A 41,994-nucleotide genomic window follows, 5' to 3' on the forward strand; every position below is an offset into this window, starting at 1 on the left:
AAAAGGAGGGTATGAAGCCGCTAAAACTATTGCAGATAATACAAAACTATTTTCATTATTGGCTAATATTGGAGATACCAAATCTTTAATTATTCACCCGGCAAGTACCACCCATCAACAATTAACAGATACAGAACAGGAAAGCACAGGTGTTACTAAAGATTTAATCCGATTATCTGTAGGTATTGAAAATATTGAGGACTTAAAAGTCGATTTAAAAGAAGCGTTTGCCAAAATACCTAAAGAAGTTTTAGTTTAAAAATTTCCTATAAAAAAATCAATGAGTTTACATAAAAACTTACAACATATAACTATTGCTAGTTATACTACAGAAAGTGGTGCCCGGTATACAAATTTACCGTTAAGTTATCAGTTGTTTGGTGAATCGCTGGGTACTGCTCCTGTAATTTTAATCAATCATGCCTTAACCGGAAATAGCAATGTAGCAGGAGAAGACGGATGGTGGAAAGATTTGATTGGAGAGAATAAAGTAATTGATACCAACGCCTACACCATACTTTGCTTTAATATTCCCGGTAACGGATATGATGACTTTTTAATTGATAATTATAAAAGTTTTGTAGCCAGAGATATTGCTGCTATTTTTTTGTTAGGACTAAAAGAGCTGAAAATAGACAAACTATTTGCGTTAATAGGAGGCTCTTTAGGAGGAGGAATTGCTTGGGAAATGGTAGTGATCAATCCTAAAATAACACAACATTTAATTCCGGTAGCAACCGATTGGAAATCTACAGATTGGTTAATAGCGAACTGTCAAATACAGGAATTATTCTTAACCAACTCTAGCAATCCGGTACATGATGCACGCATACATGCCATGTTATGTTACAGAACACCGGAATCATTTAAAAAACGATTTCAACGCTCTAAAAATGAAGATTTACAACTCTTTAATGTAGAAAGTTGGTTATTACACCACGGAAAAAAACTACAAGAACGTTACCAACTGGCATCCTACAAATTAATGAATCAATTGTTAAAAACCATTGATGTAACCAAAGGAAGAAAAGAAGTAAATGTATTAGAAAGTATAGAAGCCGATATTCATATTGTTGGGGTTGATTCAGACTTGTTTTTTACAGCTGAAGAAAATAGAGAAACTCAAAAAGAATTAGCGGCAGTACACGCTAACGTAACCTATAATGAAATCAATTCTGTTCACGGGCATGATGCATTTTTGATAGAATATGAACAACTAAAAAAGATTATTGAACCTATCTTCAATAAACAAGTAACGAATAAAAAGATGAAAGTATTGAAATTTGGAGGAAAATCATTGTCTAATGAAGGAATCCGAAAGGTAATAGCTATTATAGAACAAAAAGTTAATGAAGGAGAAAAAATAGCAGTCGTAGTATCAGCCAGAGGAAACGCAACAGATACCTTAGAAGAAATTTTAGAAAAAGCAGCTAAAAATGAAGTGTATACAGAGCAACTGGAAGCTTTTAAAAGAGAACAATCACTGATTACTCCGCTGATTGATTTTTCTAAAGAATTTACCCGTTTAGAAAAACTATTTGAGGGAGTTAATTTATTGGGAGATTATAGCACTAAAATTAAAGATGAGGTATTAGCTCAAGGAGAGTTATTAGCCATAAAAACTGTATCGGAATTATTAGAACAAAAAGGAATTCAGGCCAACCCAACAGATGCACGAGAACTGTTAAAAACAGATGAGAATTTTGGAAATGCACAACTTCTTAATGAAGTATCTAAAGAAAAAGTAACTACGTACTTTGAACTTCATAACGGAAATACAGTAAATGTAGTAACCGGTTTCATCGCCTCAACATTAAATAATGAAACCACTACATTAGGAAGAAACGGAAGCAATTACACCGCGTCGTTACTGGCAAATTATTTAAACGCGGCAGAACTGCAAAACTACACCCATGTAGATGGTATTTTTACTGCAAACCCTGATTTAGTTACAGATGCTAAGAAAATTGAAGAATTATCATTCTCTGAAGCCAATGAATTAGCCAATTTCGGAGCCAACATTTTACATGCTAAAACGATTATACCCTTACTGGAAAAAAACATCAACTTACGAATATTAAATACCTTTAAACCCAATGATAAAGGAACCCTAATAACGGCCAAATCATCGGTAAAAGGAATCAAATCATTATCGGTGTTAGATAACGTAGCACTAATTAATTTTGAAGGAAGAGGCCTGTTAGGAAAAGTAGGAGTCGATGCCCGAATTTTTAAAGCATTAAGTACACAGGGTATAAGCGTAAGTATTATTTCTCAAGGCTCTTCGGAAAGAGGTATAGGGCTGGTTGTAGATAGAGTAAATGCTGAAAATGCAGTAAAAGCATTAGAAGCAGAGTTTGAAAATGATTTTTATACCAAAGATGTAAATAAAATTACCATTATTGAAGACGTTTCGGTAATTTCAATAATCGGACAAGACTTAAGTGAGTTTCATCACCCATTCAATGCTCTGATAAAAAATCAAATTGTACCTCTGTTATTCAACAACACCATTACCGGTAAAAACGTAAGCTTAGTTGTAAAAAAACAACATTTGCATAAAGCATTGAATGTAATTCACGGACAAGTTTTTGGGGTAGCCAAAAAAATTAATATAGCTGTTTTTGGTAAAGGATTAGTAGGAGGAACTTTAATTGAGCAAATATTAGATAGTGCTAAAAACATTTTAGAACGAAGAAAAATTCAACTTAATGTTTTTGCCATAGCCAATTCAAAACAGGTATTATTAACGAAAGAAGGAGTCGATAAAAATTGGAAAGAGGCTTTACAAAACAGTAAAGAAGAAAACACAATTGTAGCCAGTGTAATAGCCTACGCCAAAAAAAATCATTTAGAAAACTTAATTGCAGTTGATAATACAGCCAGCGTTGATTTTATCAATAATTATATTCCGTTGGTAGAAGCAGGATTTGATTTAGTTTCATCCAATAAAATAGCCAATACCGTTTCATACGATTTCTATAAAGAACTAAGAAAAACCTTAGAAGAAAACAAAAAAAATTATTTATATGAAACCAATGTAGGAGCCGGACTTCCGTTAATTGATACCATTAAACTATTACACGATTCAGGAGAAAATATTACCCGAATCAGAGGCGTATTTTCAGGATCATTAAGCTATTTATTTAATAAGTTTTCTGCAGATGAAGTTTCGTTTTCAACAGTATTACAAGAAGCCATTGATAAAGGATTTACTGAGCCGGACCCGCGTGAAGACTTATGCGGAAATGATGTTGCCAGAAAACTACTCATTTTAGCTCGCGAATTAGATTTAGAAAATGAATTTAATGATATAGCTATAGAAAACTTAATACCGGAAGAATTTAGAAATATCTCTTCTGAAGAGTTTTTATCAAGTTTAGAAAAGCTGAATTCTTATTTCCAAGAACAAAAAGAAAATCAAGAAGACGAACACGTATTAAGATATATAGGAGATCTACACGGAGATTTACAACAAACCAAAGGACAATTAGATGTAAAATTAGTATCGGTACCTAAAAATTTACCATTAGGGAGTTTAAAAGGATCTGATGCCATTTTTGAAATTTATACAGAATCTTACGGCGAACAACCTATAGTAATACAAGGAGCAGGAGCAGGAGCAAGCGTTACGGCAAGAGGCGTATTTGGAGATATTTTACGATTAGCAAAATCAAATAACTAAAAAAGAATTGCAAGCAGCGTCAAAACAACCATAAGCAATGCTAAAGTAACGATAAGCAATACTAAAACAACAGCAAGCAATGCTAAAGGAACGGTAAGCAATACTAAAACAACAGCAAGCAACGCTAAAGTAACGGCAAGCAATACTAAAACAACAGCAAGCAATGCTAAAGTAACGGCAAGCAACACTAAAACAACAGCAAGCAATGCTAAAGTAACGGTAAGCAATACTAAAACAACAGCAAGCAACGCTAAAGTAACGGCAAGCAATACTAAAATAACAATAAGCAATGCTAAAGTAACGGTAAGCAATACTAAAACAACAGTAAGCAAAGCTAAAATAAGGCTGCGTAATGTAAAAATAACACAATACACTAACAAAGTCGGCCTATAACAAATACAAAAACAAACAACTAAATATAAAACCTGGTGCTTAGCACCTAAAAACACTAAGAATGAGCAAAAATTTTGAAACACAAGCCATAAGAACGCAAACAGAGCGTACGCAATTTTCGGAGCATTCCACGCCATTATACCTTACCTCAAGTTTTGTTTTTGACGATGCAGAAGATATGAGAGCTTCATTTGCAGAAGAAAAAGAGAAAAATTTATACAGTAGGTTCTCAAACCCGAATACGACAGAATTTGTCAATAAAATTGTAGCCATGGAAGGGGCAGAGACAGGATATGCTTTTGCTACCGGAATGGCGGCTGTGTTTTCAACTTTTGCGGCGTTGTTAAATGCCGGAGATCATATTGTTTCTTCTCGTTCTGTGTTTGGCTCCACACACAGTTTATTTACCAAGTATTTTCCAAAATGGAATATAGAAACCAGTTATTTTAAGGTAAATGAAGTAGAAAATATAGAAAAACTGATTCAGCCTAACACCAAAATTTTATATGCAGAAACGCCAACCAATCCGGCTGTTGATGTGTTAGATTTAGCATTATTAGGAAGCATTGCAAAAAAGCACAATTTATTATTAGTGATAGATAACTGTTTTGCAACTCCGTATTTACAAAATCCTATACAATTTGGAGCAGATTTGGTCATACACTCAGCCACGAAGTTAATTGACGGACAAGGAAGAGTATTAGGAGGTGTAACCGTTGGAAAAGCCGATTTAATTAAAGAAATTTATTTATTTTCAAGAAATACCGGACCGGCAATGTCTCCGTTTAATGCTTGGGTGCTATCAAAAAGTTTAGAAACATTATCGTTACGAGTTGAAAAACATTGCGAGAATGCCTTAAAAGTAGCTCAGTTTTTAGAAGAACATCCAAGGGTAAATTTTGTAAAATACCCATTTTTAAAATCGCATCCACAGTATGAAATAGCAAAAAAACAAATGCGATTGGGAGGTAATATTGTTGCTTTTGAAATTAAAGGAGGAATTGAAGCCGGACGTACCTTTTTAAATAACATCAAAATGTGCTCGCTGTCAGCCAACTTAGGAGATACCAGAACCATTGTAACACATCCGGCATCAACAACACACAGTAAGCTAAGCGAAGAAGATAGATTAGAAGTTGGTATAACCGATGGATTAGTACGATGTTCAATAGGATTAGAAAATGTAGAAGATATACTTACTGATTTAAAACAAGCATTAAATAATTAAGAATCAAAATCTATTTAAAGGTTTTGAAAGTCAATCTATTTTAGAATACCATAAAAACGATTCAAGCACTATTTGAATCGTTTTTATGTTTATTGAGATAGTACTATCTAAACTTCTATAACAAGATATTCTTAGTTTTTAACACCCAAAACCAATCTCAATAAGGCAATCCGCTTAATAAAGAACTCGTATAAAAACCAACAAATTAAAAAAGTACCAATACTGAAAAAAAAAGAACCTAGAAACTGTAGGTTCTCTGATACCGTTAAAAACGGAAAAACGTTCTTTAACATAATTAGGGTAAAAAATATTTTACGGATATACACTATTGCTTTATGCGGTTATCTCGAAAATATATTGGGATAACCTCTATATTTGTGAAGATATAATTAGTTGTAGGTAATTACAAATATGGAATTAGATTTTGAAATTGATTTTATTTTCAAAAAAGTAACTAGGCATAGTCCACATTTAATAGCTAGACTGTTATCAGAAGAGCACTTTCAATTATCGGAATCTTCAACATTTGGAGGCTTTGAGATTAAAGGAGTTTCTATGCCAAGAGCAACAGATGACAAAGGAAACCCAAGATTTGATATTTTCGCTATTTATTTTAAAGATAAAACGAAAAGAGAAAATTTCAATAAAGGTCAAATAGTTCAGCTAATACCTTAAATCATTGCCAAACTAAAAAATAAATAAATGGAGTATCAAGAAAGCAACTTGAATATAAGGTATGATTTACCAAAAGAGATTTGGAATAAGGTTCCCATGATTTATAAAAAAATGGATGGTTGGATTGGATTCGGAAAAGATGGAAATGGAGAAGTTGGAATTCCTTATTGGTTTAGTTATAATGAAGAAGAAAAATCCATTTTTGCTTCTATTGAACCAAGCGGACTTCAATTTTCTGCAAATATGGAATTTAATGAATGGATTGAATGGAAAACTGAATTCAAAAAAATTGCAACTGAAATACTTGGATTTAAGGTTGGCGAAATAGAGGAAGGAGAAGTCAGTTACGAAATTGAATGGATAAAAATATAAAACTACCTACTACAAAGAGGTGTATAATTAATAAGATTAAGTTTCCTTATCAACGGAAAACGGCTCACGCTCTTTTTTTACAAAAAAATCATACACAAACACGTTAGCTACAATATAAAAAACAAACTATGTTCAAAAGATTTTTTAAACGAAATAAAAAAGAAAAAGCAATTCAATCCAATGTCTCCAATAGGGATTTATTTATGGAATTATTTCCTTTAACCGAAGAGAATAAAATTAAATTAAAAAATTCATTTAGCTCAATTTTTGAGCAAATGTTCGAGAAAGAACAATTAAAAGAATTCCTAAATTATTCCAGAAACTACGAGACTAAAGAAACTCAATTTGGAAATTTAATTTTTAACAGTATGAATTGGAATTTAGTGAACTCAACTGAAACTAAATTACAATATACAAGCTCAGATTCAGATCCAATGATTATTGAAATATTCGAACCAAACGGTCAGATGAAAAAGGAAGATTCTCAATCTATCATGTTGGCATATAGAGATTGGACAAGAAAACAAACTGCAAAAATTGGAGGCGGTTTAATTATGTGCGAAGAAGTTTTAACAGAAAATGGAATTATTGGATATGAAAGTATAACTAAAGTTCCTAAAAGAGAAGGTAGAGGAATGGACTATACATATTTTCTAAACTTAAATAACTACGAAAAACAAAGAATGTTTCAGTTTAGGATTATGATATTCGAAATGAACCCAACTGGATTAAGAGACAATATTTCTATGCATCCAATTTGTGAAATAACTGGTATTGACATTGGAGAATTATTCTCTTTATATAGACAAGACCCGTATGATAAAGAATACAAAGAAGGTAACTTAATGAATATATCAGAAAAAAAGGATTTTGACAAGTATTTCCCTTTTCACCCTCTAAGTATTATTAGAAATGAAATAAGACCTAAAATTTTAGATAGTGTCAGATTTAACTAAAAATAATGTAGTTAACACGGTCTATAATTAATAAGATTGAATTTCAGCTGAGGAAATTCAATCTTATTAATTATCTTTCCGAAACATCGGAAAAGAACTCGCGTCCTTTTCCTGCAAAAAATCATACACAAATATGTTAGTAACAAGCTGAAAAAACAGAATGAATAAACTAAAAACAGGAGAATTTTACGGAAAACATTATCAAAAATCAGCTTTTGAGAACCTAATAATTACAGACACGGAATATACTCACAAAAAAGTAGATTGGCATTATCACGAAAACCCATATTTTACATACTTACTTCAAGGCAAATTATTTGAAGCTAATAAAAAAGAATCCTATTATTTAGAATCAGGAAGTTTATTATTTCATAATTGGCAAGATGCTCATTACAATATTAAATCACCTGAATATACAAGAGGTTTTCATATTGAACTAAATCAAGAATGGTTTTCAAATTTCAACATTCAAACATCAAATTTTGAAGGAAGTATCCACTTAAAAAAACCTATAATTAAAATTTTAATGAATCAGGTGTTTATTGAAAGTAAAATAAATGACCAATACTCAAATTTAAGTATTGAAAATAATCTAATTGAAATTTTTAATGCAATAAAAACAGATAGAAAAAAGAAGTCTAAAAAACCTATTTGGGTAAACCAACTAAAGGAATTATTGATAGAGGAAAAAGATGACTATTCTTTAAAAAGTTTAAGTTCAAAGTTAGGAATCCATCCTGTCCATTTATCCAGAGAGTTTAGTAAATATTTTGGAATGAGCCTTGGTAATTATATCCGGTTAATTAAACTGAATAAAGCATTTTATTTACTTGCCACAAACAAATTTTCTATGACTGAAATTTGTTATCAATGTGGTTTTTATGACCAAAGCCATTTCATCACAAACTTTAAACGGATTTACCAAACAACTCCTCTAAAACTTTTGAAGAAAATTTCTCAATGTTAATTTTATACAATTTTTGAAAATTAAATAATCTCATCTTTGTTTCTCCATCAAAATCAATCAAAAATGAGAGTCAAAAACTTAATATTACTTCTAATCTTTCTTTTTTCATTTTCAGCCTACGCCCAAAATATGACAAAATACACAGGTGGTTGGGAAGGAAAAATAGAAAATTCCAAAACATTTAACCTAAAGGTGGAAATTGAAAATTTAGGACTTGAAAATACTAGATTCAAAATTTCTAACAACAAAAGTATTATCGATTATTCTTTTGATTCAAAAAACACTTCAATATTAAAGATACCTTTTGCTGAAAATTATTCTTTTAAAGGCGTACTTTCTGAAAATGGCAAAGAGATTAATGGATTTATCAAGTCTGGAATGCTTCTTTACCACTTAAAACTTACTCAATCAGATAATAACACTTTTATAGGGATATGGAATCTACTGATGATAGATGAATTAAAATCATTTAATTTCTATTTAAGTGTTGAAAATGGAAAAGAAAATGATTATCAAGCTTACCCTATTTTTGGAGATAATCGATTTACAGGAACTTGGTGCGACAATTTTCAAAAAAAAGAAAACAACTTGATTTCGTTTACCGATTTTAAAACAGGATTGCAGTTTAAAGGAAAGTTAACAATAGATAATTCAATTAGGTATCTACTTAGGTAAAAGCGAGATTACAGAAGTAACGTTGAAAAAATCTACAACCGATTGGAAAATTGGAGGTTTTAACAATCACCATAACACTTCTATTCTCAATCTTACCGAAATGGAAAAACTTATTTCAAAGGATTCATTGCCTAATACACATTCCGTTTTAATTTCAAAAAAAGGAAAAATATTTTATGAGAAATATTTTGATGGCTACAATGCAAATATTCCACACGATATGCGCTCAGCATCAAAAAGTATTTCATCTGCTATTGTAGGAATTGCAAAAGATAAATCGTTTTTTTTAAGTATTGAACAATCCATTTTTGATTTTCTACCAAACAAGTATCAACAGCTTAAAGACAGTTTAAAATCTCAAATTGATATTCAAAGCCTTTTAACAATGAGTTCTGGATTAGATGCAGACGATTATACAAGAAAGAGAAAATCATCAGCATCAGAGAACAATTACCAACCCACTAGAGATTGGACAGAAACCGTTTTAAAGGCTACAATGATAAACAAACCAAATATAGAAGCAAATTATGGCTCAGCAAATCCATATTTACTTGGTATTGCAATGGATTCAGTTGTTTCTAAACCTTTGGAGTTGTTTATGGATAAATACCTTTTTCAAGAACTTGAAATCACAAATTATATTATTCAAACAGATTTGAAAGGTAAACTTTATTTTGGAGGTGGAATGTACCTCACTCCAAAAGATATGTTGAAATTTGGAGAGCTATATCTTAATAATGGTAAATGGAAAAGAAAGCGAGTACTATCAAAAAAATGGGTTAAAGATTCTTTTAAAAATTACCGAAGTTTAGAAAATGTCCCTGAAAAGAATGGTTATGGTTATTTATGGTGGCATAATACTTATCAAGTTAACGGAAAGAATATAAAATCTATTGAAGCCAGAGGAGCTGGTGGACAATACATTTTTGTTATTCCTTGTTTAAAAACAGTTGTTATTACATCTGGAAATTATAGAAATGGAAAAACACAACAGCCTGAAACAATTTTTGAAAAATATATTTTACCTTACCTTGAAAATTGAAAAAAGCCAGTTGCCAACAACGCATCCTATGAAAAGCACTAGTCCAGTTTTTCAAAGTTAATATTTTAGGGTTTTGAATTATTGATAAACCTTCGGAATTACCAATAATTCAAAACCTTATAACTTGCTCTGCATCCTATATGTGATCAACTCACTTGAGTTGTCACTCCACTCCATCTAAAGTAATCATTGATAATACTGTAATTGTTCTCATAATCTATTAGGTAGTTTAAGTTAAAAGTAGGAATTAATTGATTACCAATTAAACGTCATTTAGTAAAAAACCTACTGTGCTGGCACTCATTAACGGGGTAAACTTAGTTAGTGTATATTCTGCCATTTTATGAGTAATTAAAGGGTCTTTTTCTAAAATCTTACGAATTTTTTGCTCAGAACTAGTGTTTGCAATGACTATTCCGCCATTACGCGGATCTTTAGGGCCTCCTATTAAGAATGTTCCGTTTTTATACTGTTCAGCAACATATTTTCTATGCGATTCCGTATAATTGTTTACCTCTTCTATTGGTTGAATAAAATTGAAATTGATAATAAACATAGTATTTGTTTTTTAATTGAAATTTTTAGCCCATTTGTTTGCCCATTTCCTTAATGGTTCAAAAAGATTAAATAACTCTTCACCTAACTCTGTTAGTTTGTAACCATCAACAACCTTTTCAATAATAAACGTTGTTTGAAGCTCTTTAAGTCGGGTATTTAAGGTGGTCGGAGATATTCCATCACATTTTTTTTCTAAATCACTAAAAGATTTTTGACCTTCTTTTAAGTACCACATGATGGTCATAGACCAATTTCGACCTAATAAATCAAAAAGAGCCATTATGGGTTTTCCTGACTTAGAGCCTCTTACTGATCCTCCCGGTTTTGGAATGTTCATGATGTTTATTTTTTTATGCAAAACTACATTTTTTGTAGTTAACTACAAAAAATGTAGTAATTGTTTTAAGAATCTTTAATGATGAAAAAACATATATTTGTAATATGCTTTCTAAGAGAACAAAATATGGGTTAAAAGCACTTACTTTTATTGCAAAGCAAGAAAAGGGTGCTAAAGTTCAAATAGCTACTATTTCTGAACATGAAAATATATCGCATAAATTTTTAGAAAGTATCTTACTTACCTTACGAAAAGTTGGAATTCTAGGAGCCAAAAAGGGTAAAGGTGGCGGATATTATTTGCTAAAAGATGCAGCTGATGTTAAAATGACTGAAGTTATTAGAACCCTGGAAGGTCCTATTGCTATGATACCTTGTGTTAGCCTGAATTTTTATGAAAAATGTGATGATTGCCCGGATGAAGAGTCTTGTTCAGTTCATAAATTAATGATCCAAGTAAGAGACAATACCCTACAAGTTTTCAGAAATACTTCTTTAGCAGACCTTGTTTAAAATAAACATGACGTTACTTAATTGTTAATTTTTTAATTTTTTCTTTCATATTAATAAAGAGTCTGTATATTTGTCAACTCAAAAACCTACTATTCCGATAGGGTAAAGGTATTTTAAAATGATCGTAGAACAAATAATAGAAGATAAAACAGATTATAAGTCAGACAGACAGTCAGAAAGACCAATAAGAAGCATTGTAAAATCAATAAGCTGGAGAGCTGTAGGTACGCTTGATACTATTCTTATTTCTTGGATGATAACAGGACATATTAAAACAGCATTTTCAATAGGAGGAATAGAGTTGGTAACAAAAATGCTTTTGTATTTTTTTCATGAAAGAGTTTGGAACAGTATAAAATGGGGTAAAAAATAAGTTTAGAAATGATAGATTTAAAAAAGATAAACGAGCAATTACAAAATAAAACACCTAAAGAAATTATAGAATGGGCATTATCCATAGCATCTAAACCTATAATTACAACAAACTTTAGGCCTTATGAAAGTGCTATTTTATATGCAGTTACTTCATTACAAGACAACATTACTGTAGTTTGGTGTGATACAGGATATAACACACCGCAAACCTATAAGCATGCAGAAGAGTTAATTCATTCATTACAGTTAAACGTTCATTTGTATGTTCCTAAACAAACGGTTGCTCACAGAAACATAACATTGGGGTTGCCAACTGTTGATGATCCTAATCATGCTTTATTTACAGAGCAGGTAAAACTTGAACCTTTTACCAGAGCAATGGAAGAACATCAACCGGATGTTTGGTTTACTAACTTAAGAAAAGGACAAACAGCTTTTAGAGATAGTATAGATGTGGTATCAAAAAGTAAAGACGGAGTCATAAAAGTAAGTCCTTTTTATCATTGGTCAGATGCGGAGCTGGATGAATATTTAGAAGAACACAATTTACCTAACGAGTTTAAATACTTTGATCCGACAAAAGTAGAGAACAACAGAGAATGTGGTTTACATATTTAAAAAACATGATTATGAATACGAGAGAAATTAATGTAGGAGCCTTAGAAAGTGAAGCCATATATATATTGAGGGAAGTAGTCGCACAATTTGAAAAACCAGTGTTGTTATTTTCTGGGGGGAAAGATAGCATAACACTGGTGCGACTAGCTCAAAAAGCATTTTACCCGGCAAAAATACCCTTTCCACTAATGCATATAGATACGGGACACAATTTTCCGGAAACGATAGAATTTAGAGATAGATTGGTGAAAGAATTAGGTGTTGAACTTATTGTAAGAGACGTTCAAGATAATATTGACGCTGGTAAAGTAAAAGAAGAAACAGGAAAATATGCCAGTCGAAATATGTTGCAAACAGAAACTCTTTTAGATGCCATTGAAGAGTTTGGTTTTGATGCTTGTATTGGCGGAGCTAGAAGAGATGAGGAAAAAGCAAGAGCAAAAGAGCGTATTTTTTCTGTTCGTGATGATTTTGGACAATGGGATGAAAAAAACCAACGCCCTGAGTTGTTTGACATGTTAAACGGAAGAATTGATTTAGGGCAAAATGTTCGTGTATTTCCAATTTCAAACTGGACAGAATTAGACGTATGGTCATACATACAAAAAGAAGGAATTGAAATACCGTCTATCTATTTTGCTCATAAGAGAGACACTTTTATCAGAGACGGATTAATATGGTCTGTAAATGATGAAGTAGTATACAGAGAAGAAGATGAAGAAATTCAAGAACGTATAGTGCGTTTCAGAACCGTTGGTGATATGAGTTGTACCGCAGCAGTATTATCTACCGCTACAGATATTGATACGATAGTTGATGAAATTAGAGAATCAACCATATCAGAAAGAGGCGCCAGGATTGATGATAAACGCTCTGAAGCAGCCATGGAAAAACGTAAACAACAAGGGTATTTCTAAAAATGGTTTTAGCTATTAGTCCTCGGCTATTAGTAATATAAAACTTAATAACAACAAAAACTAAGCAAGTAGCTAAAGCCTAAAAGCTAATAGCAAAAATTGCCAACACTAAAAAAATATGAACGTACTAAAAATAGCAACAGCAGGAAGTGTAGATGACGGTAAGAGTACTTTGATAGGACGCATTTTATACGATACAAAATCATTAACTGAAGATAAACTGCAAGCCATAGAAGAGAAAAGTAAGCAAAGAGGATTTGATTACTTAGATTTTTCATTGGCAACAGATGGTTTGGTAGCAGAACGTGAACAAGGAATTACTATTGATGTAGCTCATATTTACTTTTCAACACCTAAAACCAGCTTTATCATAGCAGATACACCCGGTCATATAGAGTACACCAGAAACATGGTAACCGGTGCATCAAACTCTCAAGCATCTATCATTTTAGTAGACGCAAGAAACGGAGTAGTTGAGCAAACCTACCGTCATTTTTTTATCAATAATTTATTGAGAGTAAAAGATGTAGTAGTTGCGGTAAATAAAATGGATTTAGTGAATTTTTCAGAAGAAAAATTTAACCAAATAAAAGGAGAAATAGAGTATTTAGCAACAAAGAGTGAATACCAAAATCAGCATATAACATTTATACCTATTTCAGCACTTCACGGTGATAATGTAGTTGAAAAATCAAAAAGAATTCCTTGGTATCAAGGTAAAAGCTTGTTAGACCATTTAGAAAACTTAAACCCTGAAGATGTAGAAGAATTATCACAAGCACGTTTTCCTGTACAAACAGTTATCAGACCTAAAACAGAAGAATACCATGATTTTAGAGGGTATGCAGGGAAATTATATGGAGGCGATTTAGCTGTAGGAGATGAGGTAACCGTTTTACCTTCAATAACTAAATCAACCATAAAAAATATTCATTTTTTTGATGAAGAATATCAGGTAGCAAAAAGAGGGAGTTCTGTAAACATAACTTTAGAAGATGATATAAACATCAGTAGAGGAGATATGATCGTAAAAACCGGAGAAGAACCTAATGTGGTAAAACAATTAGAAGCTACTATTTGTTGGATGGATAAGACACCGTTACAAGTTTCTGAGAAATATTATATCAAACACGGAGTTAACGATGCACAGGTTAAAATAACCAATATCTCATCCATAATTAAAACAGATTTCTCAGGAAAAAAAGAAGCCCCATCACAATTATCATTAAATGAAATAGGAGAGGTTTCTTTAAAAGTAAGTAAACCGTTGTTTGTAGATAGTTACCAAGAAAATAAAGCAAACGGAGCGTTTATTCTTATAAATCCTAAAACAAACAACACCTCAGGAGTTGGTTTTATCAAATAAATAGTAAAGATAAGAAATGGCTATAGTAATAACAGACGAATGTATAAACTGTGGGGCATGTGAACCCGAATGCCCAAACACAGCAATTTATGAAGGTGCTGTAGATTGGAAATATAGTGAAGGAACATCTCTTAACGGGAATGTAACCTTACTCAATGGTAAAATAGTGAATGCAGATGAAGAGCAGCAACCTGTTTCAGACGAATATTATTTTATAGTACCGGATAAGTGTACAGAATGTAAAGGTTTTCATGAAGAACCACAATGTGCGGCGGTTTGTCCTGTAGATTGTTGTGTACCTGATGATAACCATGTAGAAACGGAAGAGGAATTGTTAGCTAAACAACAACTCTTACATAAGTAACATTAACGCTTTTAAAAAGCAACTAGTAAAAATCATGCAAAGTTTTAGATCAGAAATAGAAAACCCTGTTGTAGAAAAAGACATCATAGAGTTAGAACGTAAAATCCGTTTGTTCAAAGAAGGGCAAATAGATGAAGAACGTTTTAGAAGTTTACGTTTAGCAAGAGGAATATACGGACAACGTCAACTAGGAGTACAAATGATTCGTATCAAATTACCTTACGGAAAGGTAAGTAGTGAACAGTTGCACAGAATAGCAGATGTTTCTGATGAATATTCACGCGGACGTTTACACATTACAACACGTCAGGATATTCAAATTCACTATGTTAGTTTAGACAGAACACCTGAACTATGGGCGCAATTAGAGAAAGATGATATTACTTTAAGAGAAGCCTGTGGAAATGCCGTACGTAATGTAACAGCTTCTGAAACTGCCGGAATTGATCCTAAAGAACCATTTGATGTTACCCCTTATGCACACGCTACGTTTGAATTTTTCTTACGTAATCCGGTATGTCAAGAAATGGGAAGAAAATTCAAAATGTCATTTTCATCTACAGAAGAAGATACAGCTTTAAGCTTTATGCATGATTTAGGTTTTATTGCCAAAACAAAAACAATTGAGGGTAAAGAAATTAAAGGATTCAAAGTATTACTTGCCGGAGGTTTAGGGTCGCAACCACGTCAGGCAGATGTAATGTATGAATTTTTAGAAACTCATTTATTAATACCAACTATTGAAGGTGTATTACGTGTTTTTGATCGTTATGGAGAGCGTGTTAAAAGAGCCAAAGCACGTTTGAAATTTTTGGTAAAAGATTTAGGCCTTGATGGATTTTTAGAACTGGTTGAAGCAGAAAAAAAAGCATTAGCATATCAATCATATCCAATTAATACAACTCAGTTTGAGCAAGAAATTACGTATGAAACCTCAGAGGCACCGGTGGTAAATATTGAAGATGAAGAAGCCTATCAGCATTGGAGAGAAACAAATGTAATCCAACAAAAACAACAAGGATTATACGCTATAGGAATCAAAGTACATTTAGGAGATTTTTATACAGATAAAGCCCGTTTATTAGCAGATTTAATTAAAAAATATGCGGCTAATGAGTTACGTTTTACCCTGCGTCAGAATATTTTAATTCGTCACGTGAGAGAAGAGTTTTTACCTTTTTTCTATACAGAATTAAGCAAGTTAGGTTTTGCAGAAGCAGGTTATAATTCTCTTTTAGACATTACAGCATGTCCCGGAACGGATACCTGTAATTTAGGAATAGCAAGTAGTACAGGAATTGCAGTAGAGTTAGAACGAGTATTAAAAGAAGAATATCCTAAGTACGTAAACAATAAAGATATTACCATTAAAATTAGTGGATGTATGAATGCTTGTGGGCAACACAATATGGCTCATATTGGATTCCAAGGAATGTCAATTAACGTAGGAAAATTATTGGCACCGGCATTACAAGTATTAATCGGAGGAGGAGTTTTAGGAGATGGACAAGGACGTTTTTCTGACAAATTAATAAAAATACCAAGTAAAAGAGGACCGGAATCATTAAGAATTTTGTTAAATGATTTTGAAGCTAATAAACAAGCAAACGAAGATTTTTTAAGTTATTACGATAAACAAGGCAAAAACTATTTCTATGAGCTTTTAAAAGAACTATCAGATACTACCAATTTAACAGAAGACGATTTTATTGATTGGGGACATGATAAAAACTATGTAAAAGCTATTGGAGTAGGTGAATGTGCCGGAGTAGTTATAGATTTAGTGGCAACGCTTTTATTTGAAAGTGAAGAAAAGTTAGAGAATGCTAAAGAAGCTTTCAACGAGCAACAATGGGCAGATAGTATTTATCACTCATACGCAGCCATAATAAACACGGCAAAAGCATTATTAACCTCAGAAGGCGCTAAAACAAATACACAAGCAGGAATCATCACCAGTTTTGATGAAGTATTTGTAGCCACTAATAAAATAGTATTGCCAACAACATTTTCAGAATTGGTTTATCAAATAAACAAAGAAGAACCAACAGAAAGTTTTGCTAAGAAATACTTACAAGAAGCAAAAGCATTTTATGCTACTATAGATGCCTATAGAAAATTAGTAGTAGAAAGTTAAAAACAAAAAAAATGAACAAACAACCTAAATTAACAGTAGTAGGAGCAGGACCGGGTGATGCAGAGTTAATCACGTTGAAAGCCATAAAAACATTAAAACAAGCAGATGTTGTTTTATACGATGCTTTAGTAAATCCTGATCTTTTAGGATATGTAAATCCAAAGGCAGAATTAATTTTTGTAGGCAAACGTAAAGGTTGTTACCGTTATCAACAAGAGCAAATTAATGAACTAATTGTAGCTAGAGGATTTACCCACGGTCATGTAGTGCGATTAAAAGGAGGAGATCCGTTTATTTTTGGAAGAGGAGCAGAAGAAATGGAATATGCCGCTGAATACGGAATGGAAGTAGCAGTTGTACCCGGAATATCTTCTTCATTAGCTGTGCCGGCTTATCAGAATATACCCTTAACCAAAAGAGGAAGTTCAGAAAGCTTTTGGGTAATTACAGGAACCACAAAACAACACGAATTATCAAGCGATGTTGCTTTAGCAGCAAAATCAAACGCAACGGTAGTTGTGTTAATGGGAATGGGAAAACTGGCTGAAATTGTAGCCCTTTTTAAGAAAGAAGGCAAGGCAGATGTACCGGTAGCTATTATTCAGAATGGAACAACACCACAAGAAAAAATAGGAATAGGAACGGTTGATACAATTGAAAAAGTAGTTGAAAATACTCAATTGAGTAACCCGGCCATTATAGTGTTAGGAAGTGTGGTGCATCACAGAAAACAATTAACAGAATTACAACAACAGGTAGCTTTAAAAGAAAAAGCACCAGCTTAAAAAGTAACTATTTTCTGTGATGGTAAAACAAAAAATACAAAGGAGTATTAGAATAACTAAATATGTTCTTTATAAAGAAACACTACTTGATTATAGAGAAAGTTTTTGGTCGTTCATTGGTGCCTTTTTTGGTATCGAAATCATAGCATTTATACAATCACACTATTTACCAGATCTCGAAAATATTTTCTTGATAGGTTCTTTCGGAGCCTCATGTGTGTTAATTTATGGAGCCATTCAAAGCCCGTTGGCACAACCCAGAAACCTAATAGGAGGTCATGTACTATCTGCTATCATTGGCGTAACAGTTTACCATTTAATACCACATATTATTTGGATAGCAGCGCCATTGGCAGTTGCATGTTCAATAGTTGTGATGCAATATACCAAAACACTTCACCCGCCGGGAGGAGCAACAGCGTTAATAGCCATTATAGGAACAGAAAAAATAAAATCGCTGGGGTATATGTATGTGTTATCTCCGGTATTAACAGGAACTTTAATACTATTTGTAGTAGCACTCTTATTTAATAATATGACGCCAAGCAGATGTTATCCTACCAATAGAAAGTTCACAAGATTTTTTAAGAAAAATAAAGAAATAAAAGGATGATGAGTGAAGATAGAAATAATTTATACCCGATTTTCCTTAAAACAAAAGAACTGGAAGTTTTAATTGTTGGAGGAGGGTATGTGGCAGAAGAGAAATTAACATTTTTACTAAAGTCAAGCCCGGATGCTAAGGTAACCATGGTTTCTCCGTTATTTAAAAAAGGAACCCTTGAAGTAGCAGCTAAAGCCAAAGTAACGTTAGTTGAAGAAAGGTACAGCGCTACTTATTTACAAGGAAAACATATCGTAATAGCAACTACAGACCAGCCGGAAACGAATATGGAAGTGTATAAAGATTGTAGAGAGCGAAACATACTGGTAAACGTAGCAGATAATCCGCCGTATTGTGATTTTTATATGGGAGGCATTGTTACCAAAGGACATGTAAAAGTAGCAATTTCAACCAACGGGAAATCACCAACCACCGCTAAAAGGTTACGACAATTTTTTGAAGAAGTTATACCGGAAGATATAAACCATTTAGTCGAAAATTTAAACAACTATAGAAAAACAATCAAAGGAAACTTTGAAAAAAAAGTACAAACACTAAATAAACTAACAGAAAGTTTAGTTAAATAATAAAAAATGATACAAACAGACATATTAATTATTGGAGCAGGACCTACAGGATTATTTACGGTTTTTGAAGCAGGATTATTAAAATTACGTTGTCATTTAATAGACGCTTTACCACAACCGGGTGGACAGTGTTCAGAAATTTATCCTAAAAAACCTATTTATGATATACCGGCATATCCGGAAATTTTAGCAGGAGATTTAACCAAAAAATTGATGGAACAAATTAAACAATTTGAACCGGGATTTACCTTAGGAGAACGTGCCGATACAATAGAAAAACAAGAAGACGGAACCTTTATTGTAACAACTAATAAAGGTACTAAACATAAAGCACCGGTGGTAGCTATTGCCGGTGGATTAGGAAGCTTTGAGCCACGTAAACCGCTAATAGATAACATAACAAAGTTTGAAGATAAAGGGGTAGAGTACATGATTAAAGAGCCGGAACTATATAGAGATAAAGAGGTGGTAATTGCCGGAGGAGGAGATTCTGCTTTAGATTGGTCTATCTTTTTAACAGATATCGCTAAATCGGTAACCTTAATTCATAGAAGAAACGAGTTTAGAGGAGCCTTAGATTCAGTTGAAAAAGTACAAGAATTAAAAAACCTTGGAAAAATAAACTTAATTACCCCGGCTGAGGTGAAAGGAATTTTAGGCGATAACCATGTAACAGGAGTAGTGGTTGAACAAGAAGGAAAAGAACCGTTTATTTTAGATACAGATCATTTTATACCGTTATTCGGATTGGCGCCAAAATTAGGGCCGATTGCCGATTGGGGCTTAGAGATTGAAAAAAATGCCATTAAAGTAAACAATGCTTTAGATTACCAAACGAATGTTCCGGGAATCTATGCTATTGGTGACGTAAATACGTATCCGGGTAAACTAAAACTGATTTTATGTGGTTTTCATGAAGCAACTTTAATGTGTCAAAGTGCTTATCAGCGCATTCATCCGGACAAGAAATATGTAATGAAATACACAACAGTAGGAGGTGTAGAAGGTTTTGACGGAACCAAAAAAGAAGCACCAAAAGCAGTAGTAAAAGCAATTGAATAAAACAAGGGGAAAGTTTTTAGTAAAATAGGAATTAGCGTATAGGGGGATAAGAAATTTCAAAAAAGATTAATTTCACAATCAAATGAAGTTGCATATTGATTATTATTGGGCTAATAAAAATCTATGAAATATCATAAACACCCAATACCTAATTCCTAAAGTTTTAGTCCTGGTCTCTAAATCCTAATAACTATAATCTAACTCCTAAAATCCATTTATGGACATAAATATAAAAATAACAGATAGAGAAGGTGTAATGCACGAGGTATTAGCACCGACAGATATGGCAATGAATTTAATGGAGCTAGTGCGTTCTTATGAGTTAGCTCCTGAAGGTACTATTGGAATTTGCGGAGGTATGGCAATGTGTGCATCGTGTCAATGTTATGTGAAATCTGAACATAAATTACCTGAGATAACAGACGATGAAGATGCTATGTTAGCAGAAGCTTTTCACGTAGAAAACAATAGCCGATTAGGATGTCAAATTCAAATAACACCTGAATTAGAAGGATTAGAAATTGAATTAGCACCTGAAAGTTAATTACATTTGCAAAAAAAGGACCTGTAAAGATGCAATTTAAACAATACGATTTATCATTAAAAGATGATGTAGAAATTTTTACCAAACAATTATTTTATGCATTGTTTAATGATGTATGCCAAGAAAAAGCAAATCATTTAAAAGAAAAGTTTGTAAAAATTTTAAACGGTTTAGGGATTGAAAAAACACGAGAAGTATGGGCAGAGTACCAACAATCTTTTTGTGAAATACGAGAAAAGTTAGATTTAGATGCCCGAGCATTTGAAAAAACAGATCCGGCCTGTAAAAGCTTAGGAGAAGTTTACTTGGCATATCCCGGTTTTCATGCCATTGCAGTGTACAGATTAAGTCATGAACTCTATAAAATGAAACTTCCTATTTTGCCTAGAATGATGAGTGAATATGCACACGGATTAACCGGAACAGATATACACCCGGGGGCTACTATTGGAGATTCATTTTTTATAGATCATGCAACAGGAATTGTAATAGGAGAAACTACGGTGATAAAAAACAACGTAAAAATATACCAAGGAGTAACCTTAGGAGGAATTCAGGTTAAAAAAGAACTAGCTTCAACCAAAAGACATCCTACTATAGAAAGCAATGTAACCATTTACGCCAATGCAACTATATTAGGAGGAGAGGTAACCATTGGAAGTGATAGTATTATAGGAGCCAATGTATGTGTAACAGAATCAGTACCGGAAGGTTCTATTGTTACGTATGAATCAGAAAATAAAATTACAACCAGAAAATCATTTGTAAAATGATTTTTTAATTAAAGACAACCCAACCAACCATGAAAACTAAAACGATTACAGATAGTATTGGAAATACTCCTTTAGTTGAAATATCATCACTTATTAATAAAGAAGGCGTAAAAATACTATTAAAGCTAGAAGGAAATAATCCTGGCGGAAGTGTAAAAGATAGGGCGGCATACAATATGATTGCTGAAGCCATCCGACGAAAAAATATTAGAAAAGGAGATACGTTGGTAGAAGCAACCAGTGGAAACACAGGAATAGCCTTAGCCTTAATGGCTAAAGTTTTAGGAGTTAATATGGTGTTGGTAATGCCGGAAAATGCTACGGAAGAACGTGTAAAAACAATGAAGTCGTACGGAGCAGAAGTTATTTTAACACCGGCTAAAGACGGAATTGAAGGTTCAAGAGATAAAGCATTGGCATTACGATATAAAGAAGGTTATTTTATGCTAAACCAGTTTGAAAATAACGATAACTGGAAAGCGCACTACAAAACAACAGGACCGGAAATTTGGGAAGATACAGAAGGAGAAGTTACTCACTTTGTATCGGCCATGGGAACTACCGGAACCATTATGGGAGTCTCTTCCTATTTAAAAGAAAAAAATCCGGCGGTTCAAATTGTGGGAGCACAACCAAAAGAAGGTTCAAGCATTCCGGGAATTAGAAGATGGTCACCGGAATATTTACCTAAAATTTTTGATAGAAATAAAGTAGATGAAATACTAGAGGTTAGTGAGGAAGAAGCTACGGAAATGACACGTAGATTAGCCAGAGAAGAAGGAATTATGGCAGGAATGAGTAGCGGTGGAGCTTTACATATAGCCTTAGAGGTAGCTAAAAAAATAGATAAAGGAGTTATTGTAGCTATTGTTTGTGATAGAGGAGACAGGTATCTGTCATCAGACTTGTATAATTACGATATCTAATTGATATAGAAAATTCAATTACAGAGAATAAAAAGCATTTAAATCGCACAAATTTGTTAATTTCAAAAGATTATAAAAGAGGTGGGGCAGGATATTTTATATGTTCAAAAATTATATGTTATCTATTAATTAGTTAAAATCATAGCTAAGGGTAATTATAAAAATGGAGGTTAATTTGTTGATTGCATAGTACTTTTTTTATTCAAGTAGCAAGATAATTAAAAGGACTAGAATTTTTAATTTTACAGATATTCAGATTACTATTTTTATATATTGTTTGGTAATATTTATCTTAAATTTGTAAAGATTTCTCTAGCATGTTTGAATATTATCAAATGTCCTTCTTCACTATACTTATTTAAGTGTGCTTGATTAATTTCACTAGTCATTAATTCAGCCCATTCAAAAGGAACGTTATAGTCTTTTTCACCATGCCAGAATGTAACTGGAACTTTAATATTGCTTAATTCAAATCCCCAACTGTTTACCAGTAAATTAGAAATTTCATAAGCTACACCTTTGCTTCCATTTTTAAATGCTTCTTTAAACATACTTTCAATAACTTTCATGACCAAATCATTTTTTAAGACTTCTTGGTCAGGTTCACTCATAATTTTTAAAAAATTTCGTAGCGTTTTTTTGGGATTACTTACTATTTGTTTAGCTTGAAGTCTTAATATGATTTTTAATAAAAAAGGAAATGACTTTGCTAAACTCAGTATTATTTTAACTTTTTTAGATAAGTATTGTTTACTTTTTTTATTAAAAGGGGCAAAACCACTAATTATTGAAACTTTATAAATATTTTCAGGAAACAAATAGGTTAGCCCTAATACAAAAGGAGCCCCTGCTGACATTCCAGCTACAGAAAATATATTAATTCCTAAATGTTCTATTAACTCTTTTACATCTTCGGCAAAACTTAATATGGTACCACTTTGGTTAAAATCTGAAATTCCGTGGCCAGGGCGGTCGATAGAAATTATCCTTAAATTATTATCTGATACAAATGAAAGATCATAATGCATTTCAAGTCTGGAACTTTGTGATCCATGATAATAAATAATAGGGAAACCATCAATTTCACCATATTCTGCAAAACCTAATTTCCTTTTATCTTTTAATATAAAATACTGATTGATATTTTTCATTGCCATTTGTAAGTATGATTAATTGGGGAATTAGTCTCTTATTTAAACTTGTCATTTTCTCCTTTATTACACTTATACAATATTTTCTGTTGTTTTTTAATGTACGCAATAGAGTACGTTTGTTTTTAGGGGATTTATTTTAAATTGTCTTTTAACCTTTTTGCATAATTCTATTCTGTCGATAAGATTAGCTAGAAAATTTTAAACTTCTTTGCCTAACACTTTCAATTTAGATCCACTCATTTCCGATATAGTTTTTCAGATTGCCAATAAATAATATGAAGACATAGATTTTTTATTGAGTTTTTTATTGAATTTTTAATTAGCCCCAATGTTGGGGCATTCTTTTTCCTTTTTTAATTTATTTAAATCTCTATTGTATAACTCTTTTGTAAATTCTACAACCATATTTTTGTTCGTTGTTTTTGTCTTCATTTATATAAAACCTAATTGCTTCATAACTGTTTTTTTGTCGAAAATTTGAGTATGACCATTTATTAAATTGTCCTTGAAGTGATAAATGGTCATTCCTTTTGTGTTAATGGTTTTTATAGTTGGAGGGAATTCTCCAAGTTTCCCAAGATTTGTACCAGTTAAATTCCAAGTTACAGCCACATAATCTCTAACTTCAATAGCTGAAGTTATTTCAAAATTCATGTCAGGAAAAGGCTTGAAAGATCCTAATTCCATACGATTCTTAAATTCGGAATTGGATAGTGTTCTTCCTTCCCAAGGGTCATCTGGGTCAAGATGTATTGTATACTCATTATGGACATATTTTTCAATCTTTTCAAAATTCTTTTTATTCCAAATTTCATCCATAAATTCCCTTAAGAAAAATTCTTTGTTCATTTTGTTTTTTTTAATTAGATCTAACGTGTTTGTGTATACATTTGTAATACATAATTATACAATCATTGTTAGTATAATTATAATTGCATTCTATGTTTGCTAATTTAATAAATACTCATTTATTTTTATTACGAAATCCTATAAAATAAGACATTATAAGTTATAACTTGTAATTGATGTATATCCCTTAAAATTGCCATATTTTATTGAATAGCCTTGCTGACGCTGTCAGAAGCTTTCTGGCTTCTGGAAGTCATGCCTGTCTATAGAATGGTAAGCTTTTGAGTAATTTTTGCAGAAAGTTCATTAACTTAAAATGTTTTATCAAGAAAGGTGGAGAAAATAGACCTTTTGAAACCTTAGTAACCCTTTGTGCAAAAAATGAAAGTAATAAATTCTACTGCAAATAGCGGAGAGGTAACGAAAAGAAATTTTCTTCTTCTTTTCCTAATAACAGTAGGTGTTAAAATATCAGGAATGTCAAACATACATAACGAAATATAAAAACACATATTAGTAATTGACATAGCTTTGGCAGTATACCCTTTGGGTTGTTGTCCTGCCTCTATACGTTAAAAAGACAACTAAGAAATATACAAAAAGAGATGGTTGAATTAGAAGATTTGTTGTTAGAGAATGTAAAAAAGAGCTATCAAGAAGAAGTGACTTTATTAAAGTCTATCCCAGGAATAGGGGGTAAAACAGCATTAATGTTATTAGTTTTTACCGATGGGTTTAAGTGCTTTACTTCAGCAAAGGAGTTGTGTAGTTACGCAGGTATAACTCCTACTATTAGAGAATCAGGCAGCAGTATAAAAGAAAGACCTCGAATAAGTAAAAAGGGGAATCCAAAGCTTAGAAATTTATTGTTTATGTGTAGTTTTAATGCTTGTAAATACAACAAAACATGTAGAGAGCTTTATGACCGAATTGTAGCTAAGGATAAGAGTAAAAAACTTGCCTTAATAGCGGTGTGTAATAAGCTACTAAAACAAGCCTTTGCAATAGTAAAAAGAGGTTTGCCTTATGATGCAAATTATAAAAGTACTTTGGTTTAAAAAAGTATAAAATTTACTTGTTTTTTACCTCAGTTCTTTGTTGTATACCGTTTTTATTCATCTTTTTTTTCTGCGAACCCAAGTATGTAGCCGTTATTGTCCTTTAGGTAAAATTCACGCATTCCGTACCAAGCTGTTTTTAGTTCGGTAGGGTTCAAGCCTTTGTTCTTAATTTGCTCGTAAAAACCGTCAATTCCGTCAACTTCCATATAAAACGAAACACTGGCCGATAATGGAAGTTCCTTTGCAAAAACTACATCTCTTTTGAAACTTTCTGTTCTTTGAAACATCATTTCAACATTGTCTTTGTTTACTAAAGCATAGACATATTCTTTGTCATCAGCAAATGATTGTTCTATTCCGTCTTGTGTTTCGGAAACAACCATTACAAGAGAAAACCCTAAAAAGGATTGATAAAATTCTACTGTTTTTCTAATGTTCTTGACCTCAAAGTTTGGTGTTAATTTGTTTACTTTCATTTTATTGATTTTATTTATGAAGTAAATTTAAGTCGCTTCAATGGTTGTCAATTGTAAAAATCGGTCGTTTTTGTTCAAGTACAGATTTGTTGGTGTCGAACCTGTTATTTGCTTTACCTGCTTGATAAAATGGGCTTGGTCGTAATAATCGTTTTCGGGAAAAAGTTTGCCGTTTGCAATGTGTTTTAGCGAAGAATGGCATTTTAATATATTGCAGAATGTTTTGAGCGAAAAACCGAAACGACTGTTAAAGTACCTGTTGATTTGCCGACTGCTCCAAAAAATCCTTTCTGAAATTTCTTGGACTGAAATTTTGCCCTTTTGCTCATAAAGAATCTTGAATAGCTCAAATTTTCTATTGTCAATTTCTTTTAGGTTTTCGAGTCCGTATTGCAGTTTCTTGGTTATCGAATCCGTAAATTTCTCAAAATTGTAAAGGTCAAAACTTTGGAAGCCCAAAGTCGTTAATGGCAGTTCTGTTTTTGTGTTTTTGAGTTCTTTGATTGACTGTTTAAAAACATACTCGGCAGAAATCAGTTTGAAACGAACGCCAATCAGTTTGGTGTTCTCTGGTATGGAAATTTTGATTTGTTTTGTCCAAACTCCTGTCAGCGATACTTTTATTATTTGCCCATTTTTGATTTCAAAAATCAGGTCGAAAAATCCATCAGGAAGTATTTCAAAGTCGCATTCCTTTTCACAAGTCTCAAACTCCCAAAAACTTTTTATGAAGTTGGAAATAAATTCTTTGGTATGTATTTCTTGATAGTTCACTTGTTTTTTCTCAAATGACATACAACTTATTTATATACATACAAAATACATCGTTATACCACCCTTTTAGTAGTGTTATTGTTATATTTTATATTTGTTTATACAGCCAACTAATTTAACGAATACTCATTTATTTTTCTTACGGAATCCCATAAAATAAGATATTTAAATTCGGACTTTGATATCCCGGCATGCTCCTTTAACATCGCGGCGCAGGACTTTGATATCCCGGCACGCTCCTTTAATACCACGGCGCAGGACTTTGCTATCCCGGCACGCTCCTTTAACACCACGGCGCAGGACTTTGCTATCCCGGCATGCTCCTTTAACACCACGGCATAGGACTTTGATATCCCGGCACGCTCCTTTAACATCACGGCATAGGACTTTGATATCCCGGCACACTCCTTTAACATCACGGCGCGGGATTTTGATATCCCAGCGCGTTCCGTTAATATTAAGGCGTAAATAGTAGTCTATTAATAAGGGTTTAGAGTAAATAATTGCCTGATTAAAGTCTATACGTATAAAAAATACAATTGTTTTTTCAATTTTTTAAATATCGACTTTTGTATTATTTGATTTTAATTTTTTTATTTCCATTTGAGAATAAATTAAATGGAGTAGTAAAGATATAATAACAAGAACACTTCTTAAACTAGCTGAGTTATACTCAGCTAAAAAATTAAACTTACTAATAGCCCATAAAAAAATAAATAGTAAACCAGAAGATAGAGAGATGATTCTTAATGCTTTTTTCATGATTGTTGATTAGTTTTAAGTTAGTTATAATAAAAAAGGAATATTGTTTAACTTTATATATGACGGATTTTAAAAAAAATGTTACATCATGTTGTAAAAAATAGGAATAAGCTACTAGAAGAGTAACTATTTTTTTCATTGTTAGTACTTAGATTCAGATTACAATAAACAGATGTTTTGTATTAAAAAAATAAAGAACTTAGTTTTAAATGGAAAGTCCGTTAAGACCAAGAGCTGGTTCGTGATAATTTAGGGTTTTAGGACTAGTAATAAAACAATTCTGATTGCAAAGAATACATAACTCTTAGTACACTTTGTAAATACCCATAAAAAAACAACGCTAAATAAAAAATAATTTGTTTCTTTGCACGAAAGTTCATTAACTTAAAATGTTGTTATCAAGAAAGGTGGAGGGAATAGACCCTTTGAAACCTTAGCAACCCTTTGTGCAAACAAAGAAGGTGCTAAATTCTACTGCAAATAGCGGAGAGATAACGAAAAGAAATTTACTTCCTCTTTTCCTGATAACAATAGGTATTAAAATATCAGGAATGTCAAACATACATAACGAAATACAAAAACGCATATTAGTACTTGACGGTGCTATGGGTACGATGCTTCAGCAATATAAATTTTCGGAAGAAGATTTTCGAGGAGAACGTTTTAAAGAATATCCCACACCGTTAAAAGGAAATAATGATTTATTATCAATTACGCAACCCGAAGCAGTAAAAGAAGTTCATAGAAAATACTTTACTGCCGGAGCCGATATTGTAGAAACCAATACCTTTTCAGGAACTACGATTGCTATGGCCGATTATCAAATGGAAAATTTGGTATATGAGCTCAATTATGAGTCGGCTAAAATAGCCAAAGAAGTAGCAGATGAGTTTACGGCAAAAGAACCTCACAAGCCTCGTTTTGTTGCCGGTTCTATAGGACCAACCAACAGAACCGCCAGTATGTCGCCTGATGTAAATGATCCCGGTTACAGAGCCGTAACATTTGATGAATTACGAGTGGCGTATAAGCAACAAGTAGAGGCATTGTTAGATGGCGGAGCCGATCTTTTATTAGTAGAAACTATTTTTGATACCCTAAATGCCAAAGCAGCATTGTTTGCCATAGAAGAGGTAAAAGCAGAAAGAAATAAAGAAATTCCGGTAATGGTTTCCGGAACCATTACAGATGCTTCCGGTAGAACGCTATCAGGACAAACAGCTGAAGCTTTTTTAATCTCAGTATCACACATTCCGTTATTATCGGTAGGGTTTAACTGTGCTTTAGGAGCTAACCTATTGCAACCACATTTAGAAGCGATCGCTTCTAAAACTCCCTTTGCTATTTCTGCACATCCTAATGCAGGTTTACCTAATGCTTTTGGAGAATATGATGAAACCCCTCAAGAAACTGCTAATCAGATAGAAGAATATTTAAAGAAGAATTTAATCAATATTATAGGAGGTTGCTGCGGTACCACACCTGCCCATATTAAAGCAATAGCAGAGGTAGCAGCGAAATACAAACCACGTAATTATGGTGGTTGATGGTTGTTAGTTTTTAGTTGATTAGAATTTTGAAGAAATAAAAATGAAGAGTATGAATTATACAGAGTTGGATGTTTGGAAATACACAAGAGAATTGGTGAAACTTGTTTATTTATTAACACAATCGTTTCCAAAAGAAGAAATGTATGGCTTAACAAATCAAATCCGAAGAAGTGTTGTATCTATTCCTTCAAACATTGCAGAAGGTATAGGAAGACAATCTAATAAAGAAACCATTCACTTTTTATATATAGCAAAGGGTTCATTACAAGAAGTAGAAACCCAATTATATGTATCTTTTGATTTAGGGTATCTTAAAAATGAAGACCTAGAAAGTATTCTTGATAAAGTAACATCTTGCAAAAAAATAGTAAACGGTTTTATTAACTACTACAAAAAGTTATGATTGAAAAAATAAACCAACAACCAACAACGAATAACCTACAACCTACTAAAAAGTATATGAAGTTATCCGGTTTAGAACCGTTAATTATTACACCCGAAAGTAACTTTATTAATGTAGGAGAACGAACCAATGTTGCAGGATCACGTAAATTTCTTCGATTAATAAAAGAAGAAAGGTTTGATGAAGCCTTGGCTATTGCACGTCATCAGGTAGATGGAGGTGCACAAATTATCGATATTAATATGGATGATGGGTTGATTGATGGGAAAGAAGCCATGGTACGCTTTTTAAACTTAATAGCTTCCGAACCGGATATTGCCAGAGTGCCTATTATGATTGACAGTTCTAAATGGGAAATCATAGAAGCAGGACTGCAAGTAGTACAAGGAAAATCGGTAGTAAACTCTATTTCTTTAAAAGAAGGAGAAGAAAAATTTATATGGGAAGCTACGCAGATTAAACGATACGGTGCAGCAGTAATAGTAATGGCTTTTGACGAGGTAGGGCAAGCAGATACTTATGAACGTAGGATTGAAATTGCGGAGCGTTCGTATAAAATACTAACCGAGGTTGTCGGTTTTCCGGCAGAAGATATCATTTTCGATTTAAACATCTTTCCGGTGGCAACCGGTATGGAAGAACATAGAAAAAATGCGTTAGATTTTATAGAAGCTACTCGTTGGGTACGTGAAAATTTACCGCATGTAAGCGTAAGTGGAGGAGTGAGTAATGTATCATTTTCTTTTAGAGGAAACAACGTAGTACGTGAAGCCATGCACTCGGTGTTTTTATATTATGCGATTAAAGCAGGAATGAATATGGGAATTGTGAATCCGACCATGTTAGAAGTATATGATGACATTCCGAAGGATTTACTAGAACATATTGAAGATGTTGTTTTAGACAGAAGAGATGATGCCACTGAGCGCTTATTAGAATTTGCTGAAACTGTAAAAGGAAAACAAAAAGAAGACGATACTACGGTTTTAGAATGGAGAACACTGCCGTTACAAGAACGTATTACACACGCTTTAGTAAAAGGAATTGACGCGTTTATAGAAGAAGATGCTGAAGAAGCCCGATTAAGTGTTGAAAAACCGCTACATGTAATTGAAGGTCATTTAATGGCGGGAATGAATGTGGTAGGAGATTTATTTGGTGAAGGAAAAATGTTTTTACCTCAGGTAGTAAAATCTGCCAGAGTCATGAAAAAAGCAGTGGCTTATTTGAATCCGTTTATTGAAGCAGAAAAAAGCGAAGAGCAAAAAGCACTAGGAAAAATATTAATGGCTACCGTAAAAGGTGATGTACATGATATTGGTAAAAACATTGTATCTGTAGTATTGGGCTGTAACAATTATGAAATTGTAGATTTAGGAGTGATGGTACCTCCGGAAAAAATTATAGAAACAGCCAAAAAAGAAAATGTAGATGCTATAGGATTAAGTGGTCTTATAACGCCTTCGTTAGATGAAATGGTGTATTTAGCCAAAGAAATGGAACGTCAGAATTTTAATATTCCATTACTTATTGGAGGGGCAACCACTTCTAAAGCACATACGGCAGTTAAAATAGACACACAATACAAAAGTGCGGTTGTACATGTTAACGATGCCTCAAGAGCAGTAACGGTAGTAGGAGACTTACTTAATAAAAACACTAAAAACGAGTATGTAGCTAAACTAAAAAAAGATTATGAAGAGTTTAGAACTAAGTTTTTAAAACGAGGTAAGGAAAAGCATTACATAACCATAGAGGAGGCCAGAGAGCGAAAGTTTACCATAGATTGGAATACCTCAAAAATTTATAAGCCAAAAGAATTGGGTGTACAAAAACTGGAACAAATCAGCTTAAAAGAATTAGTGCCGTTTTTTGATTGGAGTCCTTTTTTCCGTTCGTGGGATTTACATGGAAAATTCCCGGATATATTAGAAGATGAACTGGTAGGAAAAGAAGCCTCTACTTTATATGAAGATGCACAAAAAATGTTGCAACAAATTATAGAAAAGCAAGCGTTAAAACCCAAAGCAATTTTTGGCTTGTTTGAAGCAAACACGATTAACGATGATGATATATCTGTGCAAAAGAAAGGTAATGAAGTAGCTGTGTTTAGAACCCTACGTCAACAATTAAAAAAGAGAGATAATAAACCCAGTTTTGCGTTGGCCGATTTTATTGCCCCGAAAGCAAGCGGAAAACAAGATTACGTAGGAGCCTTTTGTACGGCTATTTTCGGAGCAGATGAACTGGCTACGAAATATAAAGAAGTCCACGACGATTATAATGCCATTATGGTACAGGCAATTGCCGACCGTTTTGCAGAAGCCTTTGCAGAGTATTTACATCATAGAGTAAGAACTAAACATTGGGGTTATGCATCTGAAGAAAGCTTGAGTAATGATGAGCTGATAAAAGAAGTTTATAAAGGAATCCGTCCGGCACCGGGATATCCTGCTTGCCCGGATCATCTTGAAAAAGAAACCATTTGGAGCTTGTTACAGGTAGAAGAAAATATAGGAGTAACCTTAACCGAAAGCCTAGCCATGTGGCCTGCAGCAGCTGTTTCAGGATATTATTTTGCTAATGAAGAGGCCAAATATTTTGGTTTAGGTAAAATAACAGATGACCAGGTTAGAGATTTTGCTGCAAGAAAAAATATTACACTAGAAAAAGCAAGAAAATGGTTGCATCCGGCCATATCGGATAACTAAAATTATGAGAAAAATCGAATTTATAGAATTAACCCTGGGAAGTCATAAAATAGTACATGGGTACAGCCAAAATAATGAAGAAGTTATTGAAGAGGTAACGATAGAAAATTTTTCAAAAAAGCTGGTAGCCATCTCTAGAATTAAATCTGTTAGTGAAAAATACATTTTAACCGATTATGTTGATGGAAGATGGATTTACTGGGAGTATAAAGAAGACTTTGAGACAATTAAAAACAAACTACTAAATGAATAACTCTTTAGATAGAGCAACCATATGAAAGTAACAGAACACATAAAAAAGGCCAAAGGGAAAACCTTATTTTCATTTGAAATAGTACCTCCTCAAAAAGGACAAAACATACAAGAGCTTTATAATAATATAGATCCGTTAATGGAGTTTAAGCCTCCGTTTATAGATGTAACTACTTCCAGAGAAGAGTATGTATATATTCCTAAACAAAACGGATTGTTAGAAAAGAAAGTAACCCGTATGCGCCCGGGTACAGTTGGAATTTGTGCCTCGTTAAAATATAAATATAATGTAGATGCAATTCCTCATGTATTGTGTGGAGGATTTACCAAAGAAGAAACAGAATATGTGTTGGTTGATTGTCATTATTTAGGAATAGATAACGTAATGGCTTTAAGAGGAGATGCAAGAAAAGATCAACAATACTTTAAAGCATCTGATGGAGGTAACCATTATGCGTCAGATTTGGTAAAACAAATTAGCGATTTAAACAAAGGAAAGTATCTGCACGAAATTATTGAAACCCCGCACAAATCTGATTTTTGTATCGGAGTAGCCGGCTATCCTGAAAAACACTTAGAATCGCCAAGTTTAGAAAGTGATTTAAAGCGTTTAAAAGAAAAAGTTGATGCCGGAGCAGATTATGTAGTAACACAAATGTTTTTTGATAATAACAAGTATTTTGACTTTGTAAAGAGAGCGAAAGAAGCAGGTATAAACGTACCTATTATTCCGGGGATTAAACCATTAGCTGTAAAACGTCATCTACAAATTTTACCACAAATCTTTCGTTTAGATTTACCTCAGGAATTAGTTGAAGCTGTTGAAGCTTGTAAAGATAGCAAGGAAGTAAGACAGGTTGGAATAGATTGGGCAATTCAACAAAGTAAAGAGCTGGTTAAAGCCGGAGTACCGGTGGTGCATTATTATTCAATGGGTAAATCAAGTAATGTAAAAGCAATAGCCAAAGAAATTTTTTAGTTTAATTTTTATTTAAATAGCCAACCTCTTCAAACGCAATTTTGAAGGGGTTTTTTGTTTAAAAAAGGGCATAAAAAAAGGAGCTTATTTGGGGTAAGCTCCCAATTTCAAACATTTAATTAAACTAAACTTTTTAATTTTTAAAACGGTTAGTTATTCCTTAGATGCAAAAACTATAAAAAGGTTGCTTCTGATATGGTTATTTTTTTAAAAAAAGCATAAAAAAAACTCTTAACAATTAAGTTAAGAGCTTTTTGTGACCTCGGCAGGATTCAAACCTGCAACCTCTTGAGCCGTAATCAAGTGCACTATTCAGTTATGCTACGAGGCCGTTGTTTTGCGGGTGCAAATATATGACTATTTTTTAGATATAAAAAATTATTTTTCAATTTCTTCTTTAAAATTTTCAATAATATTTTTAGATTCCTCTAAATCAGTAGTCAAAACAAAAAGTTCTACAGCATCCCCTGTAGTTCCAAATCCTGCTAATCTGCCAGATTCTTTTTCATCTTTAATAATAAAACGAGCATTTTCTTCTTCTAATAAAGAAGCTAACCTGTTTACTAAAATTGCAGATCCTGTAAATACTTTGGTATATCCTTCCATACGATGTAATTTTTTATTTTAATGAATTTATAGTGACAAAAGCTCTCCATCCAATAATAGCTAATTGTAATTTCGAAGCTTTACTAATATCTAACTTCCTTTTCGTAAAAGAAGGTAAAATAAGCTTATTCAGCTTAGCCAGTAGTGTAAAAAGAGATTTTTTCATTATTGAGTTAATAGATAATCAAAAATAATGAAAAATATGGATAAAAAATAATGACAGAGTGTTCTTATGCACTCTGTCAATGATTGTCTTTTTCTTTTTATTTATCTTTTTCCATCATTTTCTTAGCTAAGTCAGCTCCGATTAATGATTCTAGCAAATTCCCACTATTTCCGTTTTTACCACTTTCTATATAAGTAGAAGGTAGTTTTAAATCTTTCAATTCTTTAGCAACTCCCACGGCGGATTTATATTCCCATTCGGCACGTTCTTGAGGTGTTAAACCGGCACTTACTAATTTTTGGTTTTCATAAGCTTGTGCATCGGCAGCCAGTTTTTTACTTTTAGCTTTAAACTGCTCAACCTCATATTGCTTTTTCTCTTTTATTAAGTTAAACTCGGCAACTTTTGCTTCTGTTTCAGCAGCTATGGTTTGTTGAATTTGAGCTTTTTCTAATCGGGCACGTTCTTTAGCTTTTTCAGCTTCACCTTTAGCCTTTTCTTTTTGAGCTCTGTAAAATTCGCGTTCAGCTTGTTGTTTCTCTAATTGTGTTTGAGCAACTTCTTCTTTTTGTAATTGTAAACGATTGTCAAAAGTTTCTTCCCAATCAATTTCAGTTACTACCGCTTGTACTACTGTTAATCCGTATGACTTTAATGAATTTCCTCTCACGCGAACGGGTTGATTATCTTGTATTTTAATTCTAAACCTTTTCTGACGCGATTCTTTATTAGGAACAGTCCTTACTACGGTACTGTCACCAATAATTTCAGGCTTTTCATTATCTGAATACTCCTCTAACACATACATTCCGTTTTCTAACTGATCTTGAAAATAACGGTCAAAATCTGCCGCCTGTCCTGAAATATAATCTTGAGCAGCCATTAGCTTACAAGTGTTTTTTATAGATTGATCTATGTTAGGAATAATACGCGAACGAATTAAGTTCTTTTCAGTCTTGTTTCTGTCGGCAACAGATAAAAACTGAGACTCATCTGTAATGTCAATACTAATTACTATAGAAGTCGCTATTTCTCCTTTTACCGCATCGTTAAATTCCCACTGTCTGGCTTTATCAACGTATGCATATTTACTTTGATCGCCTAAATTTCCGTTTGGATCAGGAATAACATATTTAATAGGCATTTCAAACTGGATAGGAATTAAACGTCCCCACATTTTAGTATTAATCCCCTGTCTGAAAACAGCTTTTTGAGTTCCCCACGGATATTGAACAGCATAGGCAGTACCTGGTTCTGCGTAAAAAAACATGCCGGTTATAATGCTCATGATAATTCCGATAAAGGTTAACTGAATACTACGAGCAGTAGTAAACCATTTTAAATACTTGTTGTTTTTTAGAATAGAGTTGAAAACCAACGTTGTTATTCCAATAATAATTAATAAAATTCCAATAAATGTTAACATAAGTAATAGTGATTTTTAAGAGTTGATTAAATAAAATGTTGAATAATAAATACTGCAAATTGAACAATAAGAACAATTATTTTCAGTGTAATAGTGATCATTAGTTTTGGTTGTTTTTGTTAATAAAAAAAGGGTTAATTCCGGAATTGTTTTTTGAAGATATAACAAAGTGAATTATCCTTCCAAAAGTTTTAAAGAGAATTAATTAATTTGAATTGGAATATGTAGTTTAAAAAGTTATTTGTGTTTTAAATTAAAACTTATGTTTCTTGTTTTGAATTTTAAATTTTAATTGTAAATGTTGTTTGTTGTTTTAAATGTTAATGAATTAAAGGCGTTTTTTTTACTGCTTTTTTAAAGTAAAGGAAATGTTGTTTTTTAAATGACTAAAAAGCGAGGTTCAATTTTGAGTGAAGAAAAAATTGCTTCATTTTTTAGAGGAGAGAAGAGTCTGAATTTTGAGTTTATTTTTGCTGGTTAAAACCCTATCTTCGCAAAAAAATAATTCATGAGTATTGTATATATCATTATAGGTTTAATATTATTAGTTTTTGGAGGAAATTGGTTGCTAAAAGCTGCGGTAGGGTTATCATTAAAATTGAACATTCCTAAAATTGTCATAGGGATGACTGTGGTATCTTTTGCTACTTCTGCACCGGAGTTAATAGTGAGTGTTAAATCTGCCTTAGACGGGGCTACAGGATTAGCTTTAGGAAATGTTATAGGGTCTAATATTGCTAATTTGGCCTTAGTACTGGCTATAACAATTATTCTATCACCTATAGATGTACAAAAAAGTTTTTACAAAACAGATTGGCCTGTAATGATGATTGCTTCTATTATGTTGTATTTTTTTATCGTAGATGATAAAACCATACAAACCTATGAAGGAATGATACTTTTTGTAACTCTGATAGCTTTTTTAATTTACCTTTTACGTTTTCAAAAACAAGCCGTTGTTGATGAAATGCCGGAAGATGATGAAGAGTTGCCTTTATATAAAATAGTGTTGTTTTTAGCTATTGGAGGATTAGGTTTGTGGGGAGGTTCTGAGCTATTAATTAACGGATCGGTAACTTTAGCCAAAAGCTTAGGGGTGAGTGATGCGGTTATTGGAGTAACCGTAGTTTCTGTAGGAACCAGTATACCGGAATTAGCTGCGTCAGTAATAGCGGTGTTGAAAAAAGAAAAAGCCATTTCTTTAGGAAACTTAATAGGTTCTAACGTGTTTAATATTTTAGCGGTTTTAGGTATTACAGCTATGATTACTCCTATCGAGGTTAAGGCAGATGCTTTAAGTTTAATACAGAAAGATATTTATTGGATGCTAGCAATTTCATTTGCTGTTTTACCATTAGTTTTTATACCGAAAGGTTTGCGTTTAGGATGGAGAGATGGAGTACTGTTATTAATAGCATATGCTGTTTTTGTGTACTTTACCATTTCATAATAAAAAGAAATATTATAAACATAAAAAAACCGCCAATTGACGGTTTTTTTATGGGATTAAAGAAGCTTTATAATTAAGCTGTAATCTTTGCGCTTTTAACTGTTTCAACAATTCTTCCGGCAACTTTATAAGGATCGGCATTAGAAGCAGGTCTTCTATCTTCTAACCAACCTTTCCAGCCTTTTTCAACTGTAATAATTGGAATACGGATTGATGCTCCACGATCAGAAACACCATAGCTAAAATCGTTGATAGAAGCCGTTTCGTGTTTACCTGTTAAACGTTGATCGTTATACTCACCATATACATTAATGTGTTCTTTTGTTACCGGACGGAAAGCTTCACAAACTTTTTCGTAAGTCTCTTTGCTACCGCAAGTTCTTAATAAAGTATTAGAGAAGTTAGCATGCATTCCTGAACCATTCCAGTCACCTTTAATTGGTTTTGGATGGTACTCAATGTAATACCCGTACTTTTCAGTTAATCTGTCAAGTAAATAACGAGCTACCCAAATTTCATCACCGGCTTTTTTAGCACCTTTAGCAAATAATTGAAATTCCCATTGTCCGCAAGCTACCTCTTGGTTAATACCTTCAAAAGTTAATCCGGCAGCAATACATAAGTCAGCATGTTCTTCAACAAAATCTCTACCATGTGTGTTTTTTCCACCTACAGAGCAGTAGTACATACCTTGAGGCCCAGGATATCCACCAATAGGGAATCCTAAAGGAAGTTGAGTGTGAGTATCCATAATAAAATACTCTTGCTCAAAACCAAACCAGAAATCGTTATCATCATCATCAATAGTTGCACGAGCGTTGGTAGGGTGTGGAGTACCGTCAGAATTTAAAACTTCTGTCATTACTAAAAAACCATTTTCACGAGCAGGATCCGGGTAAATAGCTACAGGCTTTAACAAACAATCAGAGCTACCTCCTTCTGCTTGTTTAGTAGAAGAACCGTCAAAAGACCAAATAGGACAGTCTTCTAATTTACCACTAAAGTCTTCAACAACTTTAGTTTTACTTCTCATGTTTTGTGTTGGATAGTAACCATCTAACCAAATGTACTCTAGTTTTGATCTTGTCATGATGTATGTTTTTTTAATAATATAATTGTTGCTGTGTTGTTTACGATGCAAAAATGATTATTTTTTTAATTACCCCCAAATTTTTAAGGGTGTTTTTTTATTAGATGTATGTAAAATTAATATTACCCCTATTTTTTTAGGGGTAATTGTTTTTAATTGTTATTTTTGAGTCACTTTAAAAATAATATTATGTCTGCTATTCGATTTAATGCATTACAGGAAACCCTAAACAGAAGTTCAATACTAATTAGTGAAACTAAAAAAAGATCTGAGTTATTTGCTGAAAATGTTTTTAATGAAAAAGCAATGCGACAGCATATGACCAAAGAAGCTTATCAAAGTGTGATAGATGCTATAGAATTCGGATCTAAAATAGATAGAAAAATAGCAGATCAGATAGCGGTAAGTATGAAAGATTGGGCTATTTCAAAAGGAGCTACTCATTATACACATTGGTTTCAGCCCTTAACCGGTGCTACAGCAGAAAAACACGATGCTTTTTTTGAAACCATTGAGGGTGGTGGGGCTATGGAACGATTTGACGGAAGTCAATTGGTACAACAAGAACCGGATGCCTCTTCGTTTCCTAACGGAGGCATACGTAATACCTTTGAAGCAAGAGGGTACACTGCTTGGGATCCTACATCACCAGCTTTTATATATGGTACCACTTTATGTATTCCTACTGTTTTTGTAGCGTATACCGGAGAGGCATTAGATAATAAAGCCCCTTTGTTACGTGCTTTGCAGGCAGTAGATGAAGCAGCAACAGCGGTTTGTAAATTTTTTGATAAAAACGTAACTAAAGTCAATGCAACCTTAGGGTGGGAGCAAGAATATTTTTTAATAGATAAAGCCTTAGCGGCAACTCGCCCTGATATTATGATGACAGGAAGAACGCTTTTAGGCCATTCTTCAGCTAAAGGGCAACAATTAGACGATCATTATTTTGGTTCAATCCCCTCAAGAGTTATGAATTTTATGAGAGATTTGGAACAAGAGTGTATGTTATTAGGAATACCTGTGAAAACAAGACACAATGAAGTGGCGCCTAATCAGTTTGAATTAGCTCCTATTTTTGAAGAAGCTAATTTGGCGGTAGATCATAACTCTTTATTAATGGATGTGATGGAAAAAGTATCACAGCGTCATCATTTTAAAGTGCTTTTTCATGAGAAACCCTTTGCAGGAATAAATGGGTCGGGTAAACATAACAACTGGAGTTTATCAACCAATACAGGAGTTAATTTATTAAGCCCAGGAAAAACACCAATGAAAAACCTACAGTTTCTTACCTTTTTTGTAAATACCATAAAAGCGGTATGTGATTACGAAGAATTGATAAGAGCTTCTGTGGCAAGTGCCAGTAACGATCATAGATTAGGAGCTAATGAAGCGCCGCCGGCTATTATATCTGTATTTATCGGGTCGCAATTATCTGAGGTGTTAGACGAATTAGAAAATGTTACCAAAGGGAAGTTATCACCGGAAGAAAAAACAGATTTAAAATTAAATATTGTAGGAAAGATCCCTGAAATCTTATTAGATAATACGGATAGAAACCGAACGTCACCTTTTGCTTTTACCGGAAATAAATTTGAATTACGTGCGGTAGGCTCATGGTCAAACTGTGCAGGTCCAATGACGGTGTTAAACACCATTATAGCCAAGCAGTTGAAAGATTTTAAAAATGAAGTAGATGTTTTGGTAGAAGAAAAAAAATTGAAAAAAGATGAGGCTGTATTTAATGTATTAAGAGAGTACATAAAAGCCTCTAAAAAAATTAGATTTGAAGGAGATGGTTATGGAGAAGCTTGGGAAAAAGAAGCTAAAAAACGCGGACTGAGTAATAATAAAACCACTCCGGAAGCTTTAAAAGCCAGAGTTTCTGATAAAACGATTGCTCTTTTTGAAGAGATGGGAGTTATGAACAGGGTAGAAGTAGTAGCCAGACATGAAATAGAATTGGAAGAATATGCAAAACGCATTCAAATTGAAGGTAGAGTTTTGGCGGACATGGCAAGAAATCATATTATTCCTATAGCAATTCAATACCAAAATACCTTAATAAAAAATGTAAAAGGTTTAAAAGAGATATTTGAAGAGCATTACGAAAGCTATGCCGGAGAGCAAATAGATTTGATTAAAAAAATATCAAGTCATATTGCAGAAATAAACTCTAAAGTAGAGCGTATGACGGAAGAGCGAAAAAAAGCCAATAAGCTAAAAGGGCAAAAAAATGCAGAAACGTACTGTAATAAGGTAAAGCCTTATTTTGAAGAAATTCGTTATCACGCTGATAAGTTAGAATTATTGGTAGATGATAATTTATGGCCGTTAACTAAATATAGAGAACTCTTATTTACCAGATAATGAATGATAAAATAACCCTTACAAGAACTAATTCTGATAATGAGAATTTTATTGGTTTAGTGGAAGAACTAGATACTTATCTTTCAGGAATTAACGGAGATCAGGATGCTTTTTTTAAACAATTCAATACAATAGATACACTGCAACACGTAGTTATTTGTTATTTAGATAAAATCGCTGTGGGTTGCGGAGCGTTTAAAATAGTAACCGATGAAACGGTTGAAGTAAAACGAATGTATGTGAAACCCAAATACAGAGGTAATAACATAGGTACATTGGTGTTGAAAGAACTGGAAAAATGGGCAAAAGAAGAACGTTTTGAAACTATTATTTTAGAAACAAGTAAAACAATGGAGCCTGCGGTAAACTTGTATCGAAAAAATGAATATGCTATTATACCTAACTACGAACCTTACAAAGATGTAGAGTCAAGTGTGTGTTTTAAAAAAAGTATCGGACTTAATATTTTAAGTTAATTAATAAGGAGTAATGATAACTGTAACTCAACTTACCGAGTACCATTGGGAAGAAGTAGCCGAAATATTTAAGGAAGGCATACAAACAAAGAATGCTACTTTTAGAACTCAAGTTCCTGATTGGCAAGAGTGGGATATTACACATCACTCGCACTCTAGATTGGTGGCTGTTGATAATGGTAAAGTTTTAGGCTGGTGTGCATTGGCTCCGGTATCTGCGCGTTTTGAATATAGAGGAGTAGCTGAGGTAAGTATTTATATTGCATTAGATTCCGTAGGAAAAGGTATTGGAAGTATGCTTATGAATGCTGTTATTGAATCTTCTGAAGAAAATGGAATTTGGACTTTGTATTCAAGTTTATTTCCGGAAAACACGGCTAGTGTTAATCTACATATTAAAAAAGGATTTAGGCGTATCGGAATCCGTGAAAAAATAGCTCAATTAGATGGGGTTTGGAGAGATACCGTTTTGTATGAAAGGAGAATTCCTGAATAAATACCAATAACAAAAAAACGTATCACGTGAACACGTGATACGTTTGTAATGAAAACTAGTCAAACATAATCGTTTGTCTTAACCTGTGATAAAAATAAATAGAAGGTATTTTTTCGCTTGCTACATTTCCGACTTTCAATATTCAAAACACATATATTATTGTTTCAAAATCGACAAATGTTTTCTTTTTTGGAAAATAAGAAGAAAATAGAGTATAAGTTTGTCTTTTACAAAACAAACTTATACCGTAATATAAATATAATCTGGGGGGAATTAATCAAACAAGCAACTGTCATATTCTAATGAAGTTGGTTAAGTAAAATTAAAAAAGTAACTTTTAAAACGAAATAGATAGCAGCCCTAAAAAATAACTGGTATTACTAGGTATGATATAGGTAGAAAAACTGTGTCGTCCTAAAAAACCATTACAGTTTTTTAGTATGATTAAAGATATAAAATCTCTCAACAAACATGTGTTTGTT

45 protein-coding genes, 1 tRNA gene, 1 pseudogene and 1 riboswitch (1 of these 48 cut by a window edge) are annotated in these 41,994 nt (G+C 32.9%); of the genes and pseudogenes, 33 read left to right on the forward strand and 14 right to left on the reverse strand.

The features are described from left to right. Together ACQY1Q_RS08710 and thrA are read left to right on the forward strand one after the other, a co-directional pair. A protein-coding gene (locus ACQY1Q_RS08710) for an O-acetylhomoserine aminocarboxypropyltransferase/cysteine synthase family protein (protein WP_431004918.1) crosses the window boundary here: on the forward strand, positions 1–259 show its 3' end. 1,034 nt of this gene lie to the left of the window's left edge; 259 of the gene's 1,293 nt are visible here — the last part of the coding sequence; the start codon falls outside the window, past its left edge; its stop codon occupies positions 257–259. A gap of 21 nt (positions 260–280) precedes the next feature. Then, complete coding sequence (gene thrA / locus ACQY1Q_RS08715; protein ID WP_431004919.1) at positions 281–3,685, forward strand: bifunctional aspartate kinase/homoserine dehydrogenase I; 3,405 nt, start codon at positions 281–283, stop codon at positions 3,683–3,685. On the opposite strand, the gene ACQY1Q_RS08720 is transcribed toward thrA, so the two are convergent. Continuing rightward, positions 3,682–4,065, reverse strand: coding sequence for a hypothetical protein (locus ACQY1Q_RS08720; RefSeq protein ID WP_431004920.1), 384 nt, complete (start codon positions 4,063–4,065; stop codon positions 3,682–3,684). The genes thrA and ACQY1Q_RS08720 overlap by 4 nt on opposite strands. 74 nt (positions 4,066–4,139) lie before the next feature. On the opposite strand from ACQY1Q_RS08720, the gene ACQY1Q_RS08725 reads away from it, so the two are divergent. The 7 genes from ACQY1Q_RS08725 (at position 4,140) to ACQY1Q_RS08755 (ending at position 9,993) form a co-directional block, all read left to right on the forward strand. After that, positions 4,140–5,306, forward strand: a complete 1,167-nt coding sequence (locus ACQY1Q_RS08725) for an O-succinylhomoserine sulfhydrylase (protein ID WP_431004921.1) — start codon at positions 4,140–4,142, stop codon at positions 5,304–5,306. A gap of 411 nt (positions 5,307–5,717) precedes the next feature. Continuing rightward, entirely contained in the window at positions 5,718–5,981 is a 264-nt protein-coding gene (locus tag ACQY1Q_RS08730) for a hypothetical protein (protein ID WP_431004922.1), read from the forward strand. A gap of 27 nt (positions 5,982–6,008) precedes the next feature. Next, on the forward strand, positions 6,009–6,353 hold the full coding sequence (locus ACQY1Q_RS08735; RefSeq protein ID WP_431004923.1) for a hypothetical protein: 345 nt from the start codon (positions 6,009–6,011) through the stop codon (positions 6,351–6,353). Positions 6,354–6,556: 203 nt separating this feature from the next. Next, entirely contained in the window at positions 6,557–7,309 is a 753-nt protein-coding gene (locus ACQY1Q_RS08740) for a hypothetical protein (RefSeq protein ID WP_431004924.1), read from the forward strand. Positions 7,310–7,469: 160 nt separating this feature from the next. Next, a complete protein-coding gene (locus ACQY1Q_RS08745) occupies positions 7,470–8,276 on the forward strand; it encodes a helix-turn-helix domain-containing protein (RefSeq protein ID WP_431004925.1) in 807 nt (268 codons plus the stop codon). 129 nt (positions 8,277–8,405) lie between these two features. Next, positions 8,406–8,951, forward strand: coding sequence for a hypothetical protein (locus ACQY1Q_RS08750; RefSeq protein WP_431004926.1), 546 nt, complete (start codon positions 8,406–8,408; stop codon positions 8,949–8,951). A gap of 22 nt (positions 8,952–8,973) precedes the next feature. After that, the gene (locus tag ACQY1Q_RS08755) at positions 8,974–9,993 is read left to right on the forward strand and encodes a serine hydrolase domain-containing protein (protein ID WP_431004927.1); all 1,020 of its coding nucleotides are present in this window, start codon (positions 8,974–8,976) and stop codon (positions 9,991–9,993) included. A 262-nt stretch (positions 9,994–10,255) separates the two neighbouring features. Here ACQY1Q_RS08755 and ACQY1Q_RS08760 read toward each other — a convergent pair whose 3' ends face one another. Further along, the gene (locus ACQY1Q_RS08760) at positions 10,256–10,549 is read right to left on the reverse strand and encodes a YciI family protein (protein ID WP_431004928.1); all 294 of its coding nucleotides are present in this window, start codon (positions 10,547–10,549) and stop codon (positions 10,256–10,258) included. Between the two features lie 12 nt (positions 10,550–10,561). Then, positions 10,562–10,888 carry a winged helix-turn-helix transcriptional regulator gene (locus ACQY1Q_RS08765; protein WP_431004929.1) on the reverse strand — a complete coding sequence of 109 codons (327 nt, stop codon included), beginning with the start codon at positions 10,886–10,888 and terminating at the stop codon, positions 10,562–10,564. A gap of 104 nt (positions 10,889–10,992) precedes the next feature. Between ACQY1Q_RS08765 and ACQY1Q_RS08770 the strand changes: the two genes are divergently transcribed. From ACQY1Q_RS08770 to cysM, 14 genes are all read left to right on the forward strand, one after another. Next, positions 10,993–11,400 (forward strand): RrF2 family transcriptional regulator, encoded by a 408-nt coding sequence (locus ACQY1Q_RS08770; protein ID WP_431004930.1) that lies wholly within the window; start codon positions 10,993–10,995, stop codon positions 11,398–11,400. Positions 11,401–11,518: 118 nt separating this feature from the next. Beyond that, entirely contained in the window at positions 11,519–11,773 is a 255-nt protein-coding gene (locus ACQY1Q_RS08775) for a DUF2061 domain-containing protein (RefSeq protein WP_431004931.1), read from the forward strand. An 8-nt stretch (positions 11,774–11,781) separates the two neighbouring features. Further along, positions 11,782–12,393, forward strand: coding sequence for a phosphoadenosine phosphosulfate reductase family protein (locus tag ACQY1Q_RS08780; protein WP_431004932.1), 612 nt, complete (start codon positions 11,782–11,784; stop codon positions 12,391–12,393). Between the two features lie 11 nt (positions 12,394–12,404). Continuing rightward, the gene (gene cysD / locus ACQY1Q_RS08785; RefSeq protein WP_431004933.1) at positions 12,405–13,310 is read left to right on the forward strand and encodes a sulfate adenylyltransferase subunit CysD; all 906 of its coding nucleotides are present in this window, start codon (positions 12,405–12,407) and stop codon (positions 13,308–13,310) included. 118 nt (positions 13,311–13,428) lie between these two features. Further along, positions 13,429–14,676, forward strand: a complete 1,248-nt coding sequence (locus ACQY1Q_RS08790) for a sulfate adenylyltransferase subunit 1 (protein ID WP_431004934.1) — start codon at positions 13,429–13,431, stop codon at positions 14,674–14,676. Positions 14,677–14,692: 16 nt separating this feature from the next. Beyond that, positions 14,693–15,040 (forward strand): 4Fe-4S dicluster domain-containing protein, encoded by a 348-nt coding sequence (locus ACQY1Q_RS08795; protein ID WP_431004935.1) that lies wholly within the window; start codon positions 14,693–14,695, stop codon positions 15,038–15,040. Positions 15,041–15,074: 34 nt separating this feature from the next. Next, positions 15,075–17,177 (forward strand): HEPN domain-containing protein, encoded by a 2,103-nt coding sequence (locus tag ACQY1Q_RS08800; RefSeq protein ID WP_431004936.1) that lies wholly within the window; start codon positions 15,075–15,077, stop codon positions 17,175–17,177. 11 nt (positions 17,178–17,188) lie between these two features. Further along, entirely contained in the window at positions 17,189–17,962 is a 774-nt protein-coding gene (gene cobA / locus ACQY1Q_RS08805; protein WP_431004937.1) for a uroporphyrinogen-III C-methyltransferase, read from the forward strand. Between the two features lie 19 nt (positions 17,963–17,981). Beyond that, on the forward strand, positions 17,982–18,575 hold the full coding sequence (locus tag ACQY1Q_RS08810) for an HPP family protein (protein WP_431004938.1): 594 nt from the start codon (positions 17,982–17,984) through the stop codon (positions 18,573–18,575). Continuing rightward, on the forward strand, positions 18,575–19,153 hold the full coding sequence (locus tag ACQY1Q_RS08815; protein WP_431004939.1) for a precorrin-2 dehydrogenase/sirohydrochlorin ferrochelatase family protein: 579 nt from the start codon (positions 18,575–18,577) through the stop codon (positions 19,151–19,153). The genes ACQY1Q_RS08810 and ACQY1Q_RS08815 overlap by 1 nt, the downstream gene beginning before the upstream one ends. Positions 19,154–19,159: 6 nt before the next feature. Next, the gene (locus ACQY1Q_RS08820) at positions 19,160–20,215 is read left to right on the forward strand and encodes an NAD(P)/FAD-dependent oxidoreductase (RefSeq protein WP_431004940.1); all 1,056 of its coding nucleotides are present in this window, start codon (positions 19,160–19,162) and stop codon (positions 20,213–20,215) included. 217 nt (positions 20,216–20,432) lie between these two features. Next, positions 20,433–20,759 carry a 2Fe-2S iron-sulfur cluster-binding protein gene (locus ACQY1Q_RS08825; RefSeq protein ID WP_431004941.1) on the forward strand — a complete coding sequence of 109 codons (327 nt, stop codon included), beginning with the start codon at positions 20,433–20,435 and terminating at the stop codon, positions 20,757–20,759. Positions 20,760–20,788: 29 nt separating this feature from the next. After that, positions 20,789–21,532, forward strand: coding sequence for a serine O-acetyltransferase EpsC (gene epsC / locus ACQY1Q_RS08830; protein WP_431004942.1), 744 nt, complete (start codon positions 20,789–20,791; stop codon positions 21,530–21,532). 29 nt (positions 21,533–21,561) lie between these two features. Continuing rightward, a complete protein-coding gene (gene cysM / locus ACQY1Q_RS08835) occupies positions 21,562–22,458 on the forward strand; it encodes a cysteine synthase CysM (protein WP_431004943.1) in 897 nt (298 codons plus the stop codon). A 287-nt stretch (positions 22,459–22,745) separates the two neighbouring features. Here cysM and ACQY1Q_RS08840 read toward each other — a convergent pair whose 3' ends face one another. After that, positions 22,746–23,615, reverse strand: a complete 870-nt coding sequence (locus ACQY1Q_RS08840) for an alpha/beta fold hydrolase (RefSeq protein WP_431004944.1) — start codon at positions 23,613–23,615, stop codon at positions 22,746–22,748. A gap of 429 nt (positions 23,616–24,044) precedes the next feature. Continuing rightward, positions 24,045–24,461, reverse strand: coding sequence for an ester cyclase (locus ACQY1Q_RS08845; protein WP_431004945.1), 417 nt, complete (start codon positions 24,459–24,461; stop codon positions 24,045–24,047). Between the two features lie 569 nt (positions 24,462–25,030). Between ACQY1Q_RS08845 and ACQY1Q_RS08850 the strand changes: the two are divergent. Further along, positions 25,031–25,519, forward strand: a pseudogene (locus ACQY1Q_RS08850) (IS110 family transposase); the annotation flags it as partial. 53 nt (positions 25,520–25,572) lie between these two features. On the opposite strand, the gene ACQY1Q_RS08855 reads toward ACQY1Q_RS08850, so the two are convergent. From ACQY1Q_RS08855 to ACQY1Q_RS08870, 4 genes are all read right to left on the reverse strand, one after another. Continuing rightward, positions 25,573–25,998: a VOC family protein gene (locus tag ACQY1Q_RS08855; protein WP_431004946.1), complete on the reverse strand. Its 426-nt coding sequence runs from the start codon at positions 25,996–25,998 to the stop codon at positions 25,573–25,575. Positions 25,999–26,025: 27 nt separating this feature from the next. Then, positions 26,026–26,793 (reverse strand): DUF6597 domain-containing transcriptional factor, encoded by a 768-nt coding sequence (locus ACQY1Q_RS08860; protein WP_431004947.1) that lies wholly within the window; start codon positions 26,791–26,793, stop codon positions 26,026–26,028. Between the two features lie 89 nt (positions 26,794–26,882). After that, positions 26,883–27,191, reverse strand: coding sequence for a hypothetical protein (locus tag ACQY1Q_RS08865; RefSeq protein ID WP_431004948.1), 309 nt, complete (start codon positions 27,189–27,191; stop codon positions 26,883–26,885). Between the two features lie 136 nt (positions 27,192–27,327). Beyond that, positions 27,328–27,534, reverse strand: coding sequence for a hypothetical protein (locus tag ACQY1Q_RS08870; RefSeq protein ID WP_431004949.1), 207 nt, complete (start codon positions 27,532–27,534; stop codon positions 27,328–27,330). A gap of 392 nt (positions 27,535–27,926) precedes the next feature. Next, positions 27,927–28,032, forward strand: a riboswitch (SAM riboswitch). Between the two features lie 53 nt (positions 28,033–28,085). On the opposite strand from ACQY1Q_RS08870, the gene ACQY1Q_RS08875 reads away from it, so the two are divergent. From ACQY1Q_RS08875 to metF, 5 genes are read left to right on the forward strand one after another with little or no spacing between them, the layout of a single operon-like run. Further along, on the forward strand, positions 28,086–29,081 hold the full coding sequence (locus ACQY1Q_RS08875; RefSeq protein ID WP_431004950.1) for a homocysteine S-methyltransferase family protein: 996 nt from the start codon (positions 28,086–28,088) through the stop codon (positions 29,079–29,081). Between the two features lie 52 nt (positions 29,082–29,133). Continuing rightward, complete coding sequence (locus ACQY1Q_RS08880; RefSeq protein WP_431004951.1) at positions 29,134–29,487, forward strand: four helix bundle protein; 354 nt, start codon at positions 29,134–29,136, stop codon at positions 29,485–29,487. Further along, positions 29,484–32,198 (forward strand): methionine synthase, encoded by a 2,715-nt coding sequence (gene metH / locus ACQY1Q_RS08885; RefSeq protein ID WP_431004952.1) that lies wholly within the window; start codon positions 29,484–29,486, stop codon positions 32,196–32,198. The genes ACQY1Q_RS08880 and metH overlap by 4 nt, the downstream gene beginning before the upstream one ends. 4 nt (positions 32,199–32,202) lie before the next feature. Further along, complete coding sequence (locus tag ACQY1Q_RS08890) at positions 32,203–32,451, forward strand: hypothetical protein (protein ID WP_431004953.1); 249 nt, start codon at positions 32,203–32,205, stop codon at positions 32,449–32,451. A gap of 21 nt (positions 32,452–32,472) precedes the next feature. After that, a complete protein-coding gene (metF, locus tag ACQY1Q_RS08895; protein ID WP_431004954.1) occupies positions 32,473–33,429 on the forward strand; it encodes a methylenetetrahydrofolate reductase [NAD(P)H] in 957 nt (318 codons plus the stop codon). Between the two features lie 257 nt (positions 33,430–33,686). Here metF and ACQY1Q_RS08900 read toward each other — a convergent pair. The 4 genes from ACQY1Q_RS08900 to ACQY1Q_RS08915 form a co-directional block, all read right to left on the reverse strand. Then, positions 33,687–33,760: transfer RNA gene (locus tag ACQY1Q_RS08900), tRNA-Arg, on the reverse strand. 47 nt (positions 33,761–33,807) lie between these two features. Beyond that, the gene (locus ACQY1Q_RS08905; protein ID WP_431004955.1) at positions 33,808–34,035 is read right to left on the reverse strand and encodes a putative signal transducing protein; all 228 of its coding nucleotides are present in this window, start codon (positions 34,033–34,035) and stop codon (positions 33,808–33,810) included. Between the two features lie 13 nt (positions 34,036–34,048). Continuing rightward, positions 34,049–34,201, reverse strand: a complete 153-nt coding sequence (locus ACQY1Q_RS08910) for an SsrA-binding protein (RefSeq protein ID WP_431004956.1) — start codon at positions 34,199–34,201, stop codon at positions 34,049–34,051. Between the two features lie 97 nt (positions 34,202–34,298). After that, positions 34,299–35,627 (reverse strand): hypothetical protein, encoded by a 1,329-nt coding sequence (locus tag ACQY1Q_RS08915; protein ID WP_431004957.1) that lies wholly within the window; start codon positions 35,625–35,627, stop codon positions 34,299–34,301. A 508-nt stretch (positions 35,628–36,135) separates the two neighbouring features. On the opposite strand from ACQY1Q_RS08915, the gene ACQY1Q_RS08920 reads away from it, so the two are divergent. Further along, complete coding sequence (locus tag ACQY1Q_RS08920; protein WP_431004958.1) at positions 36,136–37,077, forward strand: calcium/sodium antiporter; 942 nt, start codon at positions 36,136–36,138, stop codon at positions 37,075–37,077. Positions 37,078–37,150: 73 nt separating this feature from the next. Here the strand turns inward: ACQY1Q_RS08920 and ACQY1Q_RS08925 are convergent, their stop codons facing one another. Next, positions 37,151–38,167: a glutamine synthetase beta-grasp domain-containing protein gene (locus ACQY1Q_RS08925; protein ID WP_431004959.1), complete on the reverse strand. Its 1,017-nt coding sequence runs from the start codon at positions 38,165–38,167 to the stop codon at positions 37,151–37,153. Positions 38,168–38,356: 189 nt separating this feature from the next. On the opposite strand from ACQY1Q_RS08925, the gene ACQY1Q_RS08930 reads away from it, so the two are divergent. The 3 genes from ACQY1Q_RS08930 to ACQY1Q_RS08940 are packed head-to-tail and all read left to right on the forward strand — an operon-like array spanning position 38,357 to position 41,512. Next, positions 38,357–40,540, forward strand: a complete 2,184-nt coding sequence (locus ACQY1Q_RS08930) for a glutamine synthetase III (RefSeq protein ID WP_431004960.1) — start codon at positions 38,357–38,359, stop codon at positions 40,538–40,540. After that, positions 40,540–41,016 carry a GNAT family N-acetyltransferase gene (locus ACQY1Q_RS08935; protein WP_431004961.1) on the forward strand — a complete coding sequence of 159 codons (477 nt, stop codon included), beginning with the start codon at positions 40,540–40,542 and terminating at the stop codon, positions 41,014–41,016. The genes ACQY1Q_RS08930 and ACQY1Q_RS08935 overlap by 1 nt, the downstream gene beginning before the upstream one ends. A gap of 13 nt (positions 41,017–41,029) precedes the next feature. After that, on the forward strand, positions 41,030–41,512 hold the full coding sequence (locus ACQY1Q_RS08940) for a GNAT family N-acetyltransferase (RefSeq protein WP_431004962.1): 483 nt from the start codon (positions 41,030–41,032) through the stop codon (positions 41,510–41,512). The last annotated feature ends 482 nt before the right edge of the window (positions 41,513–41,994 follow it).

The sequence above is a fragment of the Tenacibaculum sp. TC6 genome (assembly GCF_050606265.1).
GTDB lineage: Bacteria > Bacteroidota > Bacteroidia > Flavobacteriales > Flavobacteriaceae > Polaribacter.

What these genes read in the sequence shown, in the direction of transcription:
- ACQY1Q_RS08730 (WP_431004922.1), top strand. Translation starts at nt 5,718, where the DNA reads ATGGAATTAGATTTTGAAATTGATTTTATTTTCAAAAAAGTAACTAGG.
- ACQY1Q_RS08775 (WP_431004931.1), top strand. Translation starts at nt 11,519, where the DNA reads ATGATCGTAGAACAAATAATAGAAGATAAAACAGATTATAAGTCAGAC.
- cysD (WP_431004933.1), top strand. Translation starts at nt 12,405, where the DNA reads ATGAATACGAGAGAAATTAATGTAGGAGCCTTAGAAAGTGAAGCCATA.
- ACQY1Q_RS08790 (WP_431004934.1), top strand. Translation starts at nt 13,429, where the DNA reads ATGAACGTACTAAAAATAGCAACAGCAGGAAGTGTAGATGACGGTAAG.
- ACQY1Q_RS08810 (WP_431004938.1), top strand. Translation starts at nt 17,982, where the DNA reads ATGGTAAAACAAAAAATACAAAGGAGTATTAGAATAACTAAATATGTT.
- ACQY1Q_RS08760 (WP_431004928.1), bottom strand. Translation starts at nt 10,549, where the DNA reads ATGTTTATTATCAATTTCAATTTTATTCAACCAATAGAAGAGGTAAAC.
- epsC (WP_431004942.1), top strand. Translation starts at nt 20,789, where the DNA reads ATGCAATTTAAACAATACGATTTATCATTAAAAGATGATGTAGAAATT.
- ACQY1Q_RS08915 (WP_431004957.1), bottom strand. Translation starts at nt 35,627, where the DNA reads ATGTTAACATTTATTGGAATTTTATTAATTATTATTGGAATAACAACG.
- ACQY1Q_RS08795 (WP_431004935.1), top strand. Translation starts at nt 14,693, where the DNA reads ATGGCTATAGTAATAACAGACGAATGTATAAACTGTGGGGCATGTGAA.
- ACQY1Q_RS08840 (WP_431004944.1), bottom strand. Translation starts at nt 23,615, where the DNA reads ATGGCAATGAAAAATATCAATCAGTATTTTATATTAAAAGATAAAAGG.
- ACQY1Q_RS08875 (WP_431004950.1), top strand. Translation starts at nt 28,086, where the DNA reads ATGTCAAACATACATAACGAAATACAAAAACGCATATTAGTACTTGAC.
- ACQY1Q_RS08870 (WP_431004949.1), bottom strand. Translation starts at nt 27,534, where the DNA reads ATGAAAAAAGCATTAAGAATCATCTCTCTATCTTCTGGTTTACTATTT.
- thrA (WP_431004919.1), top strand. Translation starts at nt 281, where the DNA reads ATGAGTTTACATAAAAACTTACAACATATAACTATTGCTAGTTATACT.
- metF (WP_431004954.1), top strand. Translation starts at nt 32,473, where the DNA reads ATGAAAGTAACAGAACACATAAAAAAGGCCAAAGGGAAAACCTTATTT.
- ACQY1Q_RS08920 (WP_431004958.1), top strand. Translation starts at nt 36,136, where the DNA reads ATGAGTATTGTATATATCATTATAGGTTTAATATTATTAGTTTTTGGA.
- ACQY1Q_RS08740 (WP_431004924.1), top strand. Translation starts at nt 6,557, where the DNA reads ATGGAATTATTTCCTTTAACCGAAGAGAATAAAATTAAATTAAAAAAT.
- ACQY1Q_RS08750 (WP_431004926.1), top strand. Translation starts at nt 8,406, where the DNA reads ATGACAAAATACACAGGTGGTTGGGAAGGAAAAATAGAAAATTCCAAA.
- ACQY1Q_RS08905 (WP_431004955.1), bottom strand. Translation starts at nt 34,035, where the DNA reads ATGGAAGGATATACCAAAGTATTTACAGGATCTGCAATTTTAGTAAAC.
- ACQY1Q_RS08925 (WP_431004959.1), bottom strand. Translation starts at nt 38,167, where the DNA reads ATGACAAGATCAAAACTAGAGTACATTTGGTTAGATGGTTACTATCCA.
- ACQY1Q_RS08855 (WP_431004946.1), bottom strand. Translation starts at nt 25,998, where the DNA reads ATGAAAGTAAACAAATTAACACCAAACTTTGAGGTCAAGAACATTAGA.
- ACQY1Q_RS08820 (WP_431004940.1), top strand. Translation starts at nt 19,160, where the DNA reads ATGATACAAACAGACATATTAATTATTGGAGCAGGACCTACAGGATTA.
- ACQY1Q_RS08800 (WP_431004936.1), top strand. Translation starts at nt 15,075, where the DNA reads ATGCAAAGTTTTAGATCAGAAATAGAAAACCCTGTTGTAGAAAAAGAC.
- ACQY1Q_RS08890 (WP_431004953.1), top strand. Translation starts at nt 32,203, where the DNA reads ATGAGAAAAATCGAATTTATAGAATTAACCCTGGGAAGTCATAAAATA.
- ACQY1Q_RS08940 (WP_431004962.1), top strand. Translation starts at nt 41,030, where the DNA reads ATGATAACTGTAACTCAACTTACCGAGTACCATTGGGAAGAAGTAGCC.
- metH (WP_431004952.1), top strand. Translation starts at nt 29,484, where the DNA reads ATGATTGAAAAAATAAACCAACAACCAACAACGAATAACCTACAACCT.
- ACQY1Q_RS08825 (WP_431004941.1), top strand. Translation starts at nt 20,433, where the DNA reads ATGGACATAAATATAAAAATAACAGATAGAGAAGGTGTAATGCACGAG.
- ACQY1Q_RS08845 (WP_431004945.1), bottom strand. Translation starts at nt 24,461, where the DNA reads ATGAACAAAGAATTTTTCTTAAGGGAATTTATGGATGAAATTTGGAAT.
- ACQY1Q_RS08860 (WP_431004947.1), bottom strand. Translation starts at nt 26,793, where the DNA reads ATGTCATTTGAGAAAAAACAAGTGAACTATCAAGAAATACATACCAAA.
- ACQY1Q_RS08815 (WP_431004939.1), top strand. Translation starts at nt 18,575, where the DNA reads ATGAGTGAAGATAGAAATAATTTATACCCGATTTTCCTTAAAACAAAA.
- ACQY1Q_RS08910 (WP_431004956.1), bottom strand. Translation starts at nt 34,201, where the DNA reads ATGAAAAAATCTCTTTTTACACTACTGGCTAAGCTGAATAAGCTTATT.
- ACQY1Q_RS08725 (WP_431004921.1), top strand. Translation starts at nt 4,140, where the DNA reads ATGAGCAAAAATTTTGAAACACAAGCCATAAGAACGCAAACAGAGCGT.
- ACQY1Q_RS08745 (WP_431004925.1), top strand. Translation starts at nt 7,470, where the DNA reads ATGAATAAACTAAAAACAGGAGAATTTTACGGAAAACATTATCAAAAA.
- ACQY1Q_RS08930 (WP_431004960.1), top strand. Translation starts at nt 38,357, where the DNA reads ATGTCTGCTATTCGATTTAATGCATTACAGGAAACCCTAAACAGAAGT.
- ACQY1Q_RS08935 (WP_431004961.1), top strand. Translation starts at nt 40,540, where the DNA reads ATGAATGATAAAATAACCCTTACAAGAACTAATTCTGATAATGAGAAT.
- ACQY1Q_RS08780 (WP_431004932.1), top strand. Translation starts at nt 11,782, where the DNA reads ATGATAGATTTAAAAAAGATAAACGAGCAATTACAAAATAAAACACCT.
- cysM (WP_431004943.1), top strand. Translation starts at nt 21,562, where the DNA reads ATGAAAACTAAAACGATTACAGATAGTATTGGAAATACTCCTTTAGTT.
- cobA (WP_431004937.1), top strand. Translation starts at nt 17,189, where the DNA reads ATGAACAAACAACCTAAATTAACAGTAGTAGGAGCAGGACCGGGTGAT.
- ACQY1Q_RS08770 (WP_431004930.1), top strand. Translation starts at nt 10,993, where the DNA reads ATGCTTTCTAAGAGAACAAAATATGGGTTAAAAGCACTTACTTTTATT.
- ACQY1Q_RS08880 (WP_431004951.1), top strand. Translation starts at nt 29,134, where the DNA reads ATGAATTATACAGAGTTGGATGTTTGGAAATACACAAGAGAATTGGTG.
- ACQY1Q_RS08735 (WP_431004923.1), top strand. Translation starts at nt 6,009, where the DNA reads ATGGAGTATCAAGAAAGCAACTTGAATATAAGGTATGATTTACCAAAA.
- ACQY1Q_RS08765 (WP_431004929.1), bottom strand. Translation starts at nt 10,888, where the DNA reads ATGAACATTCCAAAACCGGGAGGATCAGTAAGAGGCTCTAAGTCAGGA.